At 59.8% G+C, this 50,127-nt stretch carries 47 protein-coding genes and 5 pseudogenes; 22 read left to right on the top strand and 30 right to left on the bottom strand.

Going from position 1 to position 50,127, the window contains the following annotated elements; genetic code table 11:
* The first annotated feature begins 260 nt into the window (after positions 1 to 260).
* A complete protein-coding gene (locus tag NEI07_RS15525; RefSeq protein WP_256035770.1) occupies positions 261 to 665 on the top strand; it encodes a hypothetical protein in 405 nt (134 codons plus the stop codon).
* A 1,452-nt stretch (positions 666 to 2,117) separates the two neighbouring features.
* Here the strand turns inward: NEI07_RS15525 and NEI07_RS15520 are convergent.
* From NEI07_RS15520 to NEI07_RS15510, 3 genes and pseudogenes are all read right to left on the bottom strand, one after another.
* Positions 2,118 to 2,354: pseudogene (locus NEI07_RS15520) on the bottom strand (IS110 family transposase); the annotation flags it as partial.
* A gap of 387 nt (positions 2,355 to 2,741) precedes the next feature.
* Positions 2,742 to 3,254 carry a small metal-binding protein SmbP gene (gene smbP, locus NEI07_RS15515; protein WP_256035768.1) on the bottom strand — a complete coding sequence of 171 codons (513 nt, stop codon included), beginning with the start codon at positions 3,252 to 3,254 and terminating at the stop codon, positions 2,742 to 2,744.
* A gap of 51 nt (positions 3,255 to 3,305) precedes the next feature.
* A pseudogene (locus NEI07_RS15510) lies at positions 3,306 to 3,530 on the bottom strand (IS110 family transposase); the annotation flags it as partial.
* 442 nt (positions 3,531 to 3,972) lie between these two features.
* On the opposite strand from NEI07_RS15510, the gene NEI07_RS15505 reads away from it, so the two are divergent.
* On the top strand, positions 3,973 to 5,790 hold the full coding sequence (locus NEI07_RS15505; RefSeq protein ID WP_256035767.1) for a DUF2786 domain-containing protein: 1,818 nt from the start codon (positions 3,973 to 3,975) through the stop codon (positions 5,788 to 5,790).
* A gap of 96 nt (positions 5,791 to 5,886) precedes the next feature.
* The gene (locus tag NEI07_RS15500) at positions 5,887 to 6,156 is read left to right on the top strand and encodes a hypothetical protein (RefSeq protein ID WP_256035766.1); all 270 of its coding nucleotides are present in this window, start codon (positions 5,887 to 5,889) and stop codon (positions 6,154 to 6,156) included.
* An 81-nt stretch (positions 6,157 to 6,237) separates the two neighbouring features.
* On the opposite strand, the gene NEI07_RS15495 is transcribed toward NEI07_RS15500, so the two are convergent.
* Positions 6,238 to 7,128, bottom strand: coding sequence for a tyrosine-type recombinase/integrase (locus NEI07_RS15495; protein ID WP_256035765.1), 891 nt, complete (start codon positions 7,126 to 7,128; stop codon positions 6,238 to 6,240).
* Between the two features lie 38 nt (positions 7,129 to 7,166).
* Here NEI07_RS15495 and NEI07_RS15490 point away from each other — a divergent pair, with 38 nt between their 5' ends.
* On the top strand, positions 7,167 to 7,388 hold the full coding sequence (locus NEI07_RS15490) for an N-acetyltransferase (RefSeq protein ID WP_256035764.1): 222 nt from the start codon (positions 7,167 to 7,169) through the stop codon (positions 7,386 to 7,388).
* Positions 7,389 to 7,456: 68 nt separating this feature from the next.
* Here NEI07_RS15490 and NEI07_RS15485 read toward each other — a convergent pair whose 3' ends face one another.
* From NEI07_RS15485 to NEI07_RS15475, 3 genes are all read right to left on the bottom strand, one after another.
* Positions 7,457 to 8,977, bottom strand: coding sequence for an amidase family protein (locus tag NEI07_RS15485; protein WP_256035763.1), 1,521 nt, complete (start codon positions 8,975 to 8,977; stop codon positions 7,457 to 7,459).
* 141 nt (positions 8,978 to 9,118) lie between these two features.
* Positions 9,119 to 9,736 carry a ParB-like protein gene (locus NEI07_RS15480; RefSeq protein ID WP_256035761.1) on the bottom strand — a complete coding sequence of 206 codons (618 nt, stop codon included), beginning with the start codon at positions 9,734 to 9,736 and terminating at the stop codon, positions 9,119 to 9,121.
* A 419-nt stretch (positions 9,737 to 10,155) separates the two neighbouring features.
* Positions 10,156 to 10,467 carry a glutathione binding-like protein gene (locus NEI07_RS15475; protein WP_256035759.1) on the bottom strand — a complete coding sequence of 104 codons (312 nt, stop codon included), beginning with the start codon at positions 10,465 to 10,467 and terminating at the stop codon, positions 10,156 to 10,158.
* Positions 10,468 to 10,483: 16 nt separating this feature from the next.
* On the opposite strand from NEI07_RS15475, the gene NEI07_RS15470 reads away from it, so the two are divergent.
* The 4 genes from NEI07_RS15470 (at position 10,484) to NEI07_RS15450 (ending at position 16,512) form a co-directional block, all read left to right on the top strand.
* A complete protein-coding gene (locus NEI07_RS15470; RefSeq protein WP_256035757.1) occupies positions 10,484 to 10,891 on the top strand; it encodes a 2-oxo acid dehydrogenase subunit E2 in 408 nt (135 codons plus the stop codon).
* 16 nt (positions 10,892 to 10,907) lie between these two features.
* Complete coding sequence (locus NEI07_RS15465) at positions 10,908 to 11,114, top strand: 2-oxo acid dehydrogenase subunit E2 (RefSeq protein ID WP_256035754.1); 207 nt, start codon at positions 10,908 to 10,910, stop codon at positions 11,112 to 11,114.
* Complete coding sequence (locus tag NEI07_RS15460) at positions 11,111 to 11,359, top strand: acyl carrier protein (protein ID WP_256035752.1); 249 nt, start codon at positions 11,111 to 11,113, stop codon at positions 11,357 to 11,359. The genes NEI07_RS15465 and NEI07_RS15460 overlap by 4 nt, the downstream gene beginning before the upstream one ends.
* Positions 11,360 to 11,628: 269 nt before the next feature.
* Positions 11,629 to 16,512, top strand: coding sequence for an HAD-IC family P-type ATPase (locus NEI07_RS15450; protein WP_256035751.1), 4,884 nt, complete (start codon positions 11,629 to 11,631; stop codon positions 16,510 to 16,512).
* A gap of 160 nt (positions 16,513 to 16,672) precedes the next feature.
* Here NEI07_RS15450 and NEI07_RS15445 read toward each other — a convergent pair whose 3' ends face one another.
* Both NEI07_RS15445 and NEI07_RS15440 read right to left on the bottom strand, forming a co-directional pair.
* Entirely contained in the window at positions 16,673 to 17,050 is a 378-nt protein-coding gene (locus NEI07_RS15445; protein WP_256035750.1) for a hypothetical protein, read from the bottom strand.
* A gap of 233 nt (positions 17,051 to 17,283) precedes the next feature.
* On the bottom strand, positions 17,284 to 17,517 hold the full coding sequence (locus NEI07_RS15440) for a hypothetical protein (protein ID WP_256035747.1): 234 nt from the start codon (positions 17,515 to 17,517) through the stop codon (positions 17,284 to 17,286).
* Here NEI07_RS15440 and NEI07_RS15435 point away from each other — a divergent pair, their 5' ends adjacent.
* Positions 17,518 to 17,709 carry a hypothetical protein gene (locus NEI07_RS15435; RefSeq protein WP_256035744.1) on the top strand — a complete coding sequence of 64 codons (192 nt, stop codon included), beginning with the start codon at positions 17,518 to 17,520 and terminating at the stop codon, positions 17,707 to 17,709. It abuts the gene before it with no gap.
* Positions 17,710 to 18,347: 638 nt separating this feature from the next.
* Positions 18,348 to 18,713, top strand: a complete 366-nt coding sequence (locus NEI07_RS15430) for a hypothetical protein (protein ID WP_256035742.1) — start codon at positions 18,348 to 18,350, stop codon at positions 18,711 to 18,713.
* Between the two features lie 168 nt (positions 18,714 to 18,881).
* Here the strand turns inward: NEI07_RS15430 and NEI07_RS15425 are convergent, their stop codons facing one another.
* On the bottom strand, positions 18,882 to 19,004 hold the full coding sequence (locus tag NEI07_RS15425) for a transposase domain-containing protein (protein ID WP_256035776.1): 123 nt from the start codon (positions 19,002 to 19,004) through the stop codon (positions 18,882 to 18,884).
* Between NEI07_RS15425 and NEI07_RS15420 the strand changes: the two are divergent.
* From NEI07_RS15420 to NEI07_RS15405, 4 genes and pseudogenes are all read left to right on the top strand, one after another.
* Positions 18,997 to 19,296 (top strand): annotated as a pseudogene (locus NEI07_RS15420) (DUF5372 family protein); the annotation flags it as partial. The gene NEI07_RS15425 and the pseudogene NEI07_RS15420 sit on opposite strands and share 8 nt — an antisense overlap.
* 55 nt (positions 19,297 to 19,351) lie before the next feature.
* Positions 19,352 to 19,534 (top strand): hypothetical protein, encoded by a 183-nt coding sequence (locus tag NEI07_RS15415; protein ID WP_256035779.1) that lies wholly within the window; start codon positions 19,352 to 19,354, stop codon positions 19,532 to 19,534.
* Positions 19,527 to 20,822, top strand: coding sequence for a recombinase family protein (locus tag NEI07_RS15410; RefSeq protein ID WP_256035740.1), 1,296 nt, complete (start codon positions 19,527 to 19,529; stop codon positions 20,820 to 20,822). The genes NEI07_RS15415 and NEI07_RS15410 overlap by 8 nt, the downstream gene beginning before the upstream one ends.
* Before the next feature lie 27 nt (positions 20,823 to 20,849).
* On the top strand, positions 20,850 to 21,602 hold the full coding sequence (locus tag NEI07_RS15405) for a helix-turn-helix domain-containing protein (RefSeq protein ID WP_256035739.1): 753 nt from the start codon (positions 20,850 to 20,852) through the stop codon (positions 21,600 to 21,602).
* A gap of 192 nt (positions 21,603 to 21,794) precedes the next feature.
* Here the strand turns inward: NEI07_RS15405 and NEI07_RS19770 are convergent, their stop codons facing one another.
* The 6 genes from NEI07_RS19770 to NEI07_RS15375 form a co-directional block, all read right to left on the bottom strand.
* Positions 21,795 to 22,202 (bottom strand): ATP-binding cassette domain-containing protein, encoded by a 408-nt coding sequence (locus NEI07_RS19770; RefSeq protein WP_407659919.1) that lies wholly within the window; start codon positions 22,200 to 22,202, stop codon positions 21,795 to 21,797.
* Positions 22,177 to 23,106, bottom strand: coding sequence for a class I SAM-dependent methyltransferase (locus NEI07_RS15395; protein ID WP_256035736.1), 930 nt, complete (start codon positions 23,104 to 23,106; stop codon positions 22,177 to 22,179). Before NEI07_RS15395 ends, NEI07_RS19770 begins: the two co-directional genes overlap by 26 nt.
* A gap of 299 nt (positions 23,107 to 23,405) precedes the next feature.
* On the bottom strand, positions 23,406 to 23,582 hold the full coding sequence (locus NEI07_RS19765) for a transposase (protein WP_407659920.1): 177 nt from the start codon (positions 23,580 to 23,582) through the stop codon (positions 23,406 to 23,408).
* A gap of 243 nt (positions 23,583 to 23,825) precedes the next feature.
* The gene (locus NEI07_RS15390; protein WP_256035733.1) at positions 23,826 to 25,160 is read right to left on the bottom strand and encodes a S41 family peptidase; all 1,335 of its coding nucleotides are present in this window, start codon (positions 25,158 to 25,160) and stop codon (positions 23,826 to 23,828) included.
* Positions 25,161 to 25,744: 584 nt separating this feature from the next.
* Positions 25,745 to 26,818 (bottom strand): glycosyltransferase family 4 protein, encoded by a 1,074-nt coding sequence (locus tag NEI07_RS15380; RefSeq protein ID WP_256035774.1) that lies wholly within the window; start codon positions 26,816 to 26,818, stop codon positions 25,745 to 25,747.
* Between the two features lie 224 nt (positions 26,819 to 27,042).
* Positions 27,043 to 28,794 carry an ABC transporter ATP-binding protein gene (locus NEI07_RS15375; RefSeq protein ID WP_256035772.1) on the bottom strand — a complete coding sequence of 584 codons (1,752 nt, stop codon included), beginning with the start codon at positions 28,792 to 28,794 and terminating at the stop codon, positions 27,043 to 27,045.
* A gap of 1,064 nt (positions 28,795 to 29,858) precedes the next feature.
* Here NEI07_RS15375 and NEI07_RS15370 point away from each other — a divergent pair.
* The gene (locus tag NEI07_RS15370) at positions 29,859 to 31,283 is read left to right on the top strand and encodes an MFS transporter (protein ID WP_256035732.1); all 1,425 of its coding nucleotides are present in this window, start codon (positions 29,859 to 29,861) and stop codon (positions 31,281 to 31,283) included.
* A 117-nt stretch (positions 31,284 to 31,400) separates the two neighbouring features.
* On the opposite strand, the gene NEI07_RS15365 is transcribed toward NEI07_RS15370, so the two are convergent.
* The 3 genes from NEI07_RS15365 to NEI07_RS15355 all read right to left on the bottom strand — a co-directional run bounded on the left by NEI07_RS15365 (position 31,401) and on the right by NEI07_RS15355 (position 34,633).
* On the bottom strand, positions 31,401 to 33,179 hold the full coding sequence (locus NEI07_RS15365; RefSeq protein ID WP_256035731.1) for a glycoside hydrolase family 15 protein: 1,779 nt from the start codon (positions 33,177 to 33,179) through the stop codon (positions 31,401 to 31,403).
* The gene (gene otsB / locus NEI07_RS15360) at positions 33,176 to 33,919 is read right to left on the bottom strand and encodes a trehalose-phosphatase (RefSeq protein WP_256035730.1); all 744 of its coding nucleotides are present in this window, start codon (positions 33,917 to 33,919) and stop codon (positions 33,176 to 33,178) included. Before otsB ends, NEI07_RS15365 begins: the two co-directional genes overlap by 4 nt.
* Positions 33,920 to 34,366: 447 nt before the next feature.
* Positions 34,367 to 34,633 (bottom strand): hypothetical protein, encoded by a 267-nt coding sequence (locus NEI07_RS15355; protein ID WP_256035729.1) that lies wholly within the window; start codon positions 34,631 to 34,633, stop codon positions 34,367 to 34,369.
* 54 nt (positions 34,634 to 34,687) lie between these two features.
* On the opposite strand from NEI07_RS15355, the gene NEI07_RS15350 reads away from it, so the two are divergent.
* Entirely contained in the window at positions 34,688 to 36,076 is a 1,389-nt protein-coding gene (locus NEI07_RS15350; protein ID WP_256035728.1) for an alpha,alpha-trehalose-phosphate synthase (UDP-forming), read from the top strand.
* 626 nt (positions 36,077 to 36,702) lie between these two features.
* Here the strand turns inward: NEI07_RS15350 and NEI07_RS15345 are convergent.
* A complete protein-coding gene (locus NEI07_RS15345; protein ID WP_256035725.1) occupies positions 36,703 to 37,098 on the bottom strand; it encodes a DUF4168 domain-containing protein in 396 nt (131 codons plus the stop codon).
* 353 nt (positions 37,099 to 37,451) lie between these two features.
* Here NEI07_RS15345 and NEI07_RS15340 point away from each other — a divergent pair, with 353 nt between their 5' ends.
* Together NEI07_RS15340 and NEI07_RS15330 are read left to right on the top strand one after the other, a co-directional pair.
* Positions 37,452 to 38,561 (top strand): IS110 family RNA-guided transposase, encoded by a 1,110-nt coding sequence (locus tag NEI07_RS15340; protein ID WP_256035723.1) that lies wholly within the window; start codon positions 37,452 to 37,454, stop codon positions 38,559 to 38,561.
* A gap of 1,076 nt (positions 38,562 to 39,637) precedes the next feature.
* A complete protein-coding gene (locus tag NEI07_RS15330) occupies positions 39,638 to 40,561 on the top strand; it encodes an alpha/beta hydrolase family esterase (RefSeq protein ID WP_256035721.1) in 924 nt (307 codons plus the stop codon).
* On the opposite strand, the pseudogene NEI07_RS15325 reads toward NEI07_RS15330, so the two are convergent.
* Positions 40,545 to 40,810 (bottom strand): annotated as a pseudogene (locus NEI07_RS15325) (hypothetical protein); the annotation flags it as partial. The gene NEI07_RS15330 and the pseudogene NEI07_RS15325 overlap by 17 nt on opposite strands.
* Positions 40,811 to 41,099: 289 nt before the next feature.
* Positions 41,100 to 41,240: pseudogene (locus NEI07_RS15320) on the bottom strand (transposase domain-containing protein); the annotation flags it as partial.
* 125 nt (positions 41,241 to 41,365) lie between these two features.
* Here NEI07_RS15320 and NEI07_RS15315 point away from each other — a divergent pair.
* Genes NEI07_RS15315 through NEI07_RS15305 form a run of 3 tightly spaced genes read left to right on the top strand, consistent with a single transcriptional unit; the run spans position 41,366 to position 44,528 of the window.
* Positions 41,366 to 42,607 carry a tyrosine-type recombinase/integrase gene (locus tag NEI07_RS15315; RefSeq protein ID WP_256035719.1) on the top strand — a complete coding sequence of 414 codons (1,242 nt, stop codon included), beginning with the start codon at positions 41,366 to 41,368 and terminating at the stop codon, positions 42,605 to 42,607.
* On the top strand, positions 42,604 to 43,530 hold the full coding sequence (locus NEI07_RS15310) for a tyrosine-type recombinase/integrase (protein ID WP_256035717.1): 927 nt from the start codon (positions 42,604 to 42,606) through the stop codon (positions 43,528 to 43,530). Before NEI07_RS15315 ends, NEI07_RS15310 begins: the two co-directional genes overlap by 4 nt.
* Complete coding sequence (locus tag NEI07_RS15305; protein ID WP_256035715.1) at positions 43,527 to 44,528, top strand: tyrosine-type recombinase/integrase; 1,002 nt, start codon at positions 43,527 to 43,529, stop codon at positions 44,526 to 44,528. The genes NEI07_RS15310 and NEI07_RS15305 overlap by 4 nt, the downstream gene beginning before the upstream one ends.
* Here the strand turns inward: NEI07_RS15305 and tnpC are convergent.
* The 8 genes from tnpC to NEI07_RS15265 form a co-directional block, all read right to left on the bottom strand.
* Positions 44,459 to 46,192, bottom strand: a complete 1,734-nt coding sequence (gene tnpC / locus NEI07_RS15300; protein ID WP_407659918.1) for an IS66 family transposase — start codon at positions 46,190 to 46,192, stop codon at positions 44,459 to 44,461. The genes NEI07_RS15305 and tnpC overlap by 70 nt on opposite strands.
* 49 nt (positions 46,193 to 46,241) lie before the next feature.
* Entirely contained in the window at positions 46,242 to 46,595 is a 354-nt protein-coding gene (gene tnpB, locus NEI07_RS15295; protein WP_256035712.1) for an IS66 family insertion sequence element accessory protein TnpB, read from the bottom strand.
* Complete coding sequence (tnpA, locus tag NEI07_RS15290) at positions 46,592 to 46,999, bottom strand: IS66-like element accessory protein TnpA (protein WP_256035711.1); 408 nt, start codon at positions 46,997 to 46,999, stop codon at positions 46,592 to 46,594. Before tnpA ends, tnpB begins: the two co-directional genes overlap by 4 nt.
* A gap of 31 nt (positions 47,000 to 47,030) precedes the next feature.
* Positions 47,031 to 47,495: a hypothetical protein gene (locus tag NEI07_RS15285; RefSeq protein ID WP_407659917.1), complete on the bottom strand. Its 465-nt coding sequence runs from the start codon at positions 47,493 to 47,495 to the stop codon at positions 47,031 to 47,033.
* 283 nt (positions 47,496 to 47,778) lie between these two features.
* Complete coding sequence (locus tag NEI07_RS15280) at positions 47,779 to 48,036, bottom strand: hypothetical protein (protein WP_256035709.1); 258 nt, start codon at positions 48,034 to 48,036, stop codon at positions 47,779 to 47,781.
* A 136-nt stretch (positions 48,037 to 48,172) separates the two neighbouring features.
* The gene (locus NEI07_RS15275; RefSeq protein WP_256035708.1) at positions 48,173 to 48,397 is read right to left on the bottom strand and encodes a hypothetical protein; all 225 of its coding nucleotides are present in this window, start codon (positions 48,395 to 48,397) and stop codon (positions 48,173 to 48,175) included.
* Positions 48,398 to 48,551: 154 nt separating this feature from the next.
* Entirely contained in the window at positions 48,552 to 48,977 is a 426-nt protein-coding gene (locus NEI07_RS15270; protein WP_256035778.1) for a hypothetical protein, read from the bottom strand.
* Entirely contained in the window at positions 48,943 to 49,335 is a 393-nt protein-coding gene (locus NEI07_RS15265; RefSeq protein ID WP_256035706.1) for an SOS response-associated peptidase, read from the bottom strand. Before NEI07_RS15265 ends, NEI07_RS15270 begins: the two co-directional genes overlap by 35 nt.
* A 169-nt stretch (positions 49,336 to 49,504) precedes the next feature.
* Between NEI07_RS15265 and NEI07_RS15260 the strand changes: the two genes are divergently transcribed.
* Positions 49,505 to 49,783, top strand: coding sequence for a hypothetical protein (locus NEI07_RS15260; protein ID WP_256035705.1), 279 nt, complete (start codon positions 49,505 to 49,507; stop codon positions 49,781 to 49,783).
* Positions 49,784 to 50,127: the final 344 nt, after the last annotated feature.

Raw genomic sequence — 50,127 nt, 5'->3', positions numbered from 1 at the left:
CCGCTCCGCTGGCATGAATCGCTCCCCCTTGGATTGCCAAAGGAGCGACTTGATCAGGCCAACGGCGGCGGTGAGCCACTGCACGAAATCACCCGGGCGGGATCATTCCGTTGCAGGGGGGCGGGATCATCTCGGAATCGGGGGCGCCATCATTCCGTAACGGGTAAGCGCCTTCATCTCGTTTTAGGGGGCGCCATCAAGCGGAATCAGCACTGGAACGATTACGAAGACGAAATCCCGGCCCGTATCTGCGCAATCCGATGTTGGAGAACTTTGCTCCACGCTGCGCTCTGAATGCTCTACGCATCGCGACGGTGCTGGCCATCGGTGAAAACTTCGAAGGGCCAATGATCGAAGCCGAGCACATTGAGTTGGGCAAGGCGATCGTGGAAGCATCGCTGCGCGACATGGTTCGCGGTTTCGACGATCACGCTGCCGGAACTGCGGAAAGCCAATTAGCTGATCGCGTCAAGCGCAAACTCGCCGAGAACGGAGGATCGCTAAGTCGGCGACCGCTATTCCGCGCTCTTCGACGCCAACTGAAAAACACGCGTCATCTGGAAGACGTTCTGCGCGTTCTGATTGAGGCGCGCGAGATCAGAACAGAGAAGCAGCCGCGCAAGACGGGCGATGCGCCGACTATCGTATATAAATTGCGTCGATAAAATTGCGGCGCTAGGTAGCAAATGCGCCAGTGAGAAAGAGCTTCATTAAGAGCGAAGCGGCGTCGAGCTGGAGAATGCGCGTATCGGCACGCGAATGTCTTCGGGACGTGCAATTACTGCGGCCCCTCCCCGGCCAAGCATTGGCTTAGACAGGGGGGCGAGCCTCTATCAAGCCATCAGTCCTGTCAGCAATGGCGGGGCCGTTTTCTTTTGAACACGCTTTCTCGCTTTGCTGAACGTCCTAGCTCGAAACTTTGTGGGTCGACACTAACTGAATCGCGCGGCGGTGATCGATCATACCGCGAGGGAGAGGGGCGGCCCGCGTCGAAAAGGTGGGGGCCGTTCCGCCTTTGAAGCGGAACCCTGAGCGCGCTTCAGGAATTAAAGGTCCTGAAAAGGGGAGGACCTGATAGTGTTGATGAATGACAAAAACCAGAAACAACGTTTGCCTGAGAGCCCTATAGTCACGACGTTCGCTGACCGCTTGCGAGCCCTGTTTTCGAGGGTAACGGCTGAGCCTCTGCCTGCCGCAATGGACAAGCTCCTGCAACGAATTGAGCAGCGCGTTCGATCGCAGGAAGTCGGGGCTTGACGAAGGGCGAAGCCACCCAAATTTATTGGTTAGACGACCTTCCACGTCGCTCTTCTTCCAGCCTCGCTGGCGGCCTTGCTTTCGACCGAGAGCAGGGCCGCCTTTCGTTTGGAGGCGTCGGTAAATCAACCCAAGCCTTAAGCGTTTCTACGCTGCTGCTCTCGGCGCCGCAGCAACGATAATGGTCGCTAGCATGAGCGAAGGCCATTGCTTGCTTTGAGGCTTATGCTATTTTAAACAATCACTTGGACTTTGCGGTGTAGGGGTTTCCGCGTTGGCGCGTTTCGTTCTTATCGACAAAGAAAACCGCATTCGCGGCGATACGGCGAAATTTGCATCCCGCTCCCGCGCATGGGCTCACGCTTCGGCTCGCACTGGGAATGGCGTGGCGGACTTGGCGACCTTGGCAGCCCGATTGTTGGATGCAAGGCGCGGCAAAAGAAGCCGAGCCTATCGGTTCTCCGCTTTCGCCCCGAATGGCGACTTAGACGGCTATTTCGTCTTTGATTGTGGTCCCGTCGCCGATCGCGCGCCAGAACCCTTACCGGACAATGCCGAACCCGAGGCCGCAACCGCGGTTATGACCGCATGTTTCTACGTAGGCTACGTTCACCGGGACCAATAATTTTTCGACCCATCCAGAAAAATGTGCAAGCTCACAACAGCCCTATTGCCAAGCCAATCCCGATGACGACCATCATTGCCGCGACAACGAATTGAACGAACCGGAGCGTCACTTTTTTCAGCAAGCGCGCTCCGACATAGGCCCCAGCAAAAGCAGCTATGATCGCTACCCTCCATGCAACAAGGTCTCGCTATGCTGGATGCCGGAGATCGCGACATTGACGCGCGCACGAATGGAGCATCTTCCGAGCGGCGAGCAATATCCTCCGTTTCTGGCTTCCGAGCGTTTTGATGTGCACAGGGCGGAATAAGCCAACACGCATCATTTGCACAATCCCGCGCGCATCATTGCGATCGCTTTTATTGACCTACGCCTTGAGGAACTTCATGTGATGCGTCTCGATGCAGGTCGCGGGAATCCTGCTTCCGCCGTATAGCCATTGTGATTGAGGCCCGGCCTCGAGGTCGACACGCTCGGTATGCCAGGCCGGGTCGGAAATACGAGGTTTTTTTCTTGTTGATGGCCTGGGCCAGCCTCCACCGCCTCAGAATCAGAATTGAAAACTAGTCAACCGATTTCGATTGGTGTGATGTGCAACAGCTCCAGTGCTTTCCGTCACTGCGGGCAACGCTTGAGCACCAAAGTACATCCACAGAGGATTGGTTTGGCGAGGCGCGCCCGATGTTTCCCGGTCGGGCGCGCCTCTGACCGCCAAATGTGAGGCTTAGGGGCTGGAAACATCCGGCGGCTGTGCAGTAGATTAGTCATGAAATGATAGCGGAATTGGGGCGCGCAATGCCTGATCCGGTCCAGTTCCGAGAGCAGTTCGAGCGCTGTATCGTGGGCGCAGCAGCATTCTCTATTCTTCGGCTTTCTTAGCTTCTTTGAAATTGGCGAGCGCCTCGGTAGCGTGATCAGCCGCCAATTGAGCGTTCCTGTGAATGCCTTGTGCGATCGCCATTCTGAGTTGGGTCACGCCTTCATCGATATATAGATTGTAGCGCTGCTTCGCTGCCACCTCCGCGTGCGCCAGCGCCGACTCCGCATGCGTAAGGCCGACGTCGGCGCGGTCCTGACGGTCCTGATCGATCGCCTGCTTCGTGTGTCGGATTGCCTCGGCCAAGTGGTCGTCCTCTGCGACGAGAGTCGGCGAAGAGTTAAGCGCGAAAGCTAAGCCGAGGGCCAAAATGACAGTTGAGCGTGTCATGAATTGGCCTCGTGAATCTCTGATGGCTTTCACGACAACGCTAACGTCTGCAGTGGCGATTTGTTCCTCAAGAGCCACCAACGCCACGATCCCGCTTGGCGCGTTCTCTTCGCCAGAACAACCGACCTCGTCCAGAAGCTGCATCTTGCCGATCTGCCGCAGCAAACGCCCGTCGAAATCTGGTTCCAGATGCTATACAGACGGACAGTCCGGATCCGGCGGCATGAGCTTGACCTCATGCCCCAGGGCGATCAATTCGCGCGCCCAATGGTGCGCCGTCGCGCAGGCCTCCATGCCGACCAGACAGGGCTCCAACCCTTTGAAAAACTCGACGACCTCCGACCGGCGCAGTCGCCGCCTGACGACGGGCTTTCCGGCGGCGTCGACCCCGTGGACCTGAAACCAGTGCTTGGCAAGATCGAGGCCGGTGGTAATCTGCATGGCGGGCGGCTCCTCTCATTCGTGGCGTTTTCCAACGACCACCATTTTGGCACTTCGATGCCGGGGAGCGGGAGCCGTCCACTTAATCAAGACTTTCGCATACCCGCCGCTGAGAGGCCTGTAAGGCTGAAAAGAGCGAAGACGTTACACAAGATCGTCATTGCCCGTTGGCGGCTTCGATGGAGCCATCCTCGCTTGGGCAAAGGAGCCTGGGTCGTGCTGATCACCTGTGCTGTCCGCCCAGGCTCGGCCAGGGGCAGAAATCCGGCCACGGCCTTGGCATTCCACGCGGTCCCATTGCTTGGATCGCGCGAATGGGGCGGCCAGCCCTGCCTTGGCAAATCCCGCGCAAAATCCCGGTGGATGACGCGAACCGGAAGGTCTTGATCGGCAAGTCGATGATAGGCTGACGGAAGCAATTCAAAGCGGCATTGGAGACGAAATGGCGCGGCGACGAAAGACGAATTCACACCCGTCATACCGAGACAGCTGCGCTCCTGCAAACGAAAGCGCGCCTCTCGCGCAGCGGATCGAGGAGATTTGCCTTGACGCCGTCGCCAGCGTCTCGCCGGCAAAAGTCGAGGAGATTGCACTGCAATGGCTTTCCAAAAGAAATCTTGATCCCGACGCTCCCTCCAGCGCCGTCCTGGTCATGGAGGCATTCGCGCTCGCGGGCTATTTGGCGCTGTTCACGCCGACGCTGTTGGGCGCTGCGCCGATCGAACGCTTTATTCGCCAGCGCCGCGCCGACGCCGATGACAGGGGGCGCGCGGCTCTGGATGCGCTGGCCCCGGCAAGCTTTTACCTGCTTCGGTTGAAATCTCGGGCGTCGCCACAATCGCTTGTCGCTGAGGATTTGAGGACCGGCGAAACCTTGAACGTGTTCGACGAGGACATCCCTATCGGGGCCATGGGCGCCGATGTTGCGGCTTGGCTCGCGCCGCTGGCGGATGGTGTTTTTGTTGCGCTCGGGCCGTTGACGCCTCTGGACGCGGCGGCGCTCGCCGAGGGGCTCTCCTTCGTGCGGCCGGGCAAGGGCGTGGGCAATCCGCGGCGCTGCGCCGCCGCCGTTTACCGCCATGTTATGCGCCATGGCGGTTTGCATATCGAGGGCTTGAACCTTTTCCCAGAGGATTTGTTTGAAGAACTCGCCAGCCTCGCCGAGGAAGAAGAATACGACGACCTCGATCGCCTCGCCTACGCCGTCGCGGCAACGAAGAAAGGCGAGGAGCCATCGGCCGAAACGATCGGGGAGGCGCGACGCCTCGCCTCTGCGCCGCACCTGATCCAGGCGATGACGCGAAGCGTCATCTCCCGCCAAGACGGCCGTTCGGATCTGGCTGAGGCCTTTTCGCGCATCAGCTTCATCATGATGGAGACTCTCGATCGCCGCGCCGCCGCCGGGTCCGGCGATGAAGATCAATCGCTCGAATTTATCGCCGCAGTGATCGATCGCGCCGTCAAAGAAAAGCGCCTGCCGGGGGAAACGCGTTCGTTGTTCGAGGAATTGCGCCGCCGCCTTTTGGCGTCGCGGCGCGCGGGCGCCGACAAGGGCGCCGGCGACGCGGAACTCGCGCGCGTCCTGCAACGCATCCAGGCGCTGCGCGCCAAAACCGTCGAACAGGGCTGCACGGAACAGGAGGCGTTGGCCTCCGCCAAGAAGGTAGCGGAATTGCTCGATCGCTACGGCCTGTCGCTCGGCGAGGTCGAGATGCGCGATCAGGCCTGCGAGGGCGTCGGCGTCGACACTGGCCGGCGACGACGCGCGCCGCTCGACGAATGCGTGCCGACAATCGCCTTGTTTTGCGACTGCAAGACGTGGGCCGAGACGGCCGCAAGTGGCGCGATCCGTTACGTGTTTTTCGGCATGCCCGCGGATGTCGAGGCGGCGCACTACCTTTACGAACTGATCGTCATTGCCTTCGCGACCGAAACGACGCGTTTTAAGAACGAAGATATGACAATTGCCTCCAGCGCACGGCGTGGTTCAACGCGTTCGTTCCAGATCGGACTTGCGCATGGAATCTGCGACAAGCTGATGACGATGAAAGCGGAGCGGGACGCCGCCAATCGACTTTCCAGCGGACGCGACCTCGTGCCCATAAAAGCGTCCGTCATCGACGACGAGCTGGGAAAACTTGGGCTGTCGTTCCACGTCAAGGCGGAAAGCCGCAAGCGCCTGGTGGCGCCGGACGCCTACCATGCGGGCCGCGAAGCGGGGCGGAAATTCGAGCCGCGGCGAGGCGTCGAGGCGGCTTGATCGGAGGTAATCACAGGTGGCGATCTGACCCAGGGGAAATGTTGGCAAGCCTCTCGTCCTGTTCGAGAGTTCGATCGGCGCCAGGAGCAGACCGAAATGAATGGAAGCCAAGAGAAGAACCTGATCGACGCTCTGAAAAAAGTTGATGCGCACGGCGACATTGCGCCGCCTCACGTTCATGATCCAATGATAATGATCCTGCGTGAACGAGCGTTTCAAGCCCATCTGATACGCTGGGACGACATCCGAGGTCGTTATGTTCTGACCGGCGCAGGCCGCCATCGGATCAGCGCGGGGGGGCGTGCCGCGGCCGTCATTATGCGTTTCCGGAAGAGCGAGGCCAGGAAAGGCAGACTTCAGGAATGAGGCCGCGCGAACCGAAGCTTTTGGCAACTGTCTTGTCGGCGAAACGTGCACGGGCGAAGCCAGCGAGATAAGGCAACGTTTTCAAATCGCCACGCGCTCGACCTCGTCGAGGCTCATCTCGTCACGACGACGATCATAGAGCTGCGTCGTGCGGGTCGAGGCGTGATTGGCCATGGTGGCGGCCTTTTCGAGCGTGCCGCCGTTCTTGAGATAGGCGGTAATGCCCGTGGCGCGGAAACTGTGATTTCCGATCTTGGTGGCGATGCCCGCGGCCAGGGCGCGGCGCCGGATCATCGCATAGGCGCTGGCCTGGGGCAGGGGGGTCTCGGTGAGCTGGCCGGTGCCGCGCCCGATCGTGCGGAACAACATCCCCTTCGCATCGCCCGCCAGCCCGCAGCCGTCGATATAGGCGTGAAGGTAAGTCTCCAAATTATGGTGACAGGGCATTTCATGACGCTTGCCGCCCTTCTCGTGCAGCCGCACCCACAGGCGGCGGTTCTGTACGTAAACGTCTTCGACTTTCATGGCGAGCGCCGCGCCGATGCGCGCGATCAAGGCTCGATCGCGCAGCCCTGCCGACGTCCTCACATCGATGCTGTCGAGCAACAGTCGCGCCTCCTGCGGATCAAGCACCGGCGTCTTACCGACGTTGACGACATGCCAGGGACCGCGCACACTCGCCGCCGGGTTGGTCGGGACAATCTGGCCAGTCACAAGCCAATCGAACAGCATGCGGATTGCCGCCAGGCGCTGCTTGGCGATCGGGGCGCTGCGGCTGCGGGTGAGGGCTTCGACATAAGCGCCGACATGCAGCGGCCCCACGTCGACGATCGACGCGATGCCCTGCCGCTCGCACCAGGCGAGGAACTCGCCAATGGCGCGGCCATAGGCGCGGCGCGTGTGCGCGTTGCGAATGTTGGAAACGAAGAACTCCCAAAAGCGCGTCTGCGCCCGCCCGCCGGCCCTGTGCACAAGGGCGGGAACGCGGAAAAAAGCCAGTCGATCGCAGCGTGCAAGGACGCGGGCTCGGCGGACAGCTGCTTCTGCGCGCCGCCGAACGCTGCATGACGGTCGCGCAAGAAGTGGGTGGCGTGGCTCTGCTGATCGACGCCAAAGATGACCATACGGTGCAATGGTATGAGCGCTATGGAGGGTTGCGTCTCCTCGATGCGCCGCTCTCGCTCGTGCTGCCCTTCTCGGTCGTCCTCAAGGCTCTGAAACAGGGGAATTAGGCGCGTTGCTCGATCTGAAATGAGCATCCTTTCGCACGTAACTTTTGCACGAAAAAAAGCGCACAGAATCAATGGCCTAAATTTGCGGAAGAATTCTTGAATGACGAGAGTTCGCTCGCTTCCATTTGCGGGTTCATTTCATGCGCCTGCATCAAGGCCGGCGCGCGGAAGCCGCCGATCTCTTTTTCGATCGCCTGCGCAACAGAGAGGGTCAGCGCATCGCCCCCGCGCGGGCCGATGATTTGAACGCCCACCGGCAAGCCGCTTTTCGTGAATCCCGCGGGAACTACGGTCGCAGGCAAACCGAGAACGGTCGCAATTGCGATCCAATTGATCATCTCAAGATATGAGATCACGCGCCCGTCTGAACATGTCAAGCGGCGCAGCGGAAGCGGTCCGTGGTCATGCGGAAATGCGGCGACGGGAGCGACGGGAGCAATCAACACGTCAAAGCGCGAGAAGAATTCCCGCATGGCTTCGCTCATCTTGGCGCGCTTCTCATTAGCGACGAGCCATTCGCGATGACGCGCCGTCAAGCCGACCAGGGCCTGGGCCAATGAGAGCGGCTTCGCACCCATGGCGAGCGCCAGTCTCGCCGGCCCTCGCAGCAACTCGTAGAACGCAAGTACTGGCCACGGATACGCCGAACCCAAAACACCATAAAGGAGCGTTGTATAAGCAAACATCATGGGTTCGGTCGCAACTGGGCATGCCACAGCCGCGACATTGGCGCCCGCCACCGCGAGTTTCTCGGCGAAGGCTGCAAGCGGCGCCTTGATTTCTGGATCGAGCGCGAAGCTTGGCTCATCGAACCAGACGGAAGCGTTCACCTCTCTGAGTTTCATGGATGGCGCTTGTGCGGAAATTTCCGCGTCCGTCATGATTGACAAAAGCAGCCTCAGATCGCGGACGGAACGCGCCATTGGACCAATGACGGCTAAATCCATGTCAGCGAGGACCGGTTCCGACGCAGGGCAGAAACCGCCTTGCGAAACGAGCCCATAGGTTGGCTTGTGCGTGAATACGCCGCAAAAGTTCGCCGGATGGCGCAATGAACCGCCGATGTCAGAACCTATCTCCAACGCCGTCATGCCCGTTGCAAGCGCGACCGCCGAGCCGCCGGATGAACCGCCCGGCGTGCGAGTCACGTCCCAAGGATTATTCGTTGTCCCGTAAAGCGCGTTGTAAGTCTGAACGTCGCCACCATAGAGAGCCAGGTTCGTCCTTCCCCAGATCACCGCGTCGGCGCCGCGAACCTTTTTTATGACAGCGGCGTCCTTCACCTTACGATTGAGCAGGCTGGCGTCGCCGCCGAAGGAGGCGGGGAATCCCTCTATGTCGAAATGATCCTTCACGGTCATTGGCAGGCCCGCGAGCGGGCCAAGATTTTCACCTCGCGCACGGCGCTCGTCGATGTGCTGCGCCTCGGCGCGGGCGCGATCCAAGTCCTTTGCCACCACCGCGTTCAGTTGCGCGTCAAGGGCTTCGACGCGCGCAATGCTGGCTTCGAGTAATTCACGCGCGCTAATATGTTTCGCCGTCAAGGCTTTAATCTGGTCTGTGGCGTCAAGAGAGAGAAGATCGATCATGCCGAGGGGCCTTACTGATAAGTCGATAGCGTTAAGATGCGCACGGCTTGCGACGTCCCGACGTTCGGGCATGTAGAAAGACCATGATGAAAGCCTGCGCCGTGGGTTCGTTCAATCAGCAGACACCGCTTGTCTGCCCGATTAACCGCCAACCACCTCTTCCGCGCAGCGACATGCGGCGCATGGGTCTTTGCACCACGCTTCGCGAATTAGCTTACAGGCTGCTTTGATCGCGAGGACCGGGTCGCTTCGATGTGAATCGGGTTTGAGATGGGTGCGTAGGAAATCGGCCCAGCGAAATTCGGCGTAGGGCGTGTGATCCTTCGGACATCCGCAGTTCCGGCGCAGGTGGGCCACGAGGCTCCGGAATGGATCGTCAGCTAAGTCCTGGAGCGCACGCGGCAACTCCGAAAGGGTCTGCAGCGCGCCGCTGAAGCAGATTAAGCCGCGTTTCTGTAGCGTCACGAAAAACTGATTTGCGCCGAGGTTCGACAGATCTTCGATCTGACGAACTGAAACTGTGTCGACCCCCTCCTGAAGAAGCGCGAGGGCCATATGGTGACCGTCGACGACGAAGTATTGCGCGTTAGGTCCGTATACCGCTGGAAAAGGGTGAGAGGCGAGAAAATCGAGTTTTCCTTCAGCCGACAACGCTCGCCACTTCGAGCGCTTGGCGCTGACCTCCTCATATCCGACCGCTCTCTGGGTCGGCCGTAGCTCTGCAAGCTTTATTGTAACGGTTTTCTCGGCGGCATCCATTCTCGGCAACCACTCTCACGCCGGCTTTGGCGTGGCCACTTTGGCCCCGCGCGCACAAAGCGATTGTTGGGGCAGGGGAACGATCTGGCTAACGCAAGGCTTCGCGGAAAAACGCCCGGACGGAGTCGGGCGCTCTTTCAGTCAGGGAGGAGATCCTACTGATCTTGGCTGAGAGCGGCCGTTTGCTGTAATGCGGTAATTTGACGCGCTGGCATGCCTTCAATGCATCGAGGCTGGCCCCAATGAACGCTGTACCGGGATTTAGTGTCAGCGGCGTGTTGTGCGAAATCTAAGATACTCGACAGCGAGATTTCGTCGTTGCAAGGGTCGCCGCACGATTTGTGCGAACCTGCATGCTAACGGGCCTGCAGATAACCAACCCGCCGCAAGACGAGTTGGTTGCACGAGGAAATCCATATTTAAGCCGGCTCCCAAGCACGCTTGGAGGCGAGCTTTTCCATCTGGGCATCAGCGCGCAGCCTCGCAGGACGATTCTCCAAGCCGCTCCAGTAGGCCTCGAATTCCGGACGCTTCTCGATCGTGCCGAAGCGCAAGTTGAATCCGATCATCGACCCGACATAGATGTCGGCTGCTGTGAAATTATCTCCCGCAATGTAGCGGCGACCCGCCACAGCCTTTGCAAGAGCGTCGATCACAGCGGCGTACGAGACATAGCCAAAGCGTCCCTGCATCTCCGGTGTCGGATCCCAGCCGACGGCGTGATTGCGCAAGGCGATCGCCGCCGCGATGAGCCGCTCGAAGCGGGAAATTCCTCACTATTACCTCACAGAAACGGTCGAATTGTGCGGCGCTTTGACCTGGATCGAGCGCTTCAACGCCGAGAAGACCCCAGTCGAACGCATTCTGCCCGCCGTGGTCTTTCTCAAGGCTGCGGCCTTGGCCTTGCGCGAGCAACCGCAGCTCAACGGCGCTTATGAAAATGGCGCCTTTATTCCTTCTTCGAGCATTCACGTCGGTTGGGCGATTTCTCTGCGGGGTGGCGGGCTGATCGCGACGGCAATTCGGGACGCGGATAAGAAATCGCTCGCCGAATTGATGGGAGCCATGCGCGACCTCGTCGAACGCGCGCGGCGCGGGAATTTGCGCAGCTCCGAACTCACTTCACCCACCTTTACCGTCACGAGCGATCGGTGATCGCGGCGCGGAGTCGGTGACCGGCATTATCTATCCTCCGCAGGTCGCGATCCTCGGATTTGGCCGTGTGGTCACGCGCCCATGGGTCGTCGATGGGCGCATCGAGACTCGTCCGCTCGTTACCGTCAGCCTCGCGGCGGATCATAGGGTCACCGACGGCCATATCGGCGGCCTGTATCTCGCCGCGGTCGGGCGTCTCTTACAGGAGCCGGATAAATTATGACGGACGCCGAAATCAGAGCGCTCATCCTGGAGCTCATTGGCGAAATCGCGCCCGAGGCCGATCTCGCGTTGGCTCGCGATCAAGATGATTTACGTGAAGTATTCGATCTTGATTCGATGGATTTCGCCAATCTTGTCGTCGCCCTTCATGATCGACTGGGGATCAATATCCCGGAGGTCCACTACAATCGGCTCTTCACGCTCGAGCGTGCGATCGCCTACCTGCGCGATGTCATCGTGCAATGAAACTGGAACCATGAGTAGCGCACCGCATCAGAAATGTTTAGCAGAATACTCACGCCTTGGGCGGCTTCGCGCGCCAGGGTTGAATGCCGGGGCGAGACATCACGGTTTTCAGTAACGGCGATCCTACGCTTAAAAACGTTGTCGTCAGCGCGGCGCGACAGCAAATCGCGCATATTCTCGACTGGTTTCACATCTCAGTGCGGGAACGTCACATCGAGCAGGCTCGAAGGCATGCGCGCCACCGGCGAGTTTGATCGGAACGAAACTTGTTGACGTCGCAATCTTCGACCAGTGAGACGGAGATTTGGCGCGAACGGATGAATGTCGTCTCGACAGGCGGATTTCAGCGCGGCGGCGGGCGGGTTCTGCATATGAGTGGGCAGGAGCAAGAACTTTCGCCGGGTGGGGACGACCAGTGGTCGAAAGAGCGCGTTCTCGCCTTCGCCCGCATGGGTATCACTCTCGCCGGACTTTTCGTCTGCGCGCTTCTGTGGGCGCCGTTCCTGTCGGCCTTCACTTGGGCGGCGACGCTGGCGATCCTTTTCTCTCCCGCTCACGCCATTTTAGAAAAGAGGCTGAAAAACCGCAATATCGCCGCCGGCGTTTCGGTGCTGCTCATCGCCTTCATCGTCGTCGCGCCGATGGCTCTCGTCGCCGAGCGACTGGTCAACGAGGCGGCGAACAACGCCGATTACATCCAACGTCAGATCGCGTCGAGCGACTGGCGGCAGATCATCGAAAACCATCGTTGGGCTGCAAGGCTCAACGAGTGGATCGGACGGGAAATCGACTTCCCAAACGCATTCGGGCGCGCGGCGACGTGGCTCGCCAATATGGGCGCGGCCTTTGTGAAAAGATCGGCCGCGGAGTTTTTCAGCGCGTTCCTCGCGTTTTGCCTCCTCTTCTATCTGCTGCGCGACCGACGGCAAGCGCTCGGAACGATCAAGAGCCTTTCGCCGCTGGCCGAGGCGGAGACGGATTTCATCGCCGACCGGATCGCCGATACGATTTACGGGATCATATTTGGAACCTTGGCCGTCGCCGTCCTGCAGGGCGTCTTGGGCGGACTGATATTCTGGTGGCTCGACCTGCCGGCCCCGCTGCTTTGGGCCCTGGTGATTGGGCTCCTGTCGATCGTGCCGGTTCTAGGCGCTTTGGTCTTCTGGGTTCCCGCCGCGCTCGTTCTCGCCCTCGCCGGCAATTGGCTGGGGGCTTTCACTCTCGCCGCCTGTGGTGGCCTTATCATCGGCGGCGTCGACCATCTCCTTCGCTCGATTTTGATGGGCGGACGGCTGAAAATCCACACCTTCGTGACGCTCATTTCCCTGATCGGCGGCGTCAATTTGTTCGGCGCGTCCGGAGTCATCCTCGGCCCCGTCGCGGTTATGGCCACGATGGCGCTTCTCGAACTCTGGCGCGGGCCCGTCGCCCCCGGCGCGAAAGCGGTCGGTCGCGCGCCGCAATCGGCGGAAACGCCGTGGCATTGCGTCTCGCGCGACGAGGTTCTCCAGCGGCTAGGCGTTTCGGCGAATGGCCTGTCGATGGAGGAGGCCTCGAAGCTGCTCGCCGCGCACGGGCCAAACGTCCTTCTCAAGCAGACGAAGCCGCTCCGGCCGTGGGCGATCCTTTTCGCGCAGTTCGACAGCATTCTCATCTGGATCCTGATTGCGGCGAGCGTCGTCTCCGGATTTCTCGGGGATGCGATCGACGCGGTCATCATACTCGCCATCGTGTTCCTCAACGCCATCGTCGGCTTTTACCAGGAATTCAGCGCCGAAAAATCGATCGCCGCTCTGATGCGAATGACCGCGCCGCAGGCGAAAGTTTGGCGCGACGGCGCGGTGACGACGGTCGCCTCGGCTGAAGTGGCGCCGGGCGACATACTCGAACTCGAGGCCGGCGACCTGGTCGCCGCCGACGCCCGATTGCTCGATGCCGTCTCCCTCTCCTGCGTTGAAGCCGCCCTGACCGGGGAATCGGAAGCCGTCGAGAAAAACGCTGAGGCCCTGGCGCAGGCGGAGCTTCCGATAGGCGACCGCAGGAACATGGTGTTCATGGGCACGAGCGTCGCGACCGGCTCTGGCCGGGCGGTGGTGGTCGCGACCGCGATGCAGACCGAATTCGACTCAATCGCCACTCTTCTCGAGGAAGCCGGCGCGGCGGCGGAAACGCCGCTGCAGCAGCGACTGGAGGCATTCGGGCGAATCCTAGTCTGGGCGTCTCTCGGGATCGTCTCCCTGCTGTTCGGCCTTGGACTATGGCGGGGTGGGGACATCCTGGAACTATTCATGACCTCGGTCAGTCTCGCGGTCGCGGCCATACCCGAGAGTCTGCCGGCCGTCGTCACGGCGGCGCTATCGCTCGGCGTGGTGAGGATGTCGAGGCGTCACGCGCTCGTGAGACGATTGGCTTCGGTCGAAACGCTCGGTTCGGCCAATGTGATCTGTACGGACAAGACCGGGACGCTCACGGTCGGTCAAATGACCGTGCGCAGGCTGCTCGTCGCCGGGCGGGCGTATGAGGTCAGCGGCGAAGGCTATGGCGGCGACGGCGACATCCGATTCGAAGACAAAACGATCGAGCCCGGCCGCGATGCCGCGCTGACGCGATTGAGCGAAATCCTTGTAGGCTGCAATAATGTGCGCTTCGAGCAAGAGGACGACGCATGGAGAGTGATTGGCGATCCGACGGAAGGCGCGCTCCTCCTCGCGGGAAGAAAGGCCGGAGCGGATCGGGACGCGCTCGAACGGGTTCAGCCGAAAATTTTCGAGATACCTTTCGACTCGGATCGCAAGCTGCATTCCATCGTCCGCCGCCTGCCCGAGGGGCGGCTACGCGTCCTGACGAATGGCGCGCCCGACGTCTTGCTCGAACGTTGCTCGCACATATGGGATGAGTCTGGCGTGCGGCGCATGACGGCCGCAGACCGGGAGGAGATTGCCCGCCAGAACAGCGAATTCGCCGATCGCGCCCTACGCGTGCTCGGCTCGGCGTTCCGTGATCTCGAGCCGACGTCGATCGATGAAACAGCGCCGGAAGCGATCGAAAACGATCTCGTCTTCGTCGGTCTCTCGGGCCTCTACGATCCGCCGAGACCGGAAGCAAAAGACGCTCTGGCGAAGTGTCGAAGCGCCGGCGTGCGCGTCGTGGTCATCACTGGCGACCATCCCCACACCGCCTATGCCATTGGCCGCGAACTCGGAATAGACGCCAGCGGGCGCATTCTGTCCGGCGCGGAATTGGATAGGCTGACGGACGAAGCCCTGGTGACGAAGGTTGCCGATACGACCATCTACGCCCGTGTGAACGCGGCGCACAAACTGCGCATCGTCAGAGCATGGCAGGCCAACGACGCGGTCGTCGCGATGACGGGGGACGGGGTGAACGATGCGCCCGCGATCAAGGGCGCCGACATTGGCGTAGCGATGGGGCGCACGGGCACGGAGGTGACAAAACAGGCCTCCGACATGATCATCACCGACGACAATTTCGCCACCATCATCGCCGCGATCGAGGAAGGACGCGGCATCTATGAGAATATCCGCAAGACGCTCCTCTACCTTCTCGCCTGCAATTCAGGCGAACTTATCGTCATGGCGATTAGCATCATCATCGGTTTGCCGGCGCCGCTGCTCCCCATCCATCTGCTGTGGATCAATCTTATCACCGATGGTCCCCCGGCGCTGTGTCTTGCCGCGGATCGCGTCGACGCTTCGGTGATGAACAAGCGTCCGCGGGAGCGGAACGAGGAAATCGCCGACGAGGAGTTTCTCTGGACGATGTTTCTCGTTGCCGCTCCGACAACCGTCGTGTCGTTCGTCGCTTACGTCTACGGCCTGCGCTACGGGACCCTGGAGCTCGCCCGCACATACGCCTTCATGGCGATGGTCTTCGCCCAACTCTTCACCTCGCTCAGCGTGCGGAGCCGGAACCCGATCTGGCGCGACAGCCTGTTTTCGAACGTCGCTCTGCTTGTCGTAATTGTCCTGTCGATTTCCGTGCAGATGTCGATCCAGCAGAGCGAATTTCTCGCCGGGCTTCTCAAGACGACGCGCGTGTCTTTAGAGGATGCGTTCCGATTGCTGTCCTTCGCCTTCATGTCGCTTGTCGTGCTGGAGTTTCTCAAATTTCTGCGATCCCGTGCGGCTGGCGAGGCCTACGACCTGAAGCTAATTCGCGCATCGGCGATCGGCGTGCTCGCGATCATCGCAGTCGGCGGGAGCTGGCTCTATTGGTCGTGGCGGGAGGCGCCCGGCGTCCGATCTGTCGCCGAGAGGGAAGGGCGACGGCCGACGACGCGAAGCGTCGTGGCGGAGGGCATCGTCAGCGTAGAGAGCGTTGCGCGGGTGACGGCCCCTGTTTCGGGCGCGATCGAAGCCATCTACTGCGAGGCGGGCGCGGAAGTGAACGTCGGCCAGTTGTGCGCCAGGATCGACCCTAAGCCCTATCGCGCCGCGCTGGAGCGCGCGAAGGCCGATCTCGACGCCGCAAGGAAGAAATACGAGAAGAACCTCGCCGAAGCCACGCGCGCGAAGGCGGCGCTGGAGCGTCGTCAGGCGCTCGCGAAACGCAACGCCGCGATACGCAGCAAGTTGGGCCGTTATAGAAGCGCCTATGCGCGCGCCGTGGCGAAGACGAAGAGCGACGATGCGCTGATCGCCAAGCACGAAGCGGCGTTGCGCGCCGCCGAAGTCGAACTCGACAAGACGAACATTTTTTCGCCCGTCGCCGGAAAAATCGTCTCGCGGCCCGTTGAAACGGGCGGGAGAGCCGAGGCGAGCGCGACACAACCCCCGCTCTTCGTGGTAGCCCTGCCCGAGGCGCGCATAGAGGCCCGCATCGCGGAGAAAGACGCCGCAGCCGTCGAGGTCGGGCGCCCGGTCTCCATCACCCTCGACTCTCTTCCCGGCCGCGTTTTCGAGGGCCAGGTGAAGACCATCCGCCCGTCGCCAGAAGCGGGACCCGATGGAAAAAGCTTTGTTGTGGTCGTGGGCGCGCCCAATCCGCAGGCGTTGCTCGCGCCGCAGATGAAGGCAATAGTGAAAATACCCATCGCCCGCGACAAGGACGCGCGCCGCGCGCGAGACAAGCCGTCGCGCGCCGCCCGGAGCGACTGTTCCGCCTGCGCCCGGGCTGCGGAAAGCAGCTCGTGAATCGCCAAATAGCGCTCCATCGAATAAGAGACGAAGCGAAAGAAGGCGGAGGCGGCTCTGACTGTCACGTTGCGCTTAATTGCTAGAATGCGCCGGTTCGCGCGCGTTGCTGCTCGTTTGTCAGGAGCCATCTTGGCTGAGACCGGAAAGAAGTTGGGGGTCAGGCGGCTTGTCGAAATGCGTTATCATTCGGCCATGTCCATTCAACCGGCTGTGGCGGACCGCAGTAGCGTTCGAGAGTTCCGTTGAGATGAGCAGTCCGGACATGGAGCATCAGCTGAGCGCCTAGCCGAGACCACCGCATCTGGCGCTTCTTGCGCATGCGTTGATTGATCAATTGGTTCACCGTGGATTCGATGTTGGCTGTTGCAATCCGTTCGCCTTGGCGCCGAGCCCTTCCATAATCCGTCAGCGAACCGATATTCGAATAGAGATAGCCTTCGAGTTCGTCGAAGCGCTTGCAAGCGGCTTCAATTTTCGAAAGGTCACCGCCAGCCGCGTCAAACTCATTGCGATGAGAAAGCAGCTGCGCGCCCAAGCGCGACAATGCGATCATCCATCGCGCATGGCGCGACTTGCCATAATGCCAGACATTCCATCGCACGCTACGCAAATTGCGTCGGTAACGGGCGAGCCTTTGCTCGTAGGCAGGCTCGTCATAATCGATCGTCCAATAGATGCTTCGCCCGAGCCATTGAATTCGGCGTCTCAGTTGAAACCAATCAAGCCGATGTTCAACGCGCCCGTTCAACCATTGACCGGCCATCAGCCTCATGGCGTCCTCTCCGTCAGAGAGAACGGTGAGCTTGGTGGCGGATCCACTTCCGGCGCTGCGAAGAGCGGAATGAACTCGCTCAGTGCGAGATCATCGAGATCGCGTACCGCGGCGAAGATTTTCTCCTGGCGCTCGCTGGCTTCGATCCGGCCGAGCACGATCTCGAAATTCTTGCGTTGATTTTTCGAGCGTGTGGCTTTGACAAACGTCCCATCGATGCCGACGATCATATGTTCGACGGGCTTCTCGACTTTTGGCTTCTCGGCGATTTCGGCTCTCGTTTCTGCTTCGATCGCCTTTCCTACGGCCAGGACGCGATTGCGGGTCGTCGCGTGATTGAAACAAGAGAGATCGGGGAGAAATTCGTTCAGGACGTCGGCGGCTTGTTGATAGGAAAACTTGCACCCCAGCTTGACCTGTAGATGTCTCAGCTCAGGCGTAGAGCGATGCGGAAAGAGGACGGCCATGGGAGACGAGGCGGCAGGCCGCCCGCAAACGCAGGCCTCGAAGCGAGGCGCATGAATGCGCAGATGTCCAAACACCGTGTCGAGCCGCCGGCGCCGATGTTCTTTGATGGAACGGAGCGACCACAGGCCAGACAGGGCCGGATTTCGAGATGAGGGTGCGAACGTGTTCCTGAGCGACTTCCGCTTGGACTCGCCGGAGCAAGTATTTGCCATCGTCATGGGTGAGACCGAGATCGGCCTCGGACGTCAGTTCGGGCCGCTCGACGTACGCGACTGTGGTTGAGTGCAAATTGCCAGCTTCGTCAATGCGTTCGAGCTTTAACGTCCATTTCATCGAGAACCCTCCGGCAGGAATTCTTTCCGCCAAGATGGCTCCCGACAGGTCGTGAAATTGCTGTCGTAGTGCTTTGCCAGATTGTCGTCATCGTTCTGATGCAGTCCAGGGCTCGCGCAAGAGCGCTGGGAGGTTGCCGTGAAGCGTTCCTTACGAGGCGTCGTCGATGAACATATTCTCGATCAACCAATCAGAGATCAAACCTGCGCAAGCCGTCATCTTTCGCAATGTTCGATATTGCGTGTCTTGGGCGATCCTTTTGGCTGTGGCCGCCGTCATCTGCGCGGCGGGCGGCGCTTCGGCGACCGGGCTGGCGGGACTTTTTTTCTTCGTTTACGCTCTTCAGGCATTGGCCGCGGAAGTCCTTGGCGTGAGGGTTTTTTCTCATAACATTTCAGCGCCGCGCCGATTCCGGTTCCTTCCCATGCCGCTCGTTTTGTGGCGGACCGAGGGTTCGCTCGAAACTATCGAAAGCGTCGTTTCAATATCCGATAACCGCGCTCGCTTGAAATGGCCGACCGGCGCTCGCGTTACTTTGATCTTCCAGGATCGAGACCAGAAGCACAAATTTTTTCAGATTGTACGGCAGCTTGAACCTGATATTGACCTTCGAAAGGGTCGCTGACAAATCCGCCGCAGCGCAGAGCGTCAGCGCATGTGGCGCATTCTCTCTAATCGGCTGGCGCGGCGTCCTTGAGATTTGCGCCTGCGTTGTCCGTCAGCGGAGGCATTTCGGGAGGACGCCCCGAAGCGTTCCCCGGTAGCGCTCAAGAGGTGAGCGCTTTTCCTAACCCTATTCGGCGAGGCTTGACGCCGAGAGGAACGGCATCAGTTCCTCAATGCGGCTTTGAGGATGACCGTCGAGAACGGCTTGTAGCGTTTTGGCGACGTAGGCGACGGGACCAACGTTGTTCAGTTTGCACGTAGCAGCGCCCAGTTTTCAGCTCCGACTTCAGAACCGGGATCATAGTGCCGGGTTTCTGACATTCGAAGCGGAGGTCAGGTATCCTTTCCACCCGCTTGTCGGTCAGACGGTCCTGGTCGTGGGAGACCAGGTGCATGACGGTGTTCGTTATTTCCTGATTCGTCAGTCGCACGGCGGCTCTTACCAAGTTCCTGAATGGATGTTTGATCAGGAGGCTGGCGCCTCTGCGATTGTAGCCGTTCCGCGGCTTCCCATTGGCCAACTCATCCTCCTACGCGGGCTGGTCGATCACCTCATGGCCTATTCTTCCGGGACCAGAGACCCCGGAGGGATCGGCCATGAAGAAGTTGTCGCGCACGCAACTGGACTTGTTCGTCACACCTGCCGAACCGGTCGTGGAGTTGACCGGCTGCGAGCGGCAGACGGCCGTGGCGCTTCTCCAGGCATTGCTGACGGAGGCGATGATGACAGCGACCAGCAATCCAGCTGTCACGGCCAAGCAGGAGGCAGGCGATGAGTAAAATCGCGCCCGACCACCTCGCCCGCGCCGCCTTCGTTTACGTGCGGCAGTCGACCGCCTACCAAGTGGCTAATAATCTAGAGAGCCAGCGGCGCCAGTACGCTTTGGTCGAGCGAGCACGGCAGCTGGGCTGGAACGACGTCCAGCTCATCGACGACGATCTTGGCAAATCAGGTGGCGGCACGGTCCGGCCGGGATTTCAGAAGCTGCTGGCCGCGATCTGCGAAGGCCGCGTTGGCGCTGTCGTGTCGCTGGAAGCTTCACGCCTGGCGAGGAACGGCCGTGACTGGCACACGTTACTTGAGTTCTGTGGCTTGGTCGGCACGCTAATCGTCGACGAAGATGCCGCCTATGATCCGCGTTCGCCCAATGACCGGCTATTGCTCGGTATGAAGGGCACCATGAGCGAGATGGAGCTATCTGTCTTCCGTCAGCGGTCCATTGAGGCTATGCGCCAGAAGGCGCGCCGCGGCGAACTCCATCTGACCGTCGCCGTCGGCTACTTGAAGACCGATGACGACCGAATCGAAAAGGATCCTGATCGGCGTGTCCAAGACGGTATCTTGCTCGTCTTCCGCAAGTTCGCCGAACTCCAGTCGGTCCGCCAAGTCCTGCTTTGGTTCAGACAGGAGAACGTGCTCGTTCCCGCGATCATGCAAGGGCGCGGCAAATGCCCGATCGAATGGAAGGCGCCAGCGTATCACACGCTGTATCACGTGCTGACCAACCCGGTGTATGCCGGTTCCTACGCCTATGGCCGACGAGGAACCCGTGTGACGATCGAAGGCGGCCGTAAGCGGATCATGCGCGACAATCTCCGGCGCAACTGGAAGGACTGGGAGGTTTTGATCCATGATCACCATGAGGGCTATATTTCTTGGGCGGAGTTCGAGAGGAACCAGCACCTGATCGCCGACAACGCCAATGGAAAGAGCTATATGGGCCGTGGCTCCGTAAGGCGCGGCGAAGCTTTGTTGCCGGGACTATTCCGCTGCGCGCGCTGCGGCCGACGCCTGCACATCCAATACACCGGCAAGGGCGGCAACACGCAACGCTATATCTGCCGCGGAGCCTTTAGCGCGAAAGCCGCCGACAACTGCATAGGCTTTGGCGGAATGCGCGTTGATCGTCACGTCGCCCAGGAAGTGCTCGACCGGTTGCAACCCCTGGGGATAGAGGCGGCGCTAGCTGCGATGGAGGCCCAGACCGAGCGCCAAGGCGACAAACGCCAGCAGATCGAGAACGCTATTCAACAGGCCCAATACGAGGCAGCCCGGGCGCGTCGCTAATACGACGCCGTCGACCCCGACAATCGCATGGTGGCCGGCGAGTTGGAGCGGCGCTGGAACGAGAAGCTGCTGCAGTTGCGCGATCTGGAGATGCAACTCGAGGAATTCAATCGGGCGAAGGAGGCCCCTGCGCTCTCTGCCGAAGATCATGCAAAACTGATGACCCTTGGTAAGGACTTGGTCAAGGCGTGGAACAGTCAAGGCGCTTCGAACGAGACGCGCAAGAAGATAATCAGGCTGCTTATCGAAGAGATTGTTGTCGACGTCGTCGGTGAAACTCTGGCTCTCGTCATCCACTGGCAGGGCGGCGATCATACCGAGATGACGGTCAAGAAGAACAAGGTCGGGCAGACCCGCTGGACGGTGGCCGCCGATGTCGTTGATCTCGTTCGTGTGCTGGCGCGGCAACTGCCGGACCAGGCGATCGCCGCCATATTAAATCGTTCTGGCAAACTGACGGGGCGCGGCGCGGCGTGGACCCGTGCCCATGTCTGCGGTCTCCGGAACACCAACGGCATCCCCGTCTATCGCGAGGGCGAACGAGTCGAGCGCGGCGAGATAACCCTCGACGAAGCAGCCGACGTTCTGCAAGTTAGTCGCGCGACGGTCTATCGGCTAGTCACCAGCGGTTTGCTCCCAGCTCAGCAACTGTGCCCCGGGGCGCCGTTGATAATCCGGCACGACGACGTGCAGCAGGACGGTGTCCGCCGTGAAGCCGACGCGCGGCGCCGACGGCGTCCGAGATCTCAAAATCAGCTCCAAAACCTTCTTGATTTATAAGGATATCGCCAGATGAGCAGTATGAAGCGCCCTCGTCGTGCCCGGCGAATAAGACATTCTTGCGCGTAAAAGCCTTCTCCCGTTCATTCTGCCCATGTCGGGCGGCAAATGGAAGTACGCTATCCTTGGCATCCATATTTCCGCTGCGAAGGTGTGATGCGCCGGATAGAGCAGCGAGCGACGGGCCAGTTTTTAATGGTGCAAGCGCCATCTGGCGCCTTGATTTCGATCGCCGGGTGGATGTTCGATCCAATGGTGTGCATGGGGATGACATTCGGCGTTCGGCGTCACCGCTACGTTTTCTGCGATCGTCATATGAGGGAAGAGGCCGACGCCCTGAAACACATAGCCTATTCTTCTTCGCAGCTCATGGCCGGCTACGGCGTCGGTGCGCTGACGGAGGACGCTGATCGCGCCGCAATCCTGCGCCACAAGGCGGTTGATCATTTTAAGCGTCGTCGTTTTGCCAGAGCCAGAGCCTCCAACAAGCGCGATGAATTCGTTAGGTTCGATGCTAAGGGACAAATCCCCTACAGCTTGCGTCAGTCCATCGTCGTATGATTTGGAGACGCCTTCAATGGAGATCGCGATGGAATTCATTGGACGCGATTTCCAAGAGCTGTTCCGCAGCGTTATCGCAGTCGACCGAGACAATCCTGCTTAAGCTCGCTTTGCGGACCTCGTTCGTGGGACGGGATAGGAAAAGTTCCGCATGGTAGAAACCCTCGTCTTCCTTGCCGGAGGGATCGAGGCCGCGCGATTTGATCAGATCGATCGCGCTGCATAGTTCCGACCGGTCCTGGAATCGTCGTTGCACGAAAGTCACGTCGTTGAGACGTTCGGTCTCCAGCCCATGTTCATGGAGCGTCTTTGCGATTTTGGCGTAGTCGAACATCCGCAGGACGAAAGAGGCGACCCATGCCGATTTGCCGGCCGGAAACGCCTGGAGCAGCTTTGAGAAAGTTTTCTCCGAGATATAGCCGACAGCGCCAGTGGATATGATCAGATCGGCCTGGGAAATGAGGGAGCGAGCGTTTCCGTCAGGCGCATTTGTCTCGAGATCGATAACGAGGCCTTTCTCGATCAGGCCTACGGTCAATGCATAAGAGATGGCTTGAGGAGAGCAATCGAGGCCGATGAAGCGGATATCGGGGCGCTTGGGCCAGCTTGCGAAATATTTTGCGTCGAAGGACGCGAGCCGTTGGGGATCAAGCGCCTGAATCGGTTCGGCCTCGTAGCGGGCGCATAATTGACTGATGCTCAAGCCGAGCCGCGCCGTCGCCGACAGCAGGCCATAGGAGCAGCCGACATCGAGAATCGTGATAGGCCGGCCTTTGATCTCGATCAGACGTTCGGCCAATTGAAGCAATACTGGAGCGGCGAGTTGTGGAATGACATAGTTTAATTTCCCAAGCACCTTGAAATAATCCCGAGGATCATCAGAGGCATAAATATCGCTGAAGTCAGCTTTGATGGCGTTGATGGAGGAGAAGCGTACATTCATTTGTCGTTGACGTTCCTTTCAGTATTTTTGACAGAGCTGTGATCTGAAGGCAAGCAACGATTGAGTTGTTCATTTATATGATAGGATAGTGGCGTGCTTATGGCGGGGGGCACCAAAATCGCGCATAAAATATTGGCGCCGCTGCGTCGCTTAAAAAAAGCGGACATGCTGCAGATAGAAGCTCTTCAGTCATTGAATGACGACCATGGCGCTGCCGCCAACGTCGCTCGTCCATAAAGATTGGAGACCACCACTGTCGCCCCCCCATTGAAACCGCATCGCTGCCGAAGCTGGTTGACTCATTGATTGGTCCGGTCGGTCCTGTTGGGACCGTCCGTACGGTAGCTGACTGTAGCGGTGCTGGCTGCCGCGACGCCCAACAAGACTTTACAATCTCCGCTGGTGAACTGCCGCGGCATGAGGCCCGCCCAGGCGGCAAGATGGCGGGCGTTCTTGAATTCGGATTCGTCTCCGATTGCTGCGACGACGGGCGTGGCTGGGCGACGCCCTTGATTCCAGCGATGCGCTCGCAGGCTTCGTTATTGCGGAAAGCAGCGTCGATCTTCTAGCTGAAGGAAGCGATCCGCCGATATCGAGATCTCGGAAAAGGTCATAGAGCTCAGCGATTGTCTCTCTGGTCGTGGCGGTCCGCTCATTATTCCGGTCCGCCAAATCACGGAGATCTCGCGTCGGCTACAGGATGCTCTTGACGAAGGCGCCTACTCGGGCTTGTTCACGCCGTCCTTCGGAGCTGGCGGCGGACCAAGTGGCGCCCGCCGTTTGCCATGCAGCAACTCGACCGCCGCGGCGAGTTGCTTATCGTTCTTCTCATCCGGCGGCACATAGGCCTGCGACCCCGACTTCTCATCTACGCCATTCTTAAGATGGTCTCTGAGGGAGGCTTCGCCCTTGGTGTCGTCCTTACCCTTCAGTTCGTCCGGCACGTCCTGCAGCAGAGTAATGTTTGGTTCGATGCCTTTGGCCTGAATCGAGCGGCCCGATGGCGTGTAATAACGCGCCGTGGTGAGCCGCAGCGCGCCATCGTTCCCGCCGAGCGGAATGATGGCCTGCACCGATCCCTTCCCGAAGGAGCGCGTGCCGATGAGCGTCGCGCGCTTATGGTCCTGCAGCGCGCCGGCGACGATCTCTGAGGCCGAGGCCGAACCGCCGTTGATCAACACCACGACCGGCTTGCCCTTCGAGAGATCGCCGGGGCGCGCGTTGTAGCGCCGCGTCTCATCGGCGTTGCGGCCGCGCGTCGAAACGATCTCGCCCTTGTCGATGAAGGAGTTGACGACCTGGATGGACTGATCCAGCAAGCCGCCCGGATTGTTGCGCAGATCGAGGATGTAGCCTTTGAACTTGTCCGCCGGAATGTCCTGCTGCGCCTTGGCCATGGCGTTGCGCAGGCCTTCCGCCGTCTCCTCGTTGAACTGCGAGATGCGGATATAGGAAATGTCGTCGTCCTGCTTGCGCGCGCGCACCGACTTGATGTGGATCTCGACGCGCGTCAGCTTGAGTTCGACCTTGTTCTTGCCGCGGAAGATCGTCAGCTTCACCGGCGTGTTGATCGCGCCGCGCATCTTGTCGACGGCCTGGTTGAGCGTCATGCCCTGCACCGGCTCGTCGTCGATCGCGCCGATGAGATCGCCGGACATGACGCCGGCGCGCGAGGCTGGCGTGTCGTCGATCGGCGTCACCACCTTGACGAGCCCGTCTTCCTGCGTGACCTCGATGCCCAGGCCGCCGAACTTGCCTTCGGTCTGGGTCCGCATGTCCTTGAAAGCTTTGGCGTCAAGGTAGCTCGAATGCGGATCGAGCGAGGTGAGCATGCCGTTGATGGCGTTTTCGACGAGTTTCCGCTCGTCGGGCTTCTCGGCATAGTCGGCGCGCACCTTGTCGAACACGTCGCCAAAAAGGCTCAAGTGCTTGTAGGTGTCGGCGGAAGCCGCGAGCGACGGCGCGCTGACAAAAGCGCGCGCGTGTTGGCCGAGCGTGGCGCATCCGGCGCCGATAGCAATTCCGGTCGCGATAAGAGCGGTTCTGCAAATCATCCGCCGACCTTCCGCATGTCTGACCACGCCGCTCATGGGCATGGGTCAATCGGAACTCCGTCTCCGTTGAACTCGAAGCAATTACAGACTGTATCGCGACGATCACGATCGTCGACGCAATTCGCGTCAAAGCTCATTGGCCATTACCACCTTCAAATTTGAGGCGGCCCGCGGCAAATGTAGAGAGAACCGCGCGCTGCCCCCTTGATCTTCATGACAAGGAAATGATGTCACCTGGTACGCGCAAAAAGTGGCGCTCTTATGCCCTTGGCGGCTCATCTTCGGAACCATCGCCACGCTCGAGCGCGCTCCAAACAAAATAGAGCCGCGCCGCTATATCCACGACCAAAACGTTCGCGAAGCGATGAACCAAGCGAAGCAACTTCGCAAAGACCCATACAATCCAGGCCTTCCAAAGCGCGCCGGCTTCGCCGCGGGCCTACGTCTCGCCGCCGCACTCCAATCAATCGAACCGCTCAAGACGCTGAAAGGCCTAACCCCTACGAATACATCTCTAAAATTTGGACAAGGGACCTAAATCGATTCAAACTTGATCCGCTCCATCACGTGCCGGGACTAAACACCTAGGCGGTTATTGGCCTGAATGCACGCGCAAGCTCCGAGTGGGGCAGGACGTCACCAATCAAATGCCTGTAGATCTTCAGATATTGTTCCGCCATCCTGCGCGCCGTAAAGCGTTCTTCGAAACGCTTCCTGATGGCGTTCCGCGATAACCGGTCAATCCCCCATATGGCGTCAACCGCGCTCGACTCGTCTTCGACGATGCGACCCGTCAGGCCATCCTCGATCACCTCCGGAACGGAGCCCCGATTGAAGGCGATCACTGGGGTTCCGCAGGCCATCGCCTCGATCATTACGAGTCCGAACGGCTCGGGCCAATCGATTGGCACAATCAACGCTATGGCGCCGCTTAGGAAATCCGGTTTCTGCGCATCCGAAATTTCCCCGATGAAATCGACGTGAGGTTCGTCCAGCTGCGGGCGGATAGCTTGGTTAAAATAGCTCTGGTCCGCAGGATCGACCTTTGCCGCGATTCTAAGTGGCAAACCGCTTCGTTTAGCAATTCGAATAGCGCGATCCACGCCTTTCTCCGGGCAGATGCGGCCAAGAAAAGCAAGATAGGACGGAGTCGTGGGTCGAGGCGTAAGCAAATCTATCGGCAAACCATGGGGTACTGTGCCAACCCAATTGGCGTTCCGAAGTGGATGGCGTTGCGAATTCGACACCGACACGAGTGGAACTGTTGGGAAGGCGCCAAATACGGGCTGATGCTCAGGCAAATCGAGTCGGCCGTGGAGCGTGGTTAAGAAAGGCGTCGCTTGCCGCGACATCACAGCAAAAGGAAAATAATCGAGATGGAAATGCATTAGATCGAACTCTCCGGCACGCAGGTAAATGTGTTCGATCATCGCAATGTGGAGCGCATTTGGATCCGACACCGAGCCATCGAGTCTGAGCGCCCGAGGCCACATGGGCTCCAACTGCGCGCTAGTTTGCGAGTCTCCGCTTGCAAATAGTGTAACATCGTGGCCAAGCTCGATAAGTTCCTCTGTCAACCACGAAATAGTTCGTTCGGTGCCGCCATACAGCACCGGCGGAACCGCTTCGTGAAGCGGCGAAATCTGAGCGATGCGCAACACGTGACCTCCATGAATTAGGCTCTGACGAAGGCTCTCGATGAGAACTCGACGAAAGGCTGCGGATTTGGTTCAGGACATGCGGCGCGCGCCGCATGTTTTGATATCAGGCGCCCGGCGCTCTCGACGCGAAGCCTTCCGAGTTTGAACCGAGCTTTTCCGATCCCGCGTACGTCGGACGGCGGCAATGATGGCCGACGCGTCACGTAACCTCACTTAAGATTTCAGGCAGTTTTGCACTCCGAAACCCCCGGGGCGTTGGCTCGCTGATGTTTCAATAGATCCTGATAGGGACCATCCGTCGTCTCCAGTTCCGTCGGACTACCGTCCTGCAGAATGCGGCCATCCTGTATCACCACGATCCGATCAAAATCCTGCAGTGTCGAAAGCCTGTGTGCGACCGCGATCACGGTGCGATCTCGCTTCAGGCGGTCCAGAGCGTGGTGAACCGCTCTTTCGCTTTCGCCATCAAGCGCGCTGGTTGCTTCATCCAGCAGCAGCACCGGCGCGTTGCGCAGGAAAGCGCGGGCTATCGCCAGCCGCTGACGTTGACCGCCGGAAAGCTTGACGCCGCGTTCGCCTACAAGCGTCTCATAGCCTTGAGGCATCCCGGCGATGAACTCCCCGCATCCGGCCGCCTTGGCCGCGGCATACACTTCTTCGATGCTCGCGTCGGGCCGGCCGTAGCGTATATTCTCCAGCACGGATCGATGGAACAACATCACGTCCTGCGGCACCACAGATATTGAGTTTCGCAGGCTTTCCTCAGTCATTTGCGTGATATCGTGACCATCGATGAGGATACGACCCGAGGAAGCCAACCGGAATCGCTGGAGCAAAGCGAGCACGGTTGACTTGCCCCCGCCCGAGCGCCCAACTAGGCCGACGCGTTGTCCAGCTTCCACGTTGAGACAGAAATTGTGCAGCACCGGCGAGCCGCCCGGATAGGCGAAGCTGACCTGCTCGAATGTTACGTCGCCACGACGCGCTGGTAAGGGCCGCGCATTTTCCGCGTCGGTCATCTCATGTGGCAGCAGCAGCGTCGCCAGCGCCTCCGAAAGACGAGCGAGATCCTGCGTCATGTTCACCAGAGAGACGGCGAGATCTCGAGTGCCGTGCAGAATGCTGAAGGCGAGCGTGCTGACCAATACGACGTCACCGGTGGTGGCGTTTCCCGCATTCCACAGCAGCAATGCCCAGCCGAGCATCATGGTCGTCAAAACAGCGGTCGCGGCGGCATGGAAGAGCCGCAATTTTTCAAGATAGCGGAGCGATTGCCCCCGCGAATGCATTTCCCGCTTCACGCATTCAGCGAAGCGCTCCCGCTCTCGCATCAAGGCGCTGAAAGCGCGTACGACTGAAATATTATTGATCACATCCACCAATTCGCCATCCACGGCCGCAGCGGAGCTCGCATATTCCTGATGCAGCGACCCGCCGCGAGCTGCCCAACGTAATAGGATCCAGGCAAGTCCGCCCGAGGTGAGCGCCAAGAAACCCGCCATGACCGGATCGACCATCGCGAGCAGACAGATCGAGAAGATGATAGCGAGGCACGGCGGCAGCACGTTCCAGACGAACACGCTCTCGGTCTGGAACGCCGCGTTGGCAGTGCCGGTGATGCGTGCGGCTAGCGTGCCGGGCAACCTGTCAGCGAAATAAGCTGGGGCATGGCCAGTCAGGTGTTCGAACAGATCACGCCGGATATCGCCAGTGACGGTGACGAATGTATGGGAAGCGACCCAACCCCCAACGCGCCAGGTCATGTTATCAGCCGCGACGACGGCGGCGAGTATTGCGAAGGCCTCCCAGACATGAGCGATATCGTGGGCCGCTAGCATATCCACCAGGTTCTTGACGGCGTACTGAGACAGCGGCGTGGCGAAGGCCACTGCCGCAATCACCGAAAGAAAGACCATCGCATGGGAAAGAGGGTGGCGGCGGACGTAAGATGCGATGAAGCGGATTGGGCGCATCGACGCTGGAGCCGTTCGCGCCGCTAACCGCCTGTCCTCTCGACGCCGCGATCGCATCCCGTTCATGCGCTGCAAGGCGATTTGGGTAATTGCGCTCATGATCCCATGTTCCCGGACTTCCTGATCTGCTGTGTGCTCGGTTCATCTCGCCCGGCGGTCGCCGGGAGGGACGATGACAGTGCGAACAACAAACGTGGCTGAGAATGCGGCGGATTGCCCTGAAGATCGCCACAAGAAATTGCGCGGCTTATTCTGAACGCTCGCTGAACTACGATCGTCGCAGGGCGCCCAATGTCGCTTGTGCTCGCATAGTATGGCTCTATCGATTGGCTGTGGCCATTTTTTGTTGATGATATGCAAGAATTCCGATGTGGCGCGCATTCACGTGATGCACGGCCTCGCGGAGGGACGGAACATCTGATTCTTCGCGGACGCGGCGTAAAAACGGGCGGCGCGCGCCCAGCGCGCAGACGCTGTTCAGGACATATAATCCAAATGACGACTATCCCTCGCCATGACTAGCCAATGTGCTCGCCGGATTGCCAGTGCATCCAGTGAGAAGGATCAACGCGACACCTCTATAGAAGGAACTGGAAGGCCGCGCGAATGCCGGCGGCTTCATCGGCATTGACAGCGATTGCGGCCTGAAGAACCCCAACTCATGCGAATCAAGAAAACGCGCCCGCAAGCTTTGTCGGGGCAACGAAATCCTTCACACGATTCCCATGATTGCCACGCCCTGATCCTATGATGTTTTGTTCAAAACCGTATTGGCGACACAATTCTTGCCGACACCAATCATGTTTACGTCAAAGTGAACGAGAACGATTGCTCCGCGCCAGTGACGACACACATCATCCGACGGACATTTGGTGCGAGGACCGAATGCAGGAAGGCTTCAATGCATGCGCATCTGACCGCAAAGGCCATCGACGAACATTCGGCGATCCAAAGCAGCGCATGATGAGAACGATACGCCTCTCGGCGCTATGAGCTGGTTTCAGGACGGGAATGCGCCACGGTCTTTGATCGCGACTCGGCCTCACGAAGGCGCCGAATCCGAAATGGTCGTGGAAACGAGCGTCCCCGCGAGACTCGACGCTTTGCCTTGGAGCCGCTTTCATACTTTGGTCGTCGTCGCGCTCGGCGTGACATGGGTGCTTGACGGCCTCGAAGTGACGCTTGCAGGCGCCGTCGCCGGCGTTCTCAGGCAGACCGCCGGCTTGGGATTGACCAGCGCGGAAATAGGATGGGCGAGCAGCGCCTATCTTTGCGGCGCGGTTTTGGGCGCTTTGCTGTTTGGCTGGATGACGGATCGTCTTGGCCGACGAAAGCTCTTCTTCGTCACCCTGGCTGTCTATCTTGCAGCGGCGGCTGCGACGGCGGCGTCATGGAGCGCGGAAAGTTTCGCCTTCTTCCGTTTTTTCGTCGGCTGCGGCATCGGCGGAGAATACGCCGCCGTAAACTCGGCCATCCAGGAGTTGATTCCGGCCCGCGTTCGCGGATGGACCGATCTCGTGATCAATGGAAGTTTTTGGTTGGGCGCGGCGGCGGGCGCGCTCGGTTCGCTCCTTTTCCTCGATCCGGCGATCGTCGACCCCGCCTTCGGTTGGCGCCTGGCGTTCCTGATCGGCGCCGCGCTTGGTCTTCTGATTCTCCTGATGCGCCGATGGATTCCCGAAAGCCCGCGCTGGCTCATGCTTCACGGGCGAGAGCGCGAAGCCGAAGAGATCGTCGCCGCGATCGAGAAGCAATGCGCGCGCCAATGGCGAGAAGCTGACGCCGACCATACGCCAACAATCAGGCTCAGAGCGCGCGCCTACACGCCGCTGCGCGAAATCTATTGGGCGATGTTTCGCCTTTATCCTCGGCGGACGCTCGTCGGACTCGCCCTGATGGCGTCGCAGGCTTTCCTCTATAATGCGGTGTTCTTCACCTATGCGCTGATTTTGACCGATTTCTACGGCATCGACAGTGGCCAGATCGGCTGGCATCTTCTTGCTCTGGCTTGCGGTAATTTTCTCGGTCCGTTGCTGCTTGGCAGGTTTTTCGACACGGTGGGACGCAGGGTCATGATCAGCGCCACCTACGCCATTTCCGGGATGTTGCTGCTCGGCGTCGGCTATCTCTTCGAAGAGGGCATGTTGACGGCCACGCAACAAACCGCGGGTTGGGCCGCCGTCTTTTTCGTCGCTTCGGCGGCGGCAAGCTCCGCCTATCTTACCGTCAGCGAAATTTTTCCTCTCGAAATCCGCGCGCTCGTCATCGCCGTTTTCTATGCGCTCGGAACGCTGGTGGGCGGCGTGATGAGCCCCTGGCTTTTAGGGACGCTGATCGGAACGGGACTACGCGCACGGGTGTTCGATGGCTATGCGCTGGGCGCGGCGCTGATGATCAGCGCGGCGATAGTCGAATGGCTTTGGGGGATCGCTGCCGAGCGCAAACCGCTCGAAGCGGTCTGCCTGCCTTTGAGCCAAGTGGACGAGTGAGCCGTTCCGCAAATCGGGACGATCCCGGCGGTCGATGGAAACGCTTGGCATTTAGTCTTTCAGGCCACAAGAGTGAGAGGCGACGCATCGACCCGATCGGACCAACCGCCAACCGTCTCATATCGCTTTGTCCCACGCTCGCGAGAGCCGCGTGGCGCAATTGATGACGCCGACCATCGAGTAGGTTTGCGGATAGTTTCCCCAGCCTTCTCCCGTTTGAACGTCGACGTCTTCCGACATCATTCCGAGCTTGTTACGGCAGGCGAGCAGTTCTTCGAAATATTCTCGCGCCTCCTCGCCACGGCCCATGCGCGCCAATGCGTCTATCCGCCAAAATGAGCAACTATTGAAAGCTGTCGTGGGAACGCCGAAATCATCCGCGGCTTCGTAACGCAAGACATGCGGGCCGCGAGACAGGACCTTCTCAATTTGCCTGACAGTTGAAATCATGCGCGGGTCGTTGGGATCGAGAAAACCGACCTCGACCATCAACAATATACCGGCGTCGAGGTGTTCGCCCTCGAAGGCGCTGACGAAAGACTCCCGTTTCGGCGACCAGGCCCGGTCGACGATGACCTGTTTGACCTGATCAGCCTTTGTTCGCCAATCCTGAGCACGATCAGGTTCACCGATATGCGCCGCTATGACGCTGAGACGATCGAGCGCGGCCCAGCACATCAGGGCGGAGGTCGTGTGGACGCTGGCGCGAGAGCGTAGCTCCCACATGCCTGCATCGGGCTTGTCGTAGACGGCCAGCGCCTTGTGTCCCATCGCTTCGAGACGCAAAAAGTCCATGCGCGTCGGCGGCGACAATAATCGTTGATCGAGGAAAGCCTGGGTTACGCCGAGAACGACATTTCCATAGCTGTCGTATTGCAGATGCTGATAGGCCTGATTGCCGATACGTACCGGCCCCATGCCGCGATATCCGGGCAAGGAGGATACGATCTTCTCTTGCAAGACGGATTCGAGACCTACGCCATAGACTGGCTGAATGTCTGTTTCGACGGCCGATGCCACAACATTCATCAACCAGCCGAAATAATTTTCCATCTTGCGCACGGCCGCGAGCCGGTTGAGAGCCCTGACGACGAAGTAAGCGTCCCGCAGCCAACAATAGCGATAATCCCAGTTACGCTGCGTATCCGGCGCTTCGGGAATGCTCGTCGTCAGCGCCGCGACGATCGCTCCGGTCGGCTCATATGTGCAAAGTTTAAGAGTGATGGCCGCACGGAGGACCGCGTCCTGCCACTCGAAGGGAATCGCTAGCCGATGCGACCAACGCCGCCAATAGTCGCGTGTGCGCGTTTCGAAGTCGTGCGCGGTCTCCGCGACGCCCTCGTCCAACGTTTCGTCGACTCCCAGGATCAAGTCGATCGGATGATTGAGATTGAAGAGCGTTTCGTCGTGAACATAGTCGACTGGCGCATTCATCGTCAGGCGCAGCGTGAAATCCGGGCCGACGTAACGAATATGATTGGAGCCCCTTGTCAGCGTCGGCGCCAACGCGCCGTAGTCAAAGCGCGGACGCACGCGAATGCGAATGCGTGGGCTACCCGAGACCGGCTTCAGTCTGCGCACCAGGGTCTGGGGCAAGAACGGCCGATCACGCCACCAGAAGCGCGGCGCGAAATCTCTGATGCGCACCGATCCCTGCTTGCCGTGCAGGATGGTTTCGAGTATCGCGGTATTGTCATCATAAGACTGTTCGCTATGAACATAGTCTTCGATTTCGATGGCGAAAGTTCCTGAATCCTCGGCGCCTTTCTGGACTCCAAGCAAACTGTGGAAGACGGGTTCGCTATCGAACCTCGGGATGCAGCACCAAACCACCTTGGCGTCGCGATCGATGAGCGCCGCAAAGCAGCAATTGCCGACGACTCCGAGTTCGGTCATCGGGCTGGATCCTCGCAGTGCTCAACGACGAGATTCCACAGCCAACGCTCCAAATCCCGTATGTCTTCGGCGCGATATTGCGCCTCGGTGTTCTGCGCCCCGACTTTGATCGAAATTCCGCCACGGCTGTTTACGGCAGCGAAGCCCGCTTCATCGGTGACGTCATCCCCTGCGAACACAGGAATGCGTCCCCGGAAAGGCGGCTCGCTCAAAAAGGCGTTTATAACATCACCCTTGTTCAAGCCCTTTTGTATGATCTCGATTACCATCTTGCCGTGAAGAATACGAAGATCGGCGCGTTGTCCCACAAGCTCTTCGACAACTTTGCAGCATCGTCGTTCGAGATCAGGCCGCAGCCGATAATGCACCGCGACCGCGCCGGACTTTTTTTCGACGACCACGCCGCTTTCGTCTCCAATGTTCTTTTCGAGAACGAATGTGATCGGTTGGAGGTCCAGCGGAGCCGACAAATGCGTCATGCCCGCGGCGTCGCGGCGCTCCAGGCCATGGACACCCGCCGCCGGCAATTTCAGGGGATGCAGCAAACGATCGATGACGGCCAGCTCCCGCCCCGAGATCACCGCGACGGCGTTTTGCGATTTTTCCCGAAGCGCCTCCAGCAATCTGAGCGTCTCCGGCGCGACACGGGCCGCGTCCGGATGTTCGACGATCTCGATGATGGTTCCATCGAGATCAAGAAAAATTGCGCAGCTCTCGATGTCGTCGACCCAGGGAAGCATGGGCAAGCCTAAATTCTACTTTCACGGGTGCGCGCGACGCCCGAGGAGAGCGGATGTCGGACCATTCTTTGTCGCGAATCATGAGACAAATGTGGCGCTCGCTTCCTTCGCATTGACTTTCCGCAATTGAACTGGCGCCCAACACCGCTATTTCAATGGTTGGCGTCGCTCCCGCTGTCGACGGGGGAAATGGATGTGTACAATCTATCGTTGCGTGATTGAGCCTCCACGCATCAGCAGGCGCAGCGAGGCGCGCTGAGCAGCTCGCAGCGCTCGCGCTGAAGGCGAATAAGCGCCGCCACGCACCACTCCATCGCATTTTGAGCGCTTCCAAAATTGACTTGAAATATTTTGAGTTTGTCGATGACCTGACACGCGGTCGCCCCAATCTTGCCCTTGCGGCATGGGGACATAGCATTTGAAGTATACGAACCTAATCAGAACAACTCAGACAAGGGGACGGCAATCAGGCCGCTCCCCGGAGAAGCGTCTTTCTCGAATTGAATCCGGGTTATCGCAGGCGATGATGATACTGATAGGGCGGGGCTTGTCGTCGTCGACTCGTTTGGCGGCGTGTCGATCAAAATCGGCCAGCAACGGAGCGCCGCGCCCTTTTGACCTCGCGATATCGGCGAGTTTCAAAACGGGCTCGAATATCCGGCGTTCGAGTCGCGCAAAGACATGCGCTGAAGGCGCAATGAACAGATCTTCCATGGTTGTGATTGTCGGCGGCGGCGCGCGTTCCTCGTTTCTATGGAGGACGCAGCAGTGAACCGCCTCGTCGTGGCGTCCAACCGCGTTGTCGACCCGGAATGCGGTCCGGGAGCTGGAGGCCTTGTCGTCAGCGTTCTTGAAGCGCTCCGCAATCGCGAAGGATTGTGGCTCGGCTGGAACGGCGAGATTGTGGCAAGCGAGGAAGATCTCAGCATCTCCCGCCAGAATTTCGAAGGAATAACGCTCGTCGTCACTCCGCTCACGGAGGCGGACTATAACGAGTATTATTTGGGTTTCTCAAATAGTTCCCTTTGGCCGGTCCATCATTACCGGCTGGATCTCGCGAAGTTCACACAAGAGAGCGCGGAAGGCTACCGTCGCGTCAACGACCGTTTCGCCGATATGCTGCATCCTTTGTTAAAGCGGACGGATCTTATCTGGGCGCACGACTATCATCTCATTCCGCTAGGCGCCAATTTGCGTGAACGCGGAGTCAACAACGCCATTGGCTTCTTTCTGCATATTCCCTTCCCACCTCCCGACGTCCTCGCCGCCATGCCCGAGCATGGGTGGCTCATCGACGCGCTTCTTCAATATGATCTCGTCGGCTTTCAAACCTCCGTTGATCAGGCAAATTTTTGTCGGTTCGTGTGCGAATTCTTAGGAGGAAAAATGCGATCGCAAGATACGCTTTTCGCCGCGGGCAAGACGCTCAACACGGGCGTGTTTCCGGTTGGCATCGACGTCGACGCTTTTATTTCCATCGCGACCAGTCCTGAAGCAGAAGTGCGGATTGAACGTCTCTATCGGCGCGGCGAGTCTCGGGTGAATATATTGGGCGTGGATCGTTTGGATTACAGTAAAGGCCTGCCAGACAGGCTGCGGGCGTTCAAGCGTTTCCTGGAGCTATATCCGCAGCACCGCAAAGCGGCAACGCTCATGCAAATAGCATCGCCAACGCGCGAGGATGTGCAAGCCTATATCGACATTCGGCGCGAACTTGAAGGCCTCTCCGGCGAAATCAATGGCGAGTTTGGCGATTTCGACTGGACTCCCGTACGCTATATCCATCGGCTCGTCTCGCGCGAAACGCTCGCGGCGCTCTATCGGGGAAGTCAGGTTGGGCTCGTTACGCCGCTGCGGGACGGCATGAACCTCGTAGCGAAGGAATATGTTGCCGCGCAAGACGAAAACGATCCGGGTGTTTTGGTGCTCTCGCGTTTCGCCGGAGCCGCCGAGGCTCTTGAAGAGGCTTTGATTGTCAACCCCTATGATACGGATGAAGTCGCGCAAGCGATTCAGCGCGCGATCACCATGTCCCGGGATGAGCGCATGGAGCGTCATCAAGCGTTAATCAGCCGAATACGACTCGGGGACGCACACAGCTGGTCAAAAAAATTCATCCATGCTCTCGAAGCGTGCAGATGCTGTACCGCGGCGTGACGCCTTCAGTGAGGTGTCTGGCGTCAGCGCCTTTGAGACAAACTTAGCGGGTTGAGCAACGGAGCATTTGTGGCTCATCGTAACCATTAAGGAGTGGAGATGAGCCAGAAATCCGGAACCCCGACATTGTCGTCCGAGCAGGTCCTGAAGGACATTCGCCGATCGACGCGCAGGCAATAATCCGCCGAAGAGAAAATCCGGCGAGGGCCTACTAACTGCGCACCAATGCACGCGGCGAAGACAACTCCGCCCGCGCTAACGTTTGCTTATGGCATGCTGTCCCAAGCGTTTTGAGGCAAGGCGCCTTACCACCATTGTCTAGATTGCGGCGGTAAAGCGACTTGTACCAAATCTCGTTTGCTTGGCGCAGCCTGCGGTTCTCACTTCCCAACCCCTTCGGTCGCGCTCTTGTCGCTCCGGCGAACTCATTGGTCGCCAACGGGCTGCTCGGGTTGGTTATTGGCTGTTGCGCCAAACGCACCTAGCATAGCAATCAGTGCGTCAGCATAAAATCGCACTTTTCTCTACGCAAGAGTTGCTGCATTGGACGTCAATGGTGGTTAGTCAAGGAGTTTCGGCTCACCTTGATCCAATGGGAGAGCGCTCCGTCTCTGCCTGAGCAAGCGCTACTTGATCGGTGGTCCAGCGCGACGCAGAAGCTTCTCTCGAAGCCCTGGATCGTTCTCGGCCAACTCGATAATCGCGTTAAACTCATTTACAGAGAGACCTTCCTTGGTGATTGCTTTCACTATCGCATCTGAACCCTCTTTAGTGAGTCGCTCCTTGGCAGAGGGCGCTGTTGCTGCCGCAAGTTGCTGCTCATACTTTTGTTGGAGATTGCTAACGTACGGCAGGGCGGCCGCCGCCGCATCAAGTTTCTGATCCGGAATTACCTTTTCCTTGGATGACTGAGCCGGCGGTTGCGTCTGCGCCGTTGAAGGCGCAAGGGGAATGGACAAAAACGTCAATGCCAACACGTTCGCCGCAAAGGTGCGTGACAAAGGCTGTACAGTTACTCGCATGGTTGCCTCCTTCAGAAAATGAGTCTTCCGACTTACCGGTGAAGACGCATCGGAGATTGATCCATCGCAGTATCGATCTGCGGCACGCCTAAGCCGCTCGCTGACACGGCTCATCAGAGGTCCCGCATCTAGAGCGGGCTATTTGATGACGCCAACGCGAAACGTTGGCTCCGAAGCATCGCTCGTTATACACAGCTGAATGGGGTTCTGCTTTGACGATACGTGGGTAATGTTGCGGCTATTGAATGGTAAGACCGTATGTCCGCTACTGCGACTGGGGTGGCTCGTCCTACGCTGCGCGAGCGAGGGTTACTCGACAAGCCGAGCCGATCCTCAGCGCAGGAGGACGAGCCATGGACCAGTCTAACGAGATTTTTGTTGGAATCGATGTTTCCAAGACACGCAATGCGATTGCGATTGCCGACGAAGGGCGCGACGGCGAAGTGCGCTATCTCGGCGAAGTGGATGCCTCTGAGGAGGGCATGCGCAGACTGATCAAGCGGATCACGGCCAAACACGAACGAGCCCATTTTTGCTACGAGGCGGGCCCCACCGGTTATGGCCTGTATCGTCTCATCGTTGGCCTCGGTTTTCCTTGTACGGTTGTGGCGCCGTCGCTTATTCCCCGAAAGCCGAGCGATCGGGTAAAGACCAACCGTCGGGACGCCGTGGCGCGCGCCAGGCTACTTCGGGCCGGGGAATTGACGGCGGTATGGGTTCCCGACGAAGGCCACGAGGCGATGCGCGATCTTGTGCGTGCGCGGTCAGCCGCCGTCGAAACATTGCGTGTGCATCGGCAGCAAGTCAGCGCGTTCATGCTTCGGCACGGTCGGATATTTCCGCGCAAAACGACATGGGGCGCCCGTCACCTTCGTTGGTTGCAAGAACAGAGGTTCGATCATCCGGCCCATCAGATCGCGCTTCAGGAAATGGTCGAAGCCGTGAGAATCTCGAAGGAGCGAGTGGAGCGGCTAGAGGCGGCGATCGGAGAGTTTATTCCAGAATGGTCGCTCGCGCCGGTGGTCCGGGCTCTTCAGGCATTGCGGGGCATCGATCTGATCGTGGCCGTTACTTGCGCTACGGAACTCGGCGATCTGCGGCGGTTCGATAGTCCGCGTCAGCTCATGGGCTACCTCGGGCTCACGCCCAGTGAGCGCTCGACGGGCGATACGGTTCGGCGCGGCGGCATCACCAAAGCAGGGAATGGGCGCGTGCGTCACATGCTGGTCGAAAGCGCCTGGACCTATAGGCATTCGCCGCGGATCGGCAAAAAGAAGCTCTACCAGATCGAAGCCGTGCCGCCGCGTGTGAGGGAGATTGCCTGGAAGGCCCAAACACGTCTCACTGCCCGTTACCGGGCGCTCGTCGCGCGAGGAAAAAAGACGACCGTCGTTTGCGCTGCGATTGCTCGTGAACTGGTGGGCTTCATGTGGTCGGCCGCAAGGGAGGCGCAAATCGTCTAAAGCGCGACGATAGTTCGCCACTCGCGCACGGGCGGGGGCAGGGTCACGGCAGGGGAATGCCCGTCAGCCGCTTTGTGGCCGGCCTTGGCGCCGACGCCCGCTGTAAGATCGGGACAGCCCCGGACGCATTTTCGGGAATGCGGTAACCAACCCGCGCATAAGAGCTTGATCACCGACATCCTACAGATCCTGTCCCCACCCGTGCGCGACAACTTTCTTCGACGCTGCTTCTCGCAGCGCCTCGACGCGCGCCAGGCCGTCCGTCGTCAGAGATTTCGAGACAGAAGCCGTTGCTATGGTGGATGCCGGAGATGGCGACATTGAAGCGCGCACAAATGTCGCATCGGCGGGCTTCGGTTGGCCGAAGCGATGGCATGCTTGCCGGCCCGCAAGCTGCAACTGATGTGCTCTTCAACGCATTGTTGCCGAATTCGCCTAATATCGCCTTCGAGGCTATTCGAGCTACGGCGAAAGATAGAGGGTGCGTAATGACAAAGATCATTGTCGCTGCCGTGGCCGGACTGATCGCGTTTCGCTGGCCGCATGTTACTGTCCTGACGTGCGGGCGCTTGGCGGCGCGGCGATCGGCGGCCTTGGGGGCGCGGCCGTCGATTCGGCTCTCTCTCATGGCGGGTCGGCCAGCATGGCGGGTCGGCCAGTATGCTGGCGGACGCGGCCATCGGAGCGGCAAGCGACGCAGTCATTGGCGCGGCGACGGCGCCAAAACCCGGGCCCCCGCGGCGCGCGCGCTAGGGCTCGGATTACTATGGCGACGCGGTCTGCGTCGAATATTACTACTACTGAGGTCCGTCAGACGGTATTGGCCTCGCCCCGCGCTTGATGCTGTCCGTCTCTCGCCCTTCGACTCCGATCCTCGAAGACTGGTGGCGGGAACGGACGGGGGGCGCATTTCCAAACAATCCGCGTTCGTTTCGCGCGAGGTTCCGCCACTCCCGCTCGTCGCGCTCTCAACTGGGTTGACAAGCTGAATGCTGGTGAAAGGCTTTGTATGCGCAGCACGCTCGTGGGCGATGGACAAATTGATCAGACGAGGTCCGGGGCGCCTCCCTCAAGCCATGTCTTTCCGCGTCTATGCGGCCCTGGCCCTGTTGAGTTTGCTACTTGCGCCCTCCCTGGGCGGGATCGACGTAATCATTTCCCCGCGGCTCGAAGTATTGCGATTGAACCAGGGGCGGACGGCCTTGTTCCTCCCGCAGGAGACTGCTGATTCATTGCTTATTTTTCTTCACCCGGCGCTGGGCAGCGCGAGCCAATCCATGCGCTTCTCCGGCTTCGCTGAGGCGGCAAGCCGCGAGGGCGTGAGCATCGCCTTCGCGGAGAGCCGCGGCGGGTTCTGGCGATATTTCGGAGCCAACGGAGCCGACGATAGGGCGGATGAAGCCTATATTCTGGATTTGCGGGAAGCGCTGGTCGCACGCGGCTTCGGTTCCCGAGATGTGTTTGTCGCCGGCTTTTCAAATGGAGCGCTTCTCGCTGTTCAAGCAGCTTGTCGTCATCCCGACCTATTCCAGGGCGTCGGCTTGATATCCGGTGGAATGCCAGCCGCTCTCGGGAAGGAATGCCGGACGCTCCCGAACCGCGTGGTGATCGTGAGCGGCGCGGAGGATCCTTTCTTTCCGGTCGCCGGAGGCGTTGGACCTTATCCAATGCTCGGTTCGTTCTGGGCGCTTGACCACCTTCGCTCGTTCCTGCTCAGCGATCGGCAGTGCGCGCGATTCGACCAAACCCGTTTCAATGCGACAAGAAGCGTCTCAGCACGTTCGGTGATCGTCGAGCGGGCCGCCCATTGCGAACGGGAGGGTGTGACCCAATTTTACCGGGTCGAAAGTGGCGGCCATGAGCCTTACAACGAGGATGCCTGGCGCAGGTTATGGGGCTCGGAGGGATTATTCCTTGCCCCCGAATTAATTGTCAAAGCGTTCGTAACCGCCACCAACCTGGGGAGTGGGAAGATGCTGGGGGTCAGGTCGCGAGATTGAACGCGCCAGCTTTCAACCGGCCATCGATCACTGCGGCTCTCGCTTGAAGCACACGCCGCGCGGCGACCAGCGCATCTGCTGCAGTTTGTTCATGCGCGCGTTGACCAGAGCATTGACCGTGGACTCCGCTCGTGAGCTCGAGATCGGCAGTCCCTTCCAATAGCGCTGACAATAATTGATGACGGAAGCCTGGTTCAATCTGAGGTATGTCGCCGACTCGTCGATGAGCAGCAGAAACCGTTTCATTTTGCGTTGATCTCGCGAGTATGTTCGCAGACAACGCTGCGAACCCGGTAGCTCATCTCCTTGAGTGTGTCACGTTGCACGTAAATACAAGAATGCGCTGGTTCACGCGTGTTGCTGCAGCTCTCAGCCATCCCCTCATTTTTTACACGATCGCGAAGGTTTGATTGGTAAGCGCCGTTCATCTCCCATTGCGGTTGAAGTGGAAGAACAGCTTGCAATCTTTTGCGACAAGGCATTGCAAGCGTTTGGCGCAAAGCTTTGCCAACGATTGGTTCGGCGCGTTGGCGCGCGATCAGGCGGCCGGAGCCAGCGGCGAGGATTTGAAGGCCCAGGGCATCAGCTCGTCGATGCGCGACTGCGCGTGGCCGTCGGCGATCGCCTCGAGCGTCACCTTCATCCAGGCATAGGGCTCGACGCCATTGAGCTTGCAGGTTTATGCCGCCCGCCGAACTATGCCGAACGGGTTGGCCTTTTCCCCTGATTTTTCTCTGGCCGGTATATGATCAGCTCGGCATAGTTCGTTCTGTCTCTCCGCTTTAAACAGCGGAGAACAGGAAGATGGAAGTTGAAGACTACCTGGGTAGAAGCCAGCTGTACCGGGGCCTCAAAAGCGGACCGCACGGACATCTCGTCGAGCTTTATGCCGCTCGTCTCGTCGAAGAGAAGCTTGTTCGGCACGGCACTTGGCGATGCCTGAACGTGGTTGGCGGGCTCCTGAGTTGGATCGCGGGCCGGCGCTACAAGTTGGCAGATCTCGATGAGCAGGTCGTTGAACGGTATCTCCGGTATCGAGGCGGGAGGCAGTCTATCCAACCCGGCGACCGAGCCGCGCTTAGGCGATGGCTGTCGGTGCTGCGCGAGGACGGCGCGATCGCGCCAATGGTTCCGCCACCTCTCACTCCGCACGATCGGATCTTCAAGGAGTTCGATGCCTACTTGCTGTCAGAACGCGGCTTGGCTCCGAAGTCCATCGTTCGCCATCTCCCAGTCATTCGCAGGTTCCTGCACGAGGTGTGCCCCGGCGGCGCCGACGACCTGTGCAAGATCAGCCAGGGGGACGTGACCAGCTATATTGAGCGCCACGCCCGGGATTGGAGCCCGAAGACGGGCAAGGCGATGTGCTCGTCGCTGCGCGCCTTTCTCCGTTACCTCCACCATCAGAAGCTGAACCCGTGCGCATTGGCGGATTGCGTGCCATCGATCCGAGGTTGGAAGCTCGCAACCCTGCCGACCTATCTGTCTGCCGCTCAGGTGCGGAAGGCGCTCGACGGTTGCGATCGGGCGACGGTAATGGGGCGGCGCGACCACGCCATTCTCTTGTTGCTGGCCAGGCTCGGCCTGCGCGCCGGCGAGGTCTCGACGCTCACGCTCGATGATATTGATTGGCGCGCCAGCGAGATGCTCGTTCACGCCAAGGGCCGACAGCGAGCACGGATGCCGATACCGCCAGACGTCGGTGCAGCCATCGTTGCATATCTGCGGAATGGCCGCCCAAAGTCGTCGTGCCGACGGTTGTTTGTCCGCACACTCGCGCCACATGTCGGCTTTGCTTCCGGATGTGCGATCACCCAGATCGCCAAGACCGCTCTCGATCGCGCCGGTATCAAAGGTTGCGCACACCGCGGCGCCCATGTCTTCCGGCACAGTCTCGCCACAGAGCTTCTCCGATCCGGCGCGACCTTGTCGGAGATCGGACAGTTGCTGCGGCACAAGAGCCACGACACCACCCGGATCTACGCGAAGGTCGACATCAATGCGCTGAGAACTTTGAGCCTTCCCTGGCCGGGAGGCGTGCAATGACCAATCTGCATTCCGCACTCCAGAAGTACCTGAGCATGCGCAAGGGACTGGGATACAAGTACGAGCACCAGACCCGACGGCTCGCCGACTTCGTCGCCTTTATGGAAAAGCGTGAAGCCAGGATCATCACGACGAAGCTCGCCTTGGAATGGGCGACACTCCCGACTGATCGTCATGCATCCTGGGCGCTCCGGCTTAGCGACGTGCGCGGCTTCGCGCGTCATGTCGCCAGCTTCGATTCGAGAACGGAGGTGCCGCCAGTTGGCATGCTGCCGGGATGGAAGCGCGCCAAGCCCTATGTCTACAACGACGCCGAAATCGATGCGCTGCTGACGGCGGCGCTGGCTCTGCCGCCGGAGGACGGGCTGCGCCGATGGACCTACCATACCCTTTTCGGGCTGATCGCCGTGACGGGCATGCGTATATCCGAGGCGATGGGCCTGGAGCGTGATGACGTTGACCTCGACGCCGGCGTGCTGACGGTCCGACTGACCAAGTTCGGCAAGTCGCGCCTCGTGCCATTGCATCCGACGACCTGTACCGCGCTGCGCGGCTATTCCACGCGGCGCGACGCACATCTGGGATCGCGCTGCGGTTCGACCTTTTTCGTCGCCGAGCAGGGAGGTCGCCTGCTGCACCAGTACGTTCATCGCGTCTTCTGGCGACTGTCCCGAGAGATCGGCCTGCGGCGCCCAGGTGATCATACCGGGCCACGCGTGCACGACTTCCGTCATCGCTTTGCCATTCGGACGCTGCTCGACTGGTATCGCGAAGGCAAGGACGTTGAGCAGCAACTGCCATTGCTCTCCACGTACCTCGGCCATGCCTGCGTGCGCGATACCTACTGGTATCTCTCGACCTGCCCCGAGTTGATGGAAGAAGCTGCGCGGCGTCTGGATCGGCGATGGGAGGTGTCGCCATGAAGCCCGCCTGCAATGTCGCCCCGTTGATCGAGCGCTTCTTCACCGAGCGACTCATGCAACAGCGTAATGTCAGCGCCAACACGATCGCTTCATATAAGGACACGTTCCGGCTGCTGTTCATGTTCGCACAGGAGCGGTTGCGGAGGTCCCCGTCGGCTTTAACGCTCACCGATCTGGACGCAACGTTCATTGGCGCGTTCCTGAGCGATCTTGAGACGAAGCGCGGCGCCAGCGCGAAGACGCGTAATCTGCGCCTGACCGCCATCCGCTCCTTCTTCAGGTTTGTATCCTTTGAGAAACCTGAACACAGTTCGCTGATCCAGCGTGTGCTCGCCATACCGAGCAAGCGCCACGACAAGCGACAGGTGCACTTCCTGACTCGCCCCGAGATCGAGGCGATTCTCGCCGCGCCTGATCGAACGACGTGGCTTGGCCGCCGCGATCACACCTTGCTGCTGCTCGCGGTCCAGACGGGCTTGCGCCTCTCCGAGCTAACTGGACTTGATCGGGACGCCGTCCACATCGGGTCTGGCGCACACGTGCGGTGCGTCGGCAAAGGACGGAAGGAGAGGACCACTCCGCTGACCACACTCGCTCGGCGCGCGCTTCAGGCATGGCTCAAGGAACCGGCACGGAAAGGAGCAACAGCATTGTTCCCCAACATGCACGGGGGCCGGCTCAGTGCCGACAGCGTCCAGTCGTTGCTGGGAAAATATGTTCGCGTCGCCCATGAGAGTTGCCCGTCTTTGAAGGCCAAGAGGGTGTCGCCGCACGTGCTGAGGCACAGCGCTGCGATGGAACTGCTGCAAGCCGGCGTCGACTGCTCCGTGATCGCGCTGTGGCTCGGGCATGAATCGGTCGAGACGACGCAGACCTACCTGCACGCCCACCTCGCCCTCAAGGAAGCAGCTTTGGCGAAGCTCTCACCTTACGTGCGCAGCAAGCCAACCCGCTTCCAGCCGAACGACCACCTGCTCGCATTCCTGGAGGCGCTCTGAGCTGACAGACTATGCCGAATGGAACGGAGGGCGCGTATATGCGATGGCAAGATGCCAGCGGCACAATGAAGCGCCATACCGGAACCACTCGGCATAGTTCGGCGGGCGGCATAAACCTGCTTATGCCGCGCTCGGCATAACGCGGTCGCGATGAGCGAAGCCAGACGCGACCATGTACGTCCACCTTCATCGTGCCCCGCGAACAACGCATTCTTGCGTGTGAGAGTCAGAGGTCGGATTTGATTTTCGACGAGGTTGGTATCCATCTCGACGCGACCGTCGTCGAGGAACAGCGTCAGCCCGTCCCAATGATTCAGAAGATAGGCGACGGCCTTGCCCATGTCGCTGCGGCCGGAGAGGCGCGCGGCCTGGGCGCGCAAAAAATCGTCGAGCTCGGCGACGAGAGGCCGCGACCGCTCGGCGCGAACACTCTGCCGGATCGACGCCTCTTTGCCTCTGATCTCCGCCTCGATCGCATAGAGCGCGGCGATGCGCGCGAGGATCGCTTCGGCGATGGGCGAGCCTGCTTTCGGCGTGGCGGCGATGATCTCGCGCCTTCCGTGGTTCCAGCACCAGGCAAACCGTAGCGGCGCGCCGCCTTTGCGCTCGGCGCGCGCCAGACGATGATAGCCTCCATAGCCGTCGACCTGGAGGACGCCGTCGAATCCTTCGAGCATCCGCTCGGCGTGCTCGCCGCTGCGTCCCGGCGCGTAATGATAGACCACGATCGGCGGATCGGCGCCGCGATGGCCGCGGTCGTCGCGCAGAACGGCCCACAGATAGCCCGTCTTCGTCTGGCCGCGGCCGGGATCGAGAACCGGCGCCCGAGTCTCGTCCATGAACAGGCGGCCGGACAGCTTCATCAGCGCGCTCATGCGCTCGACGATCGGCGCGAGGTGGAAGGCTGTCGTTCCCATCCAATCGGATAGAACGGCGCGGTCGAGCATGATGCCGTGGCGCGCGAAGACTTGCGATTGGCGGTAGAGCGGCATGTGCTCGCTGAACTTGGCGACCGCCACTTGCGCCAGCAGCGCCTCGGTGGGGACGCCGCCCGCGATCAGATGCGCGGGCGCCGGCGCCTGGGCGACGCCCGCGCTGTCCTTCGGACAGGCGTAGCGGGGCCGCACGGTCTCGATGACGCGATATTGCGCCGGCGTTACGTCGAGGCGGCAAGAGCGGTCCTCGCCGATCCGAACCATCAGGCCACAGCCGCAGGGGCATGCGAGGCTCTCTGGCTCGATCACGCGCTCGACGCGCGGCAGATGTGCGGGAAAGGCGCGCGCGGCGCGGCCGGCTCGTTCCCTCGTCGCCGGGCGCCCCGAGCGGCGCGCGCGATCGTCCTCGCGCTCCTGGACTTCGGCGATCGCGATCTCGATATCTTCCAGAACGAGCTGCAACTGATCGGGATCGAACTTCTCCGAACGCTTGCCGAAGCGCGCGCGTTCATATTCCTTGACGAGCAATTGCAGACGTTCGACCGTCTCCTTCGATGCGGCCAGCTCGCTCTCGATGTGAAGGCGCGCGGCGAGCTCGTTCTCGGCGCGGCGATGCTCGTTCTCGGCGCGGATGCGTTCGGCTTCGAGTATGGCGCGCTGCGCTTCGAACAATGTGCGTAGATCGGCAGGAAGCTCTGCGAGTCTGGCGGAATCGAAGCTCGGCGTCATGTCGGCGAATCTATCGCAAGCAAGGCGCCGAATGAAGCCGAAGTTGCGATCAGTTCGCAGCGGTCGGCGTCGCCACGATCCGCTCTCCGACGCGCTTCCAGTTCAGCCCCTCGAACAGAGCTTCGAACTGAACCCGGCTCAATTGCAAGACGCCGTCGCTGATTTGCGGCCAAGAAAAACCGCCATCGCCGAGACGCTTGTAGATCAGCACGAGTCCGCTTCCATCCCATAGCAAAATCTTCAAGCGATCCATTCGCTTCGAGCGGAACACGACGATGAGCCCGGAATGCGGATCGAGTCCGAGCTTGTTCTGCACGAGAGCGGCCAGCGCGTCATGCCCGCAGCGGAAATCGACAGGACGCACGGCGAGCACGATCCGTAGCCCCTGTGACGGAATGATCATGCGCCGCGCTCCAGCGCCGCCACGATCTCGGCGATGCGCGTCGACGCGATGTCCTGCTCCAGCCGCAACACGACCTTGCCGACGACAATCTCGATCTTCGCATCGCCTTCACTGCGAGCGGCGGGTTGCTCGAGTTCGATCTCCACGAACTCGCCGGGACCGTCGGTCACCAGCGCGAGCCGTCCGGTGCGCGCCTGGCGGCGCCACTGCGTCAATTGCTGCGCGCATATCCGATATTTGCGGGCTACATCGGCGACGCGCGCTCCAGGCGCGAGACTCTCTCGCACGATCCGGCCCTTCAACTCCTTCGACCACAGCCGATTGCCCGAACGTGAACGACGAAAATCCATACGTCCGATAAATCCTGCGCCAAAAGCCGTTTCGACCTTCGCATTCTCGTTCATCTTCGGATCCTTCCAGAGACATGGCTGTCCCTCAGAAGAATCTCACATCCGAAAATCCGCCCGAACCCGAAAAATCAATGGGGCGCCAACGGCGCTTACTTTGATTGAAGGTTTCGTGTTGACTCAGATATTCATGAAACCTCACCACGAGGGGCCGCAACCGGGCGTCCGGCATGTTTGGAATCAGCTCATAAAGCATGCATCCCTGTCGGAACAACGAATGGGTTCGGTGTTTGGCGGTATTGACTTTGAGATGGCGGTCCATGCCGAGGCTTTCGCCGGCAGCGCCGAGCAGCGTCATAAGCACGATGGCGAAGGCGTTCAGAAGAAGAAGCCTGTCGCGCCGTTGTGGATCGGCGATGCGTAGAACGCTCAGGCCCATGCCGAAACGAAGGTCCTTCGTGTCGCGAAATCCCGGCTCGATTGTCCAGTCCGAAGACACCACGGAACTGCCAACCCGCTGATCATGCCAATCGTTTTCCCTAGTGGGCTCCATTTGATCGCCGTAATTCTGTATTTCCTTGGCGCTTGCGTGCGCCCGACGTTGTTTGAACCCCAAACGCTCAGATGCGGATTGAGCAGAGGCGAAGATGAAAGCAGATAATATCAACATTCCGATCGACAGTCAGGCGGTCATATCATTTCAAGATGCGGCGGTTAAGTTGCGAACGCACTTTGAGTCAGAAGTGCTCGCTACGTTACCTAGCCGAGCACGACGGGCGCTCGAGAATGAAATAGGTGCGCTTTCCGCTTTAAGCGACGGCGCTAACTTCCCTCCTTTATTTTACGCTGTCGCCATTCGAGCAGAGCGATGTGCCCATGACATACTGAGTATAAACTACGAAGGTCCAGCCAGCGGATATTTCCGTTTGTGCGTTTCGAATGCCGCGAATGAAATCAGGCAAGCAGTCGCTGCCGCCGAAGGCCGTTGCGGGAATGTGGTCGCGTTTTTCCGTCGCAAAAACGCGTTTTCCGTCGCAAAAAAGTGTTCCTGATCTCTCAAACGCTTTAGCTTCTGTTAATTGAAAGTTCATCATGTTGCGAAGTGCCTTTCATCTGCTGGCACCGTAAAATTGACGGAGCAGGAAAATTAGAAGGTTCGATTTGTCCCTCGCCGGCGTGCCGAGAACGTCCCGCTGCGTGTCCATCCGGCGTCAGCGGGGCGTTTTTTCGTCATTTCATCGAATCTCGCCAGTGGGCATTGCCGATCCAGCCGGCGGCTTTGAGCCGTGCCGCCGCGGCCTCTAGACGAGTGACAAGCGGGTTTGGCCGCCAGGGGGCGTCGACGCCGGTCACCCTTACAAATTTCCGTAGCCGCTTACCCTCGTGGTCCAGCACAAAACGCAGATCCTTCTTAAGCTGTACAAACGGATCGCGATTATCGTTCGCTGGGCTCATGTTGACCTCCCTCGCGCCCCAACGGAGGCGCATTTCGATTGCGGCAGAAGGAGAAGGTAGCGGCTGCTCTTTCGCGGGTTCTTGAGGCCGGTTGCTCCAGGATCCAGTCTCTCTGGCGACGTCAGGATGTTCGCTCGCGCAACCCGCGAGAGGATTAGAGCTGCCGCGCGGGAATGCGAGCGACGGCGCTAATTATCATCGTCATTATCATGTTAACTGCCTGGGCTACGCCAGTCATAATGGCTCGTATCGCTGCCGCTGCGGTTGTGAGAGATAAAGCTGTGGCCAAGGCCACGACGAGAGACATTCTGCTCGACATGGAAATCTCCTTCAGGCTCGTCCATCGTTTCCCATCCAGCCACTGAACGAGCGCTGAATAAAATTCCCACATTGTCTTCAGGGTCTCGTTGTGCACTCTCATGACGCGCAACCGAATTGGCGTGAAATGAACGCGATAGCCGGCAACCTCAACAAATTCATTGATGGCTGCAGGCATGGTCGCCACGCCAATCATTTTCACGCCGTCGTGCTTGCGAATGCGACGCTTAGGGTGGTTCCCCCGGGCCGAAAGCACCTCCAACGCGCCTCCGAGTTGGCGCGCAAGAGCCTGCATAATGCCCACGCCGAAAGAAAATCTTCCTCGGGTTCGAGGGGGCTCCGACGATGATCGTTGCCGAGTCTATTATCTGCCTTGTGTCGGGATGGGATGCGCTCTCCCACAGTCCTGCGAAGGCAAGCGGGCGGCCGTTGGGCGCTGAAAAGTAGTGCGGCGTCTTCGCGCCCTTGGCGCCGGTCCACTCATAGAAGCCCGATGCTGGAATGACGCATCTGCGCGCCTTGAATGCCGATCGGAACATCGGCTTTTCGGCGACCGTCTCGGCGCGCGCATTGAACGTCGCTGGCAGTTTGCTGAGCGAATCCTTCCACCAAATCGGCACAAGGCCCCAGACAGGTCGATCGAGCGATAGAACACCTCGGGGAAATCATCGCAGACATGTCGATGTTGCTCGAGCAAGGCGACCTGTCGATGGCGGTGAAAATCCGCGCATAGATGGCGCGGTTGTGAGCTTGGCCGCTTCTCCGGGGGTGCCGAGACGATGGTGGTGCGTGGCTGAGATTGATGCGGCGGTGCGTGGCGGCGGCCTGACGTCACGGTGGATGTTGGGGTATGAGCTTGTCCTTCTCAAGGACAAGCACGGCGTCGATCTCGACTTGCCGGTTCCGCTCGACGCCGTGCCCCACACCGTGCCGGGCACGCATGTTCGATCAATATTGCTGGAAACTGGGCGTTCGTCCACATGGCGTTGGCCAATCCGACCATGGCGACGCTGGATCAGCCAGGTTGTTTCTATGCGCTGGGTGTCGCGCGCAGGCGCTGATCTGTAGCTGTTGTGATCGCGGCCAGATTTACTGCGCCGGGGATTGCGGCCCCCATGCCCGGCGGGGTGGCCAGCGCGCGGCGGGAGCCCGTTACCAGGCCAGCCGCCGAGGGCGATTCACGCATGCCGAGCGCGCGCGCCGATACCGGGCGCGATGCAAAAACGTGACGCATCAGGGTTCACCCCCACCGCCTCCCGATGATTTTCTATCGCCCGGCTCGCCGACGATCGCGAGCGACGCAATGATCTCGGATGTCGAACTCCGGCGACCGGCGCCGTGCTGCCACTGGTGCGGCCGGCGCTGTCCCGATCTCGTCCGCCAGGAATTTTTGCGCCGCCGCGTCGGTCGTA

This window comes from Methylocystis suflitae, from assembly GCF_024448135.1.
Taxonomy (GTDB): Bacteria; Pseudomonadota; Alphaproteobacteria; order Rhizobiales; family Beijerinckiaceae; genus Methylocystis; species Methylocystis suflitae.
Note: the sequence above shows the minus strand (reverse complement) of the source record. Positions and strands in the feature narration are given on the sequence as shown.

Coding starts and splice junctions, on each gene's coding strand:
- NEI07_RS15485 (WP_256035763.1), bottom strand. CDS start 8,977: ATGATCGATCTTCTCTCTCTTGACGCCACAGACCAGATTAAAGCCTTG.
- NEI07_RS15305 (WP_256035715.1), top strand. CDS start 43,527: ATGAAGCCCGCCTGCAATGTCGCCCCGTTGATCGAGCGCTTCTTCACC.
- tnpA (WP_256035711.1), bottom strand. CDS start 46,999: ATGAACGAGAATGCGAAGGTCGAAACGGCTTTTGGCGCAGGATTTATC.
- tnpB (WP_256035712.1), bottom strand. CDS start 46,595: ATGATCATTCCGTCACAGGGGCTACGGATCGTGCTCGCCGTGCGTCCT.
- otsB (WP_256035730.1), bottom strand. CDS start 33,919: ATGCTTCCCTGGGTCGACGACATCGAGAGCTGCGCAATTTTTCTTGAT.
- NEI07_RS15340 (WP_256035723.1), top strand. CDS start 37,452: ATGGACCAGTCTAACGAGATTTTTGTTGGAATCGATGTTTCCAAGACA.
- NEI07_RS15275 (WP_256035708.1), bottom strand. CDS start 48,397: ATGAGCCCAGCGAACGATAATCGCGATCCGTTTGTACAGCTTAAGAAG.
- NEI07_RS15285 (WP_407659917.1), bottom strand. CDS start 47,495: ATGGAGCCCACTAGGGAAAACGATTGGCATGATCAGCGGGTTGGCAGT.
- tnpC (WP_407659918.1), bottom strand. CDS start 46,192: ATGACGCCGAGCTTCGATTCCGCCAGACTCGCAGAGCTTCCTGCCGAT.
- NEI07_RS15505 (WP_256035767.1), top strand. CDS start 3,973: ATGGCGCGGCGACGAAAGACGAATTCACACCCGTCATACCGAGACAGC.
- NEI07_RS15365 (WP_256035731.1), bottom strand. CDS start 33,179: ATGACCGAACTCGGAGTCGTCGGCAATTGCTGCTTTGCGGCGCTCATC.
- NEI07_RS15375 (WP_256035772.1), bottom strand. CDS start 28,794: ATGCGCCCAATCCGCTTCATCGCATCTTACGTCCGCCGCCACCCTCTT.
- NEI07_RS15435 (WP_256035744.1), top strand. CDS start 17,518: ATGTTCGACGGGCTTCTCGACTTTTGGCTTCTCGGCGATTTCGGCTCT.
- NEI07_RS15370 (WP_256035732.1), top strand. CDS start 29,859: ATGGTCGTGGAAACGAGCGTCCCCGCGAGACTCGACGCTTTGCCTTGG.
- NEI07_RS15405 (WP_256035739.1), top strand. CDS start 20,850: ATGGTGGCCGGCGAGTTGGAGCGGCGCTGGAACGAGAAGCTGCTGCAG.
- NEI07_RS15525 (WP_256035770.1), top strand. CDS start 261: ATGTTGGAGAACTTTGCTCCACGCTGCGCTCTGAATGCTCTACGCATC.
- NEI07_RS15470 (WP_256035757.1), top strand. CDS start 10,484: ATGAGCCGCTCGAAGCGGGAAATTCCTCACTATTACCTCACAGAAACG.
- NEI07_RS15310 (WP_256035717.1), top strand. CDS start 42,604: ATGACCAATCTGCATTCCGCACTCCAGAAGTACCTGAGCATGCGCAAG.
- NEI07_RS15330 (WP_256035721.1), top strand. CDS start 39,638: ATGTCTTTCCGCGTCTATGCGGCCCTGGCCCTGTTGAGTTTGCTACTT.
- NEI07_RS19770 (WP_407659919.1), bottom strand. CDS start 22,202: ATGAATTCCATCGCGATCTCCATTGAAGGCGTCTCCAAATCATACGAC.
- NEI07_RS15390 (WP_256035733.1), bottom strand. CDS start 25,160: ATGATTTGCAGAACCGCTCTTATCGCGACCGGAATTGCTATCGGCGCC.
- NEI07_RS15345 (WP_256035725.1), bottom strand. CDS start 37,098: ATGCGAGTAACTGTACAGCCTTTGTCACGCACCTTTGCGGCGAACGTG.
- NEI07_RS15460 (WP_256035752.1), top strand. CDS start 11,111: ATGACGGACGCCGAAATCAGAGCGCTCATCCTGGAGCTCATTGGCGAA.
- NEI07_RS15355 (WP_256035729.1), bottom strand. CDS start 34,633: ATGGAAGATCTGTTCATTGCGCCTTCAGCGCATGTCTTTGCGCGACTC.
- NEI07_RS15410 (WP_256035740.1), top strand. CDS start 19,527: ATGAGTAAAATCGCGCCCGACCACCTCGCCCGCGCCGCCTTCGTTTAC.
- NEI07_RS15440 (WP_256035747.1), bottom strand. CDS start 17,517: ATGATCGTCGGCATCGATGGGACGTTTGTCAAAGCCACACGCTCGAAA.
- NEI07_RS15395 (WP_256035736.1), bottom strand. CDS start 23,106: ATGAATGTACGCTTCTCCTCCATCAACGCCATCAAAGCTGACTTCAGC.
- NEI07_RS15480 (WP_256035761.1), bottom strand. CDS start 9,736: ATGGATGCCGCCGAGAAAACCGTTACAATAAAGCTTGCAGAGCTACGG.
- NEI07_RS15415 (WP_256035779.1), top strand. CDS start 19,352: ATGAAGAAGTTGTCGCGCACGCAACTGGACTTGTTCGTCACACCTGCC.
- NEI07_RS15280 (WP_256035709.1), bottom strand. CDS start 48,036: ATGATGAACTTTCAATTAACAGAAGCTAAAGCGTTTGAGAGATCAGGA.
- NEI07_RS15500 (WP_256035766.1), top strand. CDS start 5,887: ATGAATGGAAGCCAAGAGAAGAACCTGATCGACGCTCTGAAAAAAGTT.
- NEI07_RS15315 (WP_256035719.1), top strand. CDS start 41,366: ATGGAAGTTGAAGACTACCTGGGTAGAAGCCAGCTGTACCGGGGCCTC.